Consider the following 57,671-nt stretch of genomic DNA (forward strand, 5'->3'; position numbering starts at 1 on the left):
TTTGGTAATGTACTTGGAGACGGTCTTTATCATAGAATTAGAGTCCGAAATGGATGTTTTGAATGTTGGCCAAATTGTGGTCATGGTAATTTTGGAGAAAAAATATTGTTGAGAAATGCACCAAAGTTTGATGAAGATTTGGATATATCAAGAATTCATTTTGCAGATATTGATGGTTCGGGAACTATGGATATATGTTATGTATATTTAGATAGAGTAGATATATATCTAAATTTAAGTGGCAATAGATTTAGTGATGCAATATCAATACCATTACCAGAGAATTACTCAAAGTTTGACCAAATAAACTTTGAAGATGTAAATGGAAATGGAGCTTCTTGTATGATATTTACAAAGGTAGGAGAAATAATAAAGCACTATGTTTATGATTTTACAAATAACTCAAAGCCATATTTATTAACTAATATAGATAATTCTTTAGGTATGTTGACAAATATAACTTATTCTAGTTCTGTAAAGTTTTATCTTGAAGATAGGGCTTTAGGTAAAGAATGGCAGACAAAGTTACCATTTCCACTACATGTAGTGGAAAAGATAGAGTTTATTGATGAGATTTCAGAATCTAAATTTACAGAATATTACAAATATCATTCTGGTTATTATGATTATGTGGAACGAAAGTTTAGAGGATTTGGGTTTGTTGAAAATTGGAACTCAGAAAAGATTAATTCAAGTCTAGAAAATCCACTCATAGTACCTACTACTTATATAAAAAAATGGTATCATACAGGGTGTTGTGATCAATTAGAAAATATATCTAAACTTAATGAAGAAGAATTTTTTTCTGAAGATTTGGATGCCTATGTACTACCAGATATTATATTAGATAGTTCTATTAACAAAAAAGATTCAGAAGAACTGAGAGAGGCATATATCTCTTTAGCTGGAAAAATTTTGCGTGAAGAAACTTATGGATTAGATAGTGATATAGAAATTTCAGATATACCATATACTGTGTCTGAAACTAACTTTAAGATAGTAAAGCTTCAAGATAAAATAGAAAATAATTTTGGTGTGTTTTATTCTCATCCAACTGAGTGTATAACATACAATTATGAAAGATTAGTAAAAGACCCACGTATAGCACACAAATTTATATTAGATGTAGATAAGTTTGGTAATATAGAAAAATCTTGTGAAGTATATTACCCAAGAAGGTTTAAAATAATAAACCAAAATAGTGTTTATAGTAAACAATACAACCTTAATATAACAGCAGAATGTACAAAATTTATAAATGAAACTGAAGATTTTAATTTAATTGGAATTGCATATGAACATAGTTTATTTGAGATAGGAGAAGTATCATTAAATGGAAAAATCTATTTTTCATATGATGAAATCAAAACAATAACAAATGAATCTTTTTGTAATGTAGTAAATTACAATGAAAGTTTCAAAACAGGAAAAGTACAAGCTAGATGTATTTCTTGTGATAGAAAATATTTTTGGAATGAGCATCAGGATAATTTACTGGATTTAGGAAAGATAACTGATAAAGCGTTACTTCATCATCAGGAATTTGCTGTTATGCCAGAAACTTTAGTAAATGATATATTTGCGGATAGGATAAATGATAATATATTAGTTCAAGATTGTGGTTATATCAAAAAAGAAAATTATTGGTGGAATAGAGGGCTTGTTCAAAGTTATTTTACTAGAGAAGAAAATGGATTTTTTATGCCTATATCAAATGAAAATTTATTTATAGAAAAAGATTCAAAATTATATTGTAAAAAATATATTGAGTATGATGAATATAGATTATTTCCAATTAAAATAGGAGAATATTTGTCTGAGCAAATATCAAATGAATCAGAGTTTATAATTGACTATATAACTACTTTACCAAAACAATTGAAAGATATAAATGGTAATATATATCAAGTTATTTTTGATCCATTAGCAATGGTAATTGCAAAATCTAACTATGGTATTGTTGATGAAAGTTTTCAGGGAAACGGAGATTTAGATATATATAAATATTTAGAGAATGCTACGTTTAAAGAGGTTATAAAAAATAATCAAAAATATTTACAAATGGCATCTGAATTTTTCTTTTATGATTTGTGGGAATGGAGTGATAATAAAAAACCAGCTTGCTTTATTCAACTTGTAAGAGAGAATTATTTAAGTGAGATTCAAACTAAGGAAGAAGATAAGGTTCAAATTAATATAGGTTTTTCAGATGGTTTTGGTAGAAATATAGAACAAAAAACTAAAGTTGATTCAGGAAAAGCAATCTTATATAACAAAGGAAATCTTATATATAACAAGTTAGGAGAAGTATCAACTGGGTATGTGGATGAACGTTGGCAAGTGTCCGGAAGAGTAGTGTACAACAATAAGGGAAAACCTATAAAGCAGTTTAAGCCATATTTTTCATCAACTTCTGAATATGAACAACAAAAATATCTAGATAATATATTAACTGCATCAGAAGTTATTTATTATGATTCAATTCTTAGGGTTGTGAAGATTGAAAAAGCTAAAGGTATACCATCAAAATGTTCTATAGTAAATAATGTATTTACTAAAGTTAAGTATTCTCCATGGGAGGAAATTCACTATGATGAAAATGACACATTAGTAGATTCAGATTATTTCAATGAATATATAAATAATTATCCTGAAAATCCTACTGTAGAACAAGAATATGAGAAAAAAGCACTTTTAAAAGCTAGTAAATTTTATAATACCCCTGAAAAAAAAGTATTTGATAATATGGGAAATCAATATCTATTTATAAGGGATAACCTAGGTGAAGTTTATAAGGATTCATTTAAAGAGATAGCTTGTAAAAGAGGTATAAGTGTAGATGATATATGGAATGAGCTTTTGGGTAAGGAATATATAAAACCAAGCAAGATTCAAGAAAACAAAATTTTAAGTGGATGGGTATCTGAAAAATTTCAACCATATAGTAGTAATTTTAAATTAGAGATAGATGAGAAATATGAAAGTTGCAGTAATGAGTTAATAGATTTTATGAAAAAGAGTTGTCTAACAACGTTTAATGATATAGATGTAACTGGTAAGATTAAGCGTAGTGTAGATGCAAGATTGTATTATTCAAACATTAGTGAAAAAACAGATTTTTGTAATTTTAAGTATTTTTATGATATGAAAGGTAATGAAATTTATGTAGAAAGTGCAGATGCAGGTATAAAGTTAAACCTATTAAATATGTATAATAAGCCTACACATTTATGGGACTTAAGAGGTTTTCATAAAAAAATATATTATGATAATCTACAAAGAATTAAAGAAATTTATGTTGATGGAAGATGTGAAAGTGGTCTAAACATAAATCAAACTGTAGAAAAGTATGTTTATGGAGAATTTTATAATCAAGATATTAAAAAGGTGAAAAGTAGGAACCTAATAGGCAAAATTTATAAACATTATGATAGTGCAGGTATAGCTATCTCAGATATTTATGATTTGAATGGTAAGGCTATTAGTGTTAGTAGACAGTTTGCTTCCGATTATAAGAATGAAATTAATTGGGATAAAATAAGTAGTGTTCAGCTTGAAGAAGATGTATTTCATACTAAATATAAGTATGATGCACTTGAAAGATTAAAAATAGAAATTACACCAGATTTAAGTATATATAAAGCCAAGTATAATCAATTAGGTCTATTAAATGGTGTAGATGTATTTTTATCTGAAGAAAACAAAGAATACAATTTTATAAAAGATATAGAGTACAATGCAAATAAGCAAAGAACTAAGATTTATATGAATAATGGTTTAATTACTCAGTATACTTACGATGATATAGATTATAGGTTGAGAGGAATTAAGTCTATAAGGACAATAAATAAAAATGAGGCAGATAAAGGTAATGAGATGAGCACATTTCAAGAGTTAAAATATATATTTGACCCATGTGGAAATGTTATGACTATAATGGATAGTTCTTTGGAAGCAATATTAAAAAGCAAAAAACAAATAAGTCCTGTAATGGAGTACACATACGATGCTATGTATCAATTAATTAATGCAACTGGGAGGAAACATTCAGGTGTTATTGCAGATAAATCAGGTTGTGGCTTTGGAAATTCAAAATACATTAAACTAGGAACATTACATATAAATGATAGTGAAAAAATTGAAAATTATAGAGAGATGTACGGATATGATGATTCAGAAAATTTAGTATCTATAAAGCATATATCAGATAGTTTAACATGGATTAAATCTATTGATATTGATAAAAAATCAAATCATTCTCGTGGCATCAAGTATGGAAATAAAGATGAATTATATTATGAAACTAATTTTGATGAAAATGGTAATATGAGAAACTTAGAAACTATTTCTCAAATTTGCTGGAATTACAAAAATAATATATCTCATGTAGATACTTTAACTAGAGAAGATGAAATATGTGATAGTGATTATTATATATATGATGCAAATGGTCAACGTGTAAGAAAAGTTAGCGAAAGAAAGATAAATACAAATATTTTTGAGATAGAAGAAAAATTTTATATTGGTAATTTTGAAATTAAAAAGATAAAGAGGATAAATAATAAAAATGAAACTATAATTTTAAGTAGAAAATCTATAAAGGTAATGGATGATAAGAAATGTATATCAATGATCTATTTCTGGAATATTGATGAAAGACAACGAGAGACTAAAAATACTAATAAGTACTTTTTTAAATATCAGTTAGATAATAGTAATGGCTCATATTGTGTAGAGATAAATGAAAATGCAGAACTAATAACTTATGAGGAATACTATCCATATGGTGGAACAGCTCTGATTTTAGGAGAAGATGATAGAGAAGTTAATCTAAAGGAATACAGGTATTCAGCAAAAGAGAGAGATTTATCGACAGGACTATATTATTATGGGGAAAGGTATTATGCGTCTCATATTGGGAGATGGGTTTCAGCTGACCCTGCTGGTAAAGTGAATGGTTTAAATTTATACACATTTACTATAAATAATCCTATTAGATATAGTGATGATTTTGGAATGGATATAGGTGATAATTTTACCTTTGAAAGAGATGATTTACTTTACGGATTGCATGAATCAAGGTCTAAAGATATTTATATGAATGAAGTTAGAGCAGCTAATGGACGTAGCCGTTTAGGTGTAGGACCCATAGTAGTGGACAATATGAATAACTTGTTTTTGGGAGTGCAAAGAGGTGAGACTTATGGTCAAGGTAAAGTAGCAATTAATGGGATGACTATAAGAACTCCTATTGTATCTAGATTTATGGCTTTTCTAGAGCATAATTTTTTAGGAAGTAAATTACCTAGAGATAGTAGCCCTTCTTCAATAAAAAGAAGAATCATATCTGGGTGTAAAGCAGGAATGTTGTTTACTGTTGCATCAGGAAAAACTATAAGGTTTGTGTTAGATGGATTGAATATAAGAAGTATATGCTACAATACTCATGAAAAAAGAAGCTATACAGAAAGAGAGCTTAGATTTATATATAAACGACGTAATGATGCAAATTTTATGCAAAACATAAAATTTTATAAAGAAGGTAGAGAAGTTGAAGCTCCATGGATAAGTAATAGTAAGTGGTGGAACACTTGGTATGAAAGTAAAACTGTTAAAGGGTATGGAAAGATTTTAAGTACACTTGAAAAAGTAGGATATGTTGCCTCTGTAATATTAGCTCCATTATTTCTTAACTTTGTTGCTAGTAAGGTTGGTTATAAGTTAAAAAAAGTTTTAAGTGTATAATATAAATTTAGAAAGGAGAATACTATGGATAAGGACAAGCTGACACAAAAAGAGCAACTCAATGTTTTTTATGGTAATAATCCAGATTTTGAATTATCGTATATTGAGTTACATAAAAAAGAAACTTTAGATAAATTAAATTTAGATGGAGTTAATAAAGAAGTGGTTTTAAAAAACCTTATGATACAAAAAAGATTACATCAATTGCATGCGTCAGAAGGTATACATTCAAAGTTGATTGAAAATGATTTAATATCAGCTCAACAAATTGCAAGTATGGAAGAAGAGTATTTTGTTAATACATATTCAACTAAACTAGAAATAAGCAAAGAAACTGCTAGGAAAATTTATAAAAATGCAATATCAATACAGAATAAAGTAATGAATCTCTTAGTAAATATAAAAACAACAGTTGCATCTCCATATTTTAGAAATCTCAAAGTAAATACAATAGGTGATGATACAATTAGATATTTTGAAAAATTACCTAGTTACCAAGAGATGTTCGGAAATTTAGATTTTTGTGATTGTGAAGATTGTAAATCAATATTTGGACCTGCTGCGTATTTCGTAGATTTAATGAGAATAATAGATAAATATATAACTAAACCAAATGAGCATACTATTGATAAAGACCTGAGTTTAAATTATAGAAGGCCTGATTTACAAGAGATACCTCTTACATGTGAAAATGCAAATAATCTTGTTTCATATCTAAAAATAGTAAATGAACGTTTGTATGATTGTATTAAAACTTTATTTAATACAAAAGACACAAGTATATTTGAGGTTCTTGCTACAAAAACTGTGTATCCATTTAATCTCCCATTTAATTTAAACTTGGAGCAGATAAGAGTATATCTAAATCAAGAAAATTTAAATTTGAGTGACATATATGAAACTTGGGATATAGAACAAAACGAAGTTGAGAGAGAAAGGTTAGGTATTTCATTAAAACAGTATAATATTTTAACACAGAGTTTTAAAGATGATAATCAATTAGCAAACTATTATGGTATGAGTGATAAAGCTAAATTAGCAGAATTAAATAATACACAAACATTACTAAAAGTAACACAATTAAAATATAATCAACTTGAAGAATTACTAATGCAAAATGTTTCACAGAACGAAAAAGATAATAATATAGCACATAATTTTTATATAAATCAAGGTCTTTTAGACAAAAAATATTTGTATATTGATGACAATAAGGAAAATAAAAATAATAATCTATCAAATTCAATTAAAAACATCAATAATGATGTTCTCGATAGATTAAATAGATTTATAAGACTAAGTAAAGTAACTTCTTTAAATTTTATGGATTTAGACTGGATGATAAACTCAATTCATTATTATGATAAAAATATAGAAATATCAAAAAAAACTATTACAAATATATCCCGTTTATTAAAATTATCGAGCGATATGGAACTTGATGTAATAGATTTATGTGCACTTATTGCTCCAATAAAAACATATGGAGAAGGCAATGACTTATTAAAGTCAAAAGTACCTTTTGATGTCATATATAATAATTGTAAAACTAAAAAAACTGAGTCTACATATCATCCTAAAAACAATAAACTAAACCCTCTATATATAGACAATTTAAAACTTTGGAATCCTGCTAAAATTGATGAAAATAATATTAAAATTTCAAGATGGCTTTCCAGTAGCTTAATTATGTCAATTGAAGATTTAAATTTTTTAGCTATCACAATTTTTAAAGAAAATGCAAACATAGATTTAAATGCAGATATAGAATTAACTGTAGATAATTTATCAGCTTTATATAGACACTCATTACTTGCAAGAAAATTTAAAATGAAAATTGAAACCTATATAATATTGCTTAAGCTATGCCACTTAGATACTAAAAAGGTTTTTTCTATTGATGATATTTATTGCATTAAAAATGTTGTAAGTTTTATAGAAAATTCTAAAATCAACGTATACAACTTTAACTATTTTATAAATGGAGAAGAAAGTCAGTATGTAAAGCAAATATTCAAAGAAGATAGTATTGATAATTGGTTAAAGTCATTATGTATGAGCATAAAAAAAGATTCAAGTTTAGATATAGAAAATGAAATTATAGAAATGATGTCTGCTTATCTAGGTACAGAAAAAGAGTTATTAAAATATTTAGTGATTGTGTTTAAAAAGTCAATTGTTTTACCTGAGGGTATAAAATATTGGACAGAAGCATTTATAAACTATTCTAACCCTGAGAAATATAAGTTTTATGTTATAGAGGTATTAAGATGTTGTTCAAGATGGATTAACTTAGTAACTAAAATAGCACCAGATTATAAGCTTGTTGAAAGTATTATTAAGTATCCGAACTATTATGGTTTCCAAAATGATTTTAAGTTGTATTCTATAGATAATATTATGAATTTTTATTTGATTAATGAGTATTTATATACTTTTGATGATGTAGATTATGACATGCTTAATTTTATTGAATCAAGTGCAAAAAAAGAAACAAATAGTACAAAATATCTGTCAATAGCAACTAATTGGAATAAATCTCAAATAGATGATTTAATATCTAAGCAATTTTCAAAAGAACAAAATTTAGTGATTTTGATAAAAAAACTAAAAAGCTGTTTTGACATAGTTAATAAATTAAAGTCTGACAATGCATTTATAGACAATATTCTTACATTATCAGGTTTGGATGAAGAAAAAAATTGGACTAAATATGTTGACATTTCGAATATGGCAGTACAAAAAGTAAAAGGGACATACAGTATAGAAGAATGGAAATCGATAAATACAAAATTACAAGCAATTATAGAAGGTTCTAAACGAGATATTTTGCTTAGTATCACTTTGTATACTCTCAATAAAAAGTTTGTAGATATTAAAACATCAAATGATGTCTATAAGTATTTATTAATTGATGTAGAAATGGATGATTCTACGCAGATTTCTTATATAGTAGAAGCATTAAATGCTACTCAACTTTATCTTCAAAGATGTAGATTAAAAATGGAAAAAGGAGTAGAGTCACTAAATATACCTGAATCTTGGTGGTCCTGGATTATGAATTATAGAATGTGGGAAGCGAATAGAAAAATTTTTGTGTATCCAGAAAATTATTTATTACCATCAATAAGACATACAAAGTCAGAAATATTTAATAAGTTAGAAAGTGCATTATCTCAATCTGAAATAACAGATGCATATATAGAGACAATTTATAATGATTATATAGAAGAATTTTCAAATATATCAAAATTGACTATAGCAAGTTCATATCGTTGTACATATAAAGATTCAATGCGTGGAGATGTTTGTACCTTATTTTTATTTGGACGAACAAGTCAACAACCATATATATATTATTATTGTTATCAAGAAGAGGGGATGCCTTGGACTGAATGGAAAAAAATAGATTTAGCTATAAATTCACACTATATAACTCCAGTATTTGCATTTAACAAACTATTCATATTCTGGGTGGAATTAAAAGAAAATCAAAGTACATCCATAGATGTGGTGGGCTCAGTAAGTAAATCTAATAATAGCAAAACATTTAAAATGGATATGTACTATTCGTTTTTAAATATTCAACAGAAGTGGGTAAATCCTCAAAATATATTATCAGAAGATTTGGTATATTATACTGATTACTCTGACAAGGATTCAATAAAAAATCAACTGCCTTTTAAAAATATTTTTGAAATGGATAGTATTTCTTGGCTTAAAGTAAATGCATTTTCCGTTAATGCATCTAATTTTAAAGCGTTTGATAAAAAATCAAAGGATTTTGAGCGTATAAATATACTTTATGGACCATTTGCAAATCAATCTGGAAAGGTAATTGAAATAAAGCAAATCAATGATGATGGTACAAATAAGTATTGTTTTGAATCCAAGTTAAGTGAAATAGGGGAAAGTTTTAATAGATTGGTTTTAGCAAATAATACGGGTTACTTACCTATTCAACATCAATATTCATTTAATATGAATATGAACAATGAACCACTATTATTAAAAAATGAATTTTTATTGGTTGATAGATATTCACAAAATAAATATCAAATACCTTATAAACCTATTATAGATAAATTTAATAATAAGCTTGGGATTGTTTATTCTCAAAGTGTAATTTATGATAATTATCTATCCGATATGAAAGACTTATCGCATCAAATAGAGGAAAGCTTTGTTGAGTCAGATTCTTTTACATCAGATACAATTGAATTTAGTTTATCAAGTAAGATTTTTAATGATTTAAAAACAAGTAAGATAATTGATGATAATGGTAAGATATTAAAATCAAATCTCAGTACATTAGATTTGGAAATAGTGCTTATAAATAGGATTGTATCAAAAGAAATTAGTCCTAATCAACTTTTAGATATACAAAAAGTATTGTTTAGCCATGTTGGTGGTTTAAATATATTTAATAATATAAATCAAAAGGATATTTCTGTTATGCCTATATATAACCAAGTTGGTTCTTTTGTATTTGACAATGTAGATGAAACATTTATGATTTCTCCAGAGGATAAAATTTCAGTTCCAAGGTTTAGCATGTTATCAGATGGGCTAATAATTACAAGACCACCAGCAAGTGTAAGTTCTTTTTTATCACTTGGTCTTAACTATGATAAATCAATAAAATGTATAAAACTTTTGAAAAATTATGGGTTATTGGATGAAAATAATATAGTTAAAGTTTCGAATATAGATTACAACATAATAGAAATAATATTGAGTAATGCTCAGTTGGATGACACAACAAAAAAATCTATCTATAGGATGTTGATGAATTTTCCAATAGTAAATAAATATAGTTTTGTAAATAAGGATATTAGTAAGAGTGTATCAGAAACTATTTACAATACTTTTGAGTATTATAAAATTATAGATTCACATGGTAGAGCAGATGGAAATAATTTAACATATCCAGATGTTAAGTTGATTCTAAAAAATCAAATAGAGAAAGGTATTATTAAGGTAAATCAGATTTATGATATTTATGAAAAACTAGTTCATTCACCTGTACCAGTAACACTTAAATATGAAAATTTATATGAAGATAAGAATATGTCAGACCTATCTAAATATAAATTTAATATAACTAGACTGTCAACAGGTGCAACAAAAATATTACAAAAACGTATATTTATAGGTGGAATTGATATGCTTCTTAGTACTAATTCTCAAAATATACCAGTTGTTCCTGTTTTACCTTTTGATAGATTTGAACCAAATAAAGATTATATAAACTATCCAAGTGCAATTGATGGTGTACAGGTAGATTTTGATGGGCTTTATGGTGAATACTATTGGGAACTTTTTTATCATGCACCGATGTTATTAGCTCATAATCTGAGAAATAATCAAAATTATGCTCAAGCGCAAAGATGGTATCAATATGTATTTAATCCAACAAATCCAGAAACAAAAATAGTTAAAGATACTTTTTCAAAAGAAACTGAGCATATAATAACTGATAAAATGTCTGAAGATGTACTGTCAGTTTTAAATACTAAAAAAATAGGTAATCCAGCATATCCTATTATTGATGCTAATGGAAGAGTAAACCCAGAATTTAAATTAAATACAGAACTTAGTTTTTTAACAGAATGCAGTTTAAATAATGAAATGATAATCATGGTAAGAAATATATTGATGAATAAGCTTTTAGCTACACCATCAAGTTGTTATTGGAATTTCCAACTATTTCGTACTCATGTTTTAGATGAATTTATAGATACTTTAGATGACAGTAATCCTGCAATGAAAGTTTATAATAATGACCCATTTAACCCACATGCTATTGCTAGACTAAGAATGGGAGCATATGAAAAGTACACTGTGATTCAATATATAGAAAATATAATAGAGTGGGCTGATAAACAATTTATGCAAGATACATGGGAATCTATAACTTCTGCAACGATGCTTTATATATTAGCATCAAGCTTATTGGGAGAAAGACCAGTTAATTTAGGTAGACATGACAAAAAAAATGTAGAAACATTTAAGTCTATACAGACAAAATATAAAGATTGTCCAGGTGGTATACCTCAATTTCTGATAGACCTTGAAAATCATATATCTAATATAAATTCAGATATACAAGTTGATTTAGGGTTTAATAATATAGATGTTTATTTTGGAATACCAGAAAATGAGGAACTTATAAAACTTTGGGATATAGTGGATGATAGATTAAATAAGATTAGACATTCAATGAATATTAAAGGTGAAAAGAGATTATTGGAGTTATATCAACCACCAATTTCACCAGAATTACTTTCTAGGGTTGCAAGTTCAATCAATAATGTAAATTCATTAGCAGAATCACTAGATATAGAACTTTCTAATTATCGTTTTTCATTTCTAATTGAAAAAGCAAAGGAATTTGCAGGGCATATATGTCAACTTGGAACAAGTTTATTAAATACAATTGAAAAAAATGATGCAGAAAGTATGGCAGTGCTTCATTCAATACAAGAAAACAATATTTTAAATATGGTTACAGTAACGAAAGAGAAGCAAATAGAAGAGCTAAATGAAACTATTAAGTCAATGGATCAATCCCTTAAGAGTGCAGAACATAAGAAAACATATTATGAGAATTCAATAAAAGATGGACTTTCAGAAGAAGAACAAACAAATTTAGATGCAATGGGAGTAGCCTTATTTTTCCAAGTTTATGCAAATATATTTAAAACATCTTCAAGCATTGGATATGCAGTTCCACAAGTAGGTTCTCCTTTTGCCATGACGTATGGAGGACAGCAGTTAGGAGCTGTATTAGAAGGAATGGCAGGTGCAGCAGAAATAGGGGCATCTATCTCAAATTATGAAGCACAACGCTCTTTAACAATGGCTGGATATAATAGAAGAGAAGAAGATTGGACACTTAACAAAGAATTAGCTAATTATGAAATTGAGAATATTAAGAAACAGATTGAGACTCTTAAAATAAAAGTCCAGAGCGCAAAACAAGAGCTTGAAATACATAAGAAAACAATTTTACAGGGTAATGAAGTTTATAATATTCTAAAAAATAAATTTAATAATGTAGATTTATATTCTTGGATGGTAGGTAGAATAAGTTTAATATATTGGCAAATGTACCAAATAGGATTAAATATGGCTCATGTAGCTGAGAAAGCTTATCAACTTGAATTTGGTTGCGATGATAAATTTATAAATTTTAACAATTGGGATAGTATGAGAAAGGGACTCTTGGCAGGTGAAGGACTTCAATTAGCATTAAGTCAGATGGAGGCATCCTATTATAATAAAAATAAGAGGGGTCTAGAAGTAGAAAAAACTATATCTTTGGCAATGATTAGTCCTGAAGCATTATTAAATCTCAAATCATTTGGAAAATGTAGTTTTGAATTGACTGAAAAAATGTTTGATTATGATTTCCCTGGACATTATTTACGAAAAATTAAGAGTATATCTATATCTGTGCCAGCAGTGGTTGGTCCATTTCAAAATATTAAAGCTACATTAGTTCAGAAAAACAATAGTGTTGTTACAAAACCTTTATTGGAAGTTGTAACTTACCTGTTGGGTAATAAAATTGGAAATAAACCAAAAGAAGGTATTAGAGAAAATTGGTTGCCTAATCAAAAAATTGCCATATCAAAAGGTATTGATGATAGTGGAATGTTCTTGCTTAATTTTAATGATGAGAGATACTTACCATTTGAAGGTACAGGAGTTGTTTCTAGCTGGGAACTTGAGATGTTAAAAGAAACGAATAGGTTTAATTTTGATAGTATATCAGATGTAATAATCAATGTAAAATATACAGCTCTTGAGGATTCAAATTTAAAAGAAAAGGTTATAGAATTGTTATCTAAAAGTTATCCATATGTAGGCGGACTTTATTTTCCTTTACAACAGATATTTTCTACAGAATGGAATATGTTTATAAATGAATGTGATAATCAAGAACTACAGAGTTTTAATTTTGACATTTCATTATCCCAACTTAGTTTCTTTAGAGAAGTTAATGTTAAAGCTATATATATGAAGTTAGATATATTAAAAGATATTGTTTTACCAATAAAATCAGACTTCATAACAATTGAAAATTTAGGTATGAAAGAGACTGTAATAAATTTAAATAAAGATATTGGAATGGTAAATAATATCAATTTAAATATGAATGATATTAAAGGCAAATGGAGTATAAAGATAGATTTAGAAAAAATGAAAAAAGATAAGGATTTAAAGAAGTTTCTTAAAGAAAATAATCATATTGATGGTAAGAAATTATATGGAATAGAAATGGTTTTGGACTATGAAAGTAAAATTTTTTAAGTTGATTAAATTGGTAAATCTAGTCAGTATTATGTTTTTTAAATCATATTAGAAAGAAGGCAAATACAAATGGATATTATTAAAAATATACAAAGCTATTGTGTAGAATTTAGAAATTTATTTGGGTTAAAAGATAATATATCAAGTCAGGTTTTATTAAGTATTGCAAAAGATAGTACATATGCACATAATCTGCATACATGTAGAAATGTTCAAAGTTTTCTTGAATATCTTATAAAGAATCCAGCTTTAGATTATACAGATGAAGAAGTTGAAAAAGAATTTTTAGATAGCACATTATTTTCTAAACTTGATAACATAATTAAAGAATCTAAAATAAGTTTTGTATATGAAGATAATAAAAAAGATTATGAAGATAAGTATGGTTCTTATATAGAGGAAGAAAAGAAAAAAAATCCTGAAGCTAAATCATGTAAACCATGTGCTGAAATTAAAGCAAATGATTTTAGAGAAGTGTACTTAGATTCAAATGGAACAACTTATATTCGTGATGAGATAGTTAAATTACTTAAAGATTATTATGATGGGGTTTATGGCTATGCTAATCCAAGTAGTTCAACAGTACAAGGACATTATACTTTCGATATTATAAATAGTTCCAGAAAGACAATAGCAGACTGTTTAATGGTTGATACAGAGGAAATATATCTTACAGGCTCAGGTTCTGAATCAAATAATTTGGCTATAAAAGGGATAGCGTTTAAGTATTTGGATAAAAAAGGTCATATTATAACCACTAAGATTGAGCATCCATCAGTACTTAGAACTATGGAATATCTTGAAACACTTGGATTTTTGGTAACCTATATAGATGTAGATAAATTGGGAAGGATATCACCAGAAGATATAAAAAATTCTATAAAGGAAAATACAATACTTGTATCAGTAATGGCTGCAAATAATGAAATAGGTACAATAAATCCTATTAAGGAGATAGGAGATATATGTAGAGGTTATAATATACCTTTCATGGTGGATGCAATACAAGCTTTTGGTAAAATACTTTTAAAACCTAAGGAGTGGGGAATTTCACTTCTTACATTTTCAGGACATAAAATATATGCTCCAAAAGGCATTGGTGGAATATATGTAGAAAATGGATTAAGCTTAGTTCCAATAATACATGGTGGAGGACAAGAATATGGACTTAGAGCTGGTACAGAAAATGTAGGTCATATAATGGCTTTAGGAATGGCAACTAAACTTGCTTACAATGAAATGAATGATGAATCAAATAGACTTTTAGAATTACGAAAGTTTTTCTTAGAAGAGATTGAAAAAATTGAACCAGATTATATTGTGAATGGGTCTCTTGAAAATCGACTTCCAAATAATTTAAATATAGGCTTTCCGCTTCTTGATAGTCATGCGATTATAAGAAGTTTAAATAATATAGGTATAAGTGTTTCTCCTGGGTCTGCATGCAGTTCAAAAAGGATAAAAACTTCTCATGTACTTGAAGCAATAGGAGCAAACACAAAACACTATGCTTCAATACGTTTTAGTTTTGGTCTTAATACAAGTAAAGAAGACTTAGAGTATCTATTTAAATATCTTAAACAAATTATTTATATATTAAAATCGAACAACGAAGAAGTGGCAAGAGAAATATTATTAGAAAATTAAAATAATGAGGAGTGTTTTACTATGGGCTATGATTATAATGAATGTAAAAGACGTTTGGAGCAAAAAAAGTTAAAGGCTTGTTTAGAAATGCATTGTATGGATTTTTCTACTTCAAAGGCATATCATGATTCATGTGGAGACCAAGGAATATATCAAGCAGTACATGTGGTAATGTGTAGGAATAGTAAGACAGGAGAAACACTTCCATCTTCTACAGAACATTTAATTGATGACTGTATAGCTAAACGTATGGAGAATAAAGACTGGAATTTAGAAGATTGTTGTTGCTGCTGTTCATGCTTTGCAGATGGTACTTTCATTGCAATACCAGATGGAGAAGTAGAAGTACAAAATATTAAAAATGGTGATGAGGTATTGGGAGGTTCTATAAAAAAGGCTGGAGAAAAAATAAATCTTGCATGGGAGCCTGTAAAAGTACAATTTAGTACAGGGACAGAAAGTGGAGAACAACCATCAATGGTATACATTGTATATCGTTCTTTAGATGAAGAAAGTTCAGATGAGTTAGAAAAGAAAATAAAAAATGGTAAGAGCGAATTAATCGTAACTGCAGACCACGTATTTTTACTTGCTAATGGAAAATTTACTGTGGCAGGTAAATTGAAACCTGGAGACATGTTAATTGACAAAGATGGAAATGAAGTACCTGTTTTAACTGCAAGTTTAGGTCATTATACTGGTGGAGTTCATCATATAACAACTGATATTAATTTTGAGGGAAGTGCTGACAAACATTTAGTTATTGCAGGTGGAGTAGTTTGTGGGGATTATACACTTCAACTTCACTTTGAAGATTTAGAGGATAATCTAAAAGTGGAAAACTACAATGAATTACCTATTATAGGAAGTGAAGAACATATGAAAGCATGTAAACATCTTGTGAAAGAAAGAGGTGTGTTACTTTTCCATAAAGAGGACAACACAGAGGTGGCCATTAATAAAAAATTCTCACCATATAAATTTGGATATAAAGGAACTATAACATCTGCACATACCCTATTTACAAGAGAACAAGCAAATGATATATTCCAAAATGGCACACAATTTCCAATACATATGACATTGGGCTTAAATGCAATCCAATATTTAATAAAACTATTTAAAGGATTTTATCCAGATATAAATATACATTTAGAATGGGATAGAATAGAACCAAATGTATATGCATTTGAAGAATATGGAGTAAAGACTGTCCTAGTATCTGGTGGATTAGTTAGAATGGAAAACTTAGATGTTGAGGGTCTTGCTATGGCAATTGGTCATGGGATAGGTCGCTTCTATGGAGGAGTACCACAAAATAGTGATAAAATGTCAGGGACAGGACCATCAGATTATTATTCGTTTGGTGTTGTAAGTAGAAAAATATGGTTTGGTGACCAATGGATGACTTTAACTCTTAGAGGATATGAGCAATTGGGAGATTTATGTAGATTAATATCAGATGAAAATGCTACAGGAAATGAATATAATGTTTGTGAAGAACCATCTATAAAATGTAGATTGAGCGCAATGGCTTCTGGTATACAAGGAGGAAGTTTACCAGTTTGTGCAGGTGGTGTAGAAAAGCCAAAATTAAAACTTGAAGCAGTTGATAATAATAATGATGGAATTTCTCTTACTTTTAATATGACACTTGATAAGGTATTAGCAGAAGATGAATTGAACTACTTGATAGATCCAGTAGTTCAAGTAGAAGATATTATAGTAGATTCTAAAAGAGATTTTATAGTGAATATAAAGGCTAAATTTGAATCTGGAAAAGAGTATACTATAAGTGTTAAAAATCTAAAATCTATATATAAGACTGACTTAGATTCAAAATATTCTTCTATTGTTTATATATGTAAAGAGTAAATTGTATAAATATTAATTACATTAACATGCTATAAGATAGACAAAAAATAAAACTGAATATAAATAATTTTCTGAAAAAATGCTTGTCCCTACATATCTAATATGCTATAATATAATCAAATAAGAGAAAGGGGTGATTCCAGTGGGAACGGATGTGGCACAGCCAAATGATGAAGAAAACTCAATTATAATCTATGAAATAAAGTTAGATGTTTTTAGTGCTATATTAAGTACTGGAAAAACTCAAAAGCTGGGATAATTATTGGAATTGCCTAGACTTAAAATTTTGGTAGTAAAATAGTCATATTGTATAGCCAAAGCATCTAAGTTTTAAAGTTATTTGTAAGAATTAAAACTTTTACAAATTGCATATTTGCTTATAATTTAGTTAGAAAAATTTATGTAAAAAATTGCTTTTGATATGTGCATATGTAAAGAAATATGTATGTATGGTTAGGTAATAGGCTAGATATGTATGTAAAGAAATATGTATTTAGTCAAATATATGTATATGTAAAGAAATATATATATTATGTGTATAAGATTTTTAGTATAGATTGGTGAATAATAAAAGCAACTTATTATGTTATGGAAAACTAATTTATGTTTGTAAAAAATATATTTAAGATTTGGTTGATATATAGTTGCAAAAATATTGTTTAGTACGAAAAAATAAGTCGAGATAAAAGTTTAAAATAATTGATTTAAATATAGTTTGTTTTGACATCTAATAAATTGAAATAATTTATAAAAATAGACATCTTCTCATAGTGAAAATATACTATGGGAAGGTGTTTTTGTTTTGTATTAAAGATATTATTAAAGATTTGCATGGTTTTACATTTTAATATAATATAGACATGATAATATATATATATTAATAAAATTTAAAAGAGAAAGGTGAGAAAGATGTATTATATAGGTGTAGACATTGGAGGAACAGGCATACAAGCAGGTGTGGTTGATAATCAAGGAAAGATACTTTTTAGAACAGAATGTAAAACTGTGGTTGAAAAGGGATTTGAAGGAATACTAGATGATATAAAAATAATGATTGATAAATTGTTAGAAGAAAACAATCTAAAGATGAAAGAGATAAAGTCTATTGGATTTGGAGTACCTGGGTTTATAAATAAAAAAGGTTTAGTAACTTGTGTAAACTTAAAATGGGATGGAGAAAGTTTTGAGAATGAACTAAAAAGAAGGTTTCCAAATGTTGAAATTCATGGAGAAAATGATGCAACAGTAGCAGCACTTGGAGAATCAAAGTTTGGAAGTATGAAAGGTGCAGATGTTGGAGTTTTATATACTTTAGGAACTGGAGTAGGTGGAGGAATAGTAATTAATCAAAAAGTTTTTTCTGGAGCCCATGGATTAGGCTCAGAAATAGGGCATCAAGTAATAGGAGAAAACTATTTTGATTGCAATTGTGGAAATAATGGTTGTGTGGAAACTTTTTGCTCAGCAACTGCCATTATAAAATATTCTCAAAAACTTATACAAGAAGGTAGAAAAAGTATGATTTTAGATTTAGCAGAAGGAGATTTAAAAAAAATAAATGCAAAGATGGTGTTTGATGCATATAGAGAAAATGACACAGTTGCAATTGAAGTAATAACTAGATTTAAAACTTATTTAGCAAAAACATTTGCAAATACAATAAATACATTAGACCCAGAAGTGATATCAATTGGTGGAGGAGTTTCTAAAGCAAGTGATATAATACTTGATGGGATTGAAGAATTGGTAAGAAAGTTTGTTTTATACAAAAAAGAAGATATAGCAAAAATTGTATGTGCAACCCTAGGTTCAGATGCAGGAATTATAGGAGCAGCTTTTTTATAAGATAAATGAATCAAAAATATTGGGGGCATGATATATGAGTAAGATAAATGCTAAAAGAACTCTTTTTTTAGTGGCTATAGGCTCAGGAACTATGCTGAATCCTCTTAATTCATCTATGATTTCACTTGCATTACATAGTATACAAAACGATTTTAATATTAGTTTTACAACTGTGTCTTGGATGGTTTCAGCCTTTTATTTAGCTAGTGCTATTGCACAGCCAGTTTCAGGAAAGATTGGAGATTTAATAGGTAGAAAAGTTTTATTTTTAAGTGGTTTAATACTCGTAAGTTTTTCAGCATTTATGGTACCATTTACTCAATCATTCTTTATATTGATTTTTATAAGAGTAATTCAAGCTATTGGAACAAGTACATTGTATCCATCTGGAGTTGCTCTTATACAAAATAATATAAAGGAAAGACAATCTTCTGCATTAGCAGTTTTAACTATTTTCGCTTCAACTACAGCAGGGTTAGGTCCAACTTTAGGCGGAGTATTGCTTGATTTAGGTGGATGGCATGCTATATTTCTTGTAAATATACCAATTGTTATGGTTGCCATTTGTCTAGGATATTTTTTATTTCCAAAAGAAATAAAAGAGAAAAAAAGTATAAAAGAGACTTTTAAGAATGTTTTATCAAGATTAGATGTTGTTGGTATAGTTTTATTTTCAATTGCAATGATTTTTATATTACTATTCTTATTATCAGTTAAGGAGTCTTTTAATTTAGAGCAATTTGTATTAGGATTAATTTTGATGTGCATTTTTATTTGGCATGAACTGAGAACGAGATTACCCTTTATAGATATTAAACTTTTTATGAGTAATCCTAAGTTATCAAAGGTATATTTACAGTTTATTATATTAAACTTCTTCAATTATATCTTATTTTTTGGTCTTCCAAGTTATTTTCAAGATGCACTACATTACAGTGCTAGGTCAACTGGTCTATTTATGTTGTTCATGTCTGGTATAGGAATTTTCATATCTCCATTGACTGGAAAATGGATAGACAAATCTGGAACTAGAGTACCTCTTATAGTGTCATCAATTTTTATGTTGATTAGTGCAATACTTCTTTCATTAATCTTTATTCAAATACCAGTAATAGGTAAGGGGATAATTTTATCATTAGCAGGTGTTAGTTATGGAGTTGGTAATGTAGCATTACAATCTTCAATGTTTAAAGAAAGTCCTCCTGAGAGCATAGGTACAGCCTCTGGTCTATTTCAAACTAGTCGTTATTTAGGTTCAATTTTTGCTACTGTACTACTTGGAATGGTGTTTGAAGCAACTATAACATCAAGTCAATTTAAAATTTTAGGATATGTTATGGTGATTTTAGGTACAATAAGTTTTTTGCTAAACTTTGTTTTTACAAAACAATTAAAGCAAGCGAAATAATGTATTAAAGAAATAATAGATTCAATAAGATTAAAGATATTATTTATAAAAAAGGATATCTTATCAAATATTTACAAGTTTAAAGGAGAGAATATTTGATAAATAACATTTGATAAAGTATATAGTATTTTAACTTAAAATCAAGCAGAAATGTGAGTTAGCATTTCTGCTTGATTTAGCAGTTAATTTTTTTTATATAGAAAATAAGATTTTACACTTAGATAAAAAATCATTGAATTTTCAAAGTTTTTTAAATCAAGGTTGAGTATTTCATTAATTTTTTCCAACCTATATACCAGTGTATTTCTATGTAAAAACATATCACTAGATGTTTTAGAGATGTTTAAGTCATTATTTATAAATTTTATTCCTGTAGATAGAAGTTCTTCATCAATAGATTTTATCTTATTGAAGTCTATCAGTCTATTAAGTACATCGTCTTTGTTAATTAAGTCTAAAGTTTTATACCTAATAAGGTCAAATAAATTTAAAAATTTATCCTTAGCATTATCTTTTACAATATAAGATAGTAAATTAGAGCATAACTGCAATCTAAAATTAAAATCAGATTTGTTATCTAACTCACCAAGATAGAAAATATAAGTACTTTGATAAGTTTCAGTTTCAATTATATTTTGTGTAGTTACATTAATGTCTAAGTTATACTTAGAGTTTACTACAAAAAAACTACTATGTTGAATTGTATTTATATCATCATATAAGTTATAAAAAATACCTTTTAGATACTCAAAATCTATATGTGGCTGATAAATTAAATAAAAGTGACCATTTAGATTATCTAAGTTATTTTCATCTAAAAAATCAATAACATAAACAGTATCATTAAAAGTAACTAAATGACTATTGGCATCTAAACTTTGATTTTTATAAGGGTAAATATTTATTTTTTTATTGAGTTGTTTTTCAAAAAAACTTTTCAAGTCTTCCATAAAGTCTCCTTAGAAATAAGATTATACTATTATCTTATAGCTAAGTCAGTTTCTTTGTCAAATAAGTGTACTCTATTATTATCAACTGAAAGAGTTAAATTATCACCAACATCAACTCTATTTTTGCTGTCAAATCGAATTGTTATTGTATTTACATCTAATTTTAAATGAGCATAGGTCTCTGCCCCCATAAGCTCTTTTATTTCAACTGTTGATTTAAAGCAAGTATCTTGATTAGATTTAACAAAATTATCTCCTATATGTATATCTTCTGGTCTAATACCCATAATAACTTCTTTTTCAATATAGTTGTCCTTTATTAAATCATAGTGTTTTTCTCTATTTAATTTTATCTTAATGTATTCGTTTTTAGCATATATTTCTTCATTCTCTTCTATTAATGTAACATTAATAAAGTTCATCTGTGGAGCTCCAATAAATCCTGCAACAAACACATTAGCTGGATAGTCGTATACATCTTGTGGAGTTGCAATCTGTTGTACCACTCCGTCTTTCATTACTACTATTCTGTCAGCCATAGTCATAGCTTCAACTTGGTCATGTGTTACATAGATGAATGTAGTTCCAAGCTGTTGATGTAACTTAGTTATTTCTGTTCTCATGGCAGTTCTAAGTTTTGCGTCCAAGTTAGATAAAGGTTCATCCATTAAGAATACCTTAGGATTTCTAACTATTGCACGTCCTAGAGCAACTCTTTGTCTTTGTCCACCAGATAATGTTTTAGGTTTTTTATCTAAAAGAGGGACTAAATCCAATATTTTAGCGGCTTCTTTAACTTTTTTATCTATTTCATCTTTTGGCATTTTTCTAAGTTTAAGTGCAAATGCCATGTTTTCATAAACAGATAAGTGAGGATATAAAGCATAATTTTGAAAAACCATTGCTATGTCTCTATCTTTTGGTTCTATATCATTGACAAGTTTATCTCCTATATATAATTCTCCAGAAGATATTTCTTCAAGACCAGCAATCATTCTAAGTGTTGTCGATTTACCACAACCAGATGGTCCCACTAAAACTATAAATTCCTTATCTTTAATATCTATATTTATATTTTTTACTGCATTAAATCCATTAGAATAAAGTTTTGATATATCTTTTAATATTACTTCTGACATTGTAATTCTCCTTAATAATTTAAAATTTAATTATATAATATCAGATGATTTTATTGTAGGAAACATATAAAATAACCAAAAATTTTTGTTTAAAATGTATATCTTGCTAATTTGTATATAATAAATATAATGTGAACTATTTAAAATGTATTAAGGGAAAAGCATAATCAAATAAAGTGCTAAAAATAAGTTAGACAATTTATTATAAATTAAGTAAATTAACTATAATGTAGATATAAACTAATAAAAAATTTATAAAACAAAAAAGTATGATATTTGTGATATAATAAAAGTTATGGAAAAATAGGAAAATTAATATAGAAAAGAGAGGTAAACTTATGAATAATTGGATAGAAGTAACTATAAAAACAACAACAGAGGCAGTTGAGCCAATAACAAATATACTATATGAACAAGGTGCTGGAGGGGCTGTAATAGAAGACCCAAAAGATTTCTTATTTCAAAAGAAAAATGAATTAGATTGGGATTATGTAGAAGAAGAAGTATTTAAAAAGAATGAAGAAGATGGTGTACTGATAAAGACTTATGTGTCAGAAGAAAAAAATGTGATGGAATTTGTCGAAATAATAAAGCAAAAAGTTTTAGGACTAAGAGATTTTGGTATAGATATAGGTGAAGGAAGTGTGTCATTAGACCAAGTAAATGAAGCTGATTGGGCAAATGCATGGAAAGCATACTATAAACCAACAAAAGTAGGTCAAAAGGTAGTAGTAAAACCTACATGGGAAGATTACGATATGCAAGAAGGGGATTTGATAATAGAGCTTGACCCTGGTATGGCTTTTGGTACAGGAACACATGAGACTACTAGTATGTGTATTAGAGAATTAGAGAAATATGTAAATAAAGATTCTAAAGTATTTGATATTGGTTGTGGTAGCGGAATTCTTGCAATAGCAGCAGCTAAATTAGGGGCAAAAGAGGTTGTAGCTGTAGATTTAGACGAAGTTGCAGTGAAAGTTGCAAAAGAAAATGTGCTTGAAAATAAAGTTGAAGAGAATGTATCTGTAATGCATGGGAATTTAACAGATGTAATAAAAGATAAAGCTGATGTTGTAGTTGCAAATATAATCGCTGATATAATAAAAATACTTGCAAAAGATGTACAAAATTTTATGAAAGAAGATGCTATATTTATATCTTCAGGTATAATTTTGGACAAAGTAGAGGAAGTTAAAGAAAGCTTAATCGAAAATGGATTTGAAATAGTTGAGGTTCAAAAACTAGGTGAATGGTCAGCGATAGTTTCTAAACTTAAAAAGTAAAAGGCTGGGTGGAATATAATGGATAGATTCTTTGTTGAAAAAAATAATATAAATTTACAAGACAAAGCCTGCATTATAGAAGGTGAAGATGTAAAACATATTTCAAAAGTTTTAAGGTGTAAACTAGGAGAAAAACTTGAGATATGTGATAAAGATAATAATGAGTATATTTGCGAGATAACAAATATAGAAAAAAATATGGTTAATTTAAAAATTTTAGAAGAAGTTGATATAAATAGAGAATCTAAACTTAAGGTAAAATTATATCAAGGTCTTCCAAAAGCTCCAAAGATGGAGATGATACTTCAAAAACTAACTGAAGTTGGTGTAGATGAAATAATATTAGTTCAAACTAAGAGAAGTGTTGCTAAAGTTGATGATAAAAAAGAAGATAAAAAATTTGAACGTTGGGAAAGAATAATTTATGAAGCCGCAAAGCAAAGTAAAAGAGGTAAAATTCCAAATTTAAGAGGTGTTTTAAGTTTTAAAGAAGCTTTAGAAGATATGAAAAAAAATGATGTAAATATTTGTCCTTATGAGAACGAAAGAACTGTCTCAATAAAACAGGCACTTAAAAATTGTGATTCTAATATAGATAGAGTTGGAATTTTTGTAGGTCCAGAGGGTGGTTTTGCTGAGGAAGAAATAGAGCAAGTTCAAAAAGATAATTGCAGTACTGTATCATTAGGACCTAGAATATTGAGAACTGAGACAGCTTCTGTTGTAGCATCAACAATAGCTTTGTATGAGCTGAGTGATTTAGGAGGAGAATAATAAATTGAAAAAAGTAGCTTTTTATACACTTGGGTGTAAAGTCAATCAATACGAAACTGAAGCTATGCTAGAACTATTTGAAAAAGATGGATATGAACAAGTTAATAGTGAAGAATATGCAGACGTTTATGTTATAAATACATGTACCGTAACTCATATGAGTGATAGAAAATCTCGTCAATATATAAGACGAGTTAAAAAGAAAAATCCAGATGCAATAATAGCCGTTGTGGGATGTTATTCACAAGTATCGCCAGAAGAAATTTTGGATATAGAAGAAGTAAACCTAGTCATGGGTACAAATGATAGAAGGAAGATTGTTGAAGAGATTAGAAGGATAGATGCAAGTAAAAAAGTTAGCACAGTTGATGATATAATGAAGGTAAAAGCATTTGAAGAAATAGAAATTAGTCAAACTAATGGAAAGACTAGAGCATTTATGAAAATTCAAGATGGATGCGACAGATTTTGTACCTACTGTATCATTCCTTATGCCCGAGGACGTGTTAGAAGTAGGGATATTGATAGTATAGTTGATGAAGTGAAAAAATTGGCTAAAAATGGCTATAAAGAGGTGGTATTAACAGGAATACATGTAGCCTCTTATGGAAAAGATTTAAAAGATAAGGATATTAAACTTCTTGATGTAATAAAACAAATAAATGAAATAGATGCAATAGAAAGAATTAGACTTAGCTCTGTTGAACCGATTTTGTTTACTGATGAATTTGTGAATGAAGTTTTAAAGATGGAGAAGGTTTGTCCTCATTATCATCTATCTCTTCAAAGTGGATGTGATGAAACTCTAAAAAGAATGAATAGAAGATATACAACTGAAGAGTATAAGACTATTGTGGATAGATTAAGAGATAAAATACCAAATGTAGCAATAACTACAGATGTAATAGTAGGTTTTCCAGGAGAAACTAATGAGGAATTTAAACAAACATACAATTTCTTAAAAGAGATAGAGCTTTCACAAATGCATATTTTTAAATATTCGCCAAGAAAAGGAACTCCAGCTGCAACTATGGAAAATCAAATTGACCCTCAAATGAAACACTTTAGAAGTGAACAACTTTTAAATTTAAGTAAAGAAAACTTTAGTAAATTTGCAACTAAATTTATTGGTAGTGAATTAGAAGTCTTATTTGAACAAAATATAGAGGGCAATAAGTTTGAAGGACTGACTTCAAATTATATAAGAGTTGTTGTTGAAAGTGACAAAAACATACAAGGTCAGATATTAAAAGTAAAAATAAATGATGTAAAAAATGAATATGTAGAAGGAATTTTGCTATAACATGTAGAAATTATAATATTTATAAGATAGGAGGTGGAAGGAAATGGATTGTATATTTTGTAAAATAGCGAACGGAGAAATACCTTCAACTAAAGTTTATGAAGATGAAAGAGTATTGGCATTTAATGATTTGAACCCAGTTGCTCCATATCATATATTAGTTGTACCTAAAAAACATTATGATAGTGTAATTGATATTCCTGATATAGAAATGGATATTGTGTCACATATTCATGTTGTTATTAATAAAATAGCTAAAGAGAAAGGTTTTGACCAAACTGGATTCAGAATCATAAATAATTGTGGAAGCGATGGAGGGCAAGAAGTTAAGCATTTGCACTATCATATTTTAGCAGGTAAAAAGCTTCCTAATTACGAAGCAGAACAAAACTAAACTAAATTATTGAAAAATTGAGTTCCTTCTTGATAAAAATACTTGATAAAAGTAAAAATTTAGTTTATAATAAACAAAGTGTTAGGTTGTAATGCATATTATGCAAAAAGAACATAGTTACAGTCCCAGCATAATTGCGCTATTGGAGGGAGGGAAAAAGAAATGTCAGAAGTAAGAGTTAGAGAAAATGAAACATTAGACAGCGCTTTAAGAAGATTTAAGCGTCAATGTGCAATGTCTGGCATCATGTCAGAAGTAAGAAAAAGAGAGCACTATGATAAGCCAAGCGTTAAGCGTAAGAAAAAAGCTGAAGCAGCAAGAAGAAAAAACGCTAAAAAATAGTAGTAAATAAGAATAAAGAGGTGAAGGGGATGTCCCTTAAGCAAAAGTTACAAGAGGATTTGAAATCTTCGATGAAAAACAAAGATACAGTGAGAAAATCTGTAGTAACTTTAATAAGAGCTTCCATAAAGCAGTATGAAGTTGATAATAGAACTGAACTTGATGAAGATGGAATTATCGATGTAATAGCAAAACAATTAAAGCAACGTAGAGATGCATTAGTTGAATTTGAAAAAGCTGGAAGAGAAGACTTAGTAAAAGAAACAGAAGCTGAAATTGAAGTTTTAAAAGAGTACCTACCTCAACAATTAAGCGAAGAAGAGTTAGAAGAAATTGTAAAATGTACTATATCTGAAGTAGGGGCAACATCTATGAAGGATATGGGAAAAATAATGTCAGTTATTCAACCAAAAGTTAAGGGTAGAGCTGACGGAAAACTTATAAATAAGTTGGTAAAACAAAACTTACAATAGATTGATATAGCCTAGAGAGAAATCTCTAGGCTTTTTATAATTTTTGAGAATAACAAGTCATATCTGAGCATATCTATAATCAAAGAAAATTTTGAAAGAAGGGGAAAAATTTGATTATATCGGTAAAGGAAATTAGAAATTTTTTGATAAACATATCAATACCATTAATAATAGGTTATTTAAGTAGTATTTTGACCATGTTGATTAGTGGAACAGATATTTCAACGTACTATCTACAACTTACAAAACCAAGCTTTGCACCACCAGCTTTTATCTTCCCTATTGTTTGGACTATATTGTACATATTGATGGGTATATCTTCATACCTAATATTAAAAAAAGGTTACAACTTGCCTAAAGTAAGAGATGCAGTGTTTTATTATGGATTACAACTTGCATTAAATTTTGTCTGGAGTATACTATTTTTTGGATTTGGACTTAGATTTACAGCTTTAATAGACATAATAATAATGATTATGGTTTCTATAATAGTTATTTTAAAATTTTCTAAAATAGATAAGAGAGCTGGATATATAAATTTGGTTTATTTGATATGGCTGGTTTATGCTGGATTTTTGAATTATTTTATATGGTTTATTAATAAATAGAATGTAAAGGTTTTGTAAATTACCCCGTACTTTTAATAATATCATATCAAATAAAAAATGAATAGACTATTAAAAATAATCATTTTCATATACAATTATATTAATTTAAATATAATAAATGTATCAAAAATATATTTAAAGATTAACATATTAAAGTATTAGAATTGGAAAGGCTCGAAGGGAGAGGTTTTTATGCAAATAATAGTATCTGGAAGACAAATGAAATTAACTGACGGAATAAAAGGATACGTAGATGGAAAATTAAGTAGGTTAGAAAAATACCTTGATCCTGAATCAGAAGTGAAAGTAACAGTAAGTGCGAAAAAGGATAGACAGAAAGTGGAGGTTACAATAATTCCTATTAATGGTCAAATAATAAGGGCAGAAGACGTAGAAGAAGATTTATATGCAGCAATTGACATTGTTTGTGACAAATTAAGTAGACAAGTTGTAAAGTATAAGACTAAGGTTAAAGACAAAGTTCAAAATAATAAGAGCATAAGATTTGAAAATATTGACTTTATAGATAATAGTAGCGAATTTAATGATTATGACTATGATGATGAGGAAGATGAAAATATAGTTATAGAGAGAAGAAAGAAATTTAATGTAAAACCTATGAGTTCAGAAGAGGCAATTCTTCAAATGGAGTTGGTAGGACACAACTTCTATATGTTTAGAAATCAAGATAACTTTGAAATAAATATAGTATATAAGCGTAAAGCAGGTGGATATGGTTTAATAGAGCAAGACTAATAAAAAAATTGTATACTTTTTATATTTTATATACAAAAAAGTAAAAAGGTAATCATGTTGATTTTTATCAATATGATTACCTTTTTCTTGTTTAAATAATATATTAAATATTAGGTATTTACTGTCTAAAAAAATTTAAAACTACTCCATGATAGTATCAATAAAGTGCATAAATACCTATTTTAAGCATAAAATTAATTAAGGGGGTAATGCTTATGTTAGAAATATCCACTGATTTACAAGTAAATCAACCAGTTGTTACTGTTACAAGTAATACTTTTATGAGTATAGAAAATTATCTATCAATACTAGAATATGAAGTTGATTTAATAAAAATAAAGACTAAGGTAAAAACAATTAAAATATCTGGGGATAAACTTTCGCTTAAGTATATTACTGACAGTGAGATAGGTATAAAGGGAATTATATACAATGTGGAGTATGTTGATTAGGAGGAGATACACTTGATAAGTTTTATAAGGGGATACTATGTTATAGTTGTGGAAGGAGTAGGGCTTGAACAATTTTTAAATCATCTTATAAGAAATGGAATAAATGTTTACAATGTAACTAGAATAAAAAATACTAAAATCGAGTTTAATATAAATAGACAAGATATAAAAGAATTTAAGAATATTTATAGAGGAAGTAAGTTTGATATTAAGGTAAAACAAAAAACAGGAGTTCCTTTTATTATTAAAAGAATTTATAAGCACAAAGGTATGTGGATTTGTGCTATTGTTTCTTTACTTTTATTGATGTCAACATCACAATTTGTAACAGATGTATATATACAATCTCCAGAAGGTATAAAAAAAGAAACTCTTAGAAGTGAACTTTATAAAGTTGGAGTAAGACCAGGAGTATACAAAAAGAGTATTGACAGAAAAGAAGTTAGGGACCATATGATGTCAAAATTTAATGATGTCGCATATTTATCTATTAATGTAAAAGGAACCAATATATTTGTTACTGTTACAAAAAAGGCTGAATCCTTAAAATCTACAGACCAATCAAATTATTGTAATGTAATTGCTTTAAAAAATGGTATAATAGAAAAGGTAATCCCTAGAAGTGGTAAGTCTGTTGTTAAATCTGGAGATATAGTCCAAAAGGGCGCTGTTTTACTAAATGGTGCTAATACAAAATCAATACCCGAAGTATGGGCAAGTACTTTTTATGAATCTACTAAAAAGGCAAGCTATGTAGATACTGTAAATAAAAAAACAGGAGAAAAGAAAAAGGTACACACAATAAGTTTTTATGATAAAGAATTTACAATTAGAAAAAATATAAAATATAAGAATTATGTTGTTGAAAATAAAGAAAAAAGACTTTCAATGGGAGATTATACTTTCCCTATAAAAATAAAGACGAGTACTTTTTATGAAACCAAAAAAGTTGAAGTGAAAAAGAACAAAGAAGAGTTGAAAAAAGAATTATCTGAAAAAGCTTTAAAAGAATTAGAATACATAATACCAGCTTCGGCTAGAATAATAGATGTAAAACATAGCTATAAGGTTAATAAAAATATGTTAGAATATTTAATAACAGTTCAAACTAGTGAAAATATAGCTAAAATTTATCCTCTTAGTAAAGCAGAGGCAGAAAGATTTATAAAGGAAGATAGTAAACCAAAAGAGGGAGAAGAGGAAGTTCCTTCTAATCCACAAAAAAGACCAATAAATGATATAAGAAATGAGTTTAATGAGGATAATAAAGATAATAACGACCAAAATAATTCTGATGGAAATAATAGTAATCAAAATAGTAACAATAGTCAAAATAATAATAGTAACAACAATTAATAAAATTTAACCTAAAACTTGAGGAGGATTAATTCAATTGATAATACAAAAAAAATTTACAATAGCAGATGGCAATTTTGAAAGAGAGTTATTTGGCAACTTTGATGAAAATGTAAAATTGATAGAGAAAACTTTAAATATAGATGTAATACTTAGAGAAGGCAATATAATTTTAATAGGAGAAGAAAAAAATGTAGATTCTGCATTAAAACTTATGAATGAATTGCATCAAACTGTATCAAATGGTAAGCATTTAGATAAACAAAGCATTTCTTATTCATTATCTCTTTTACTTGAAGGTAGTGAGCAAAAGATAAAAGAACTTGAAGGTACAATTGTTATAACTCAAAGAGGTAAAGCTGTTCAACCTAAAACTTTAGGGCAAAAAGAGTATATAAAGCTTATAGAAAATAATGATATAACTTTTGGTGTTGGTCCTGCTGGAACAGGAAAGACTTATCTTGCTGTGGCTATGGCAGTGAAAGCTTTTAAAAGAGATGAAGTTAGTAGAATTATACTTACAAGACCAGCAGTGGAAGCTGGAGAAAGTTTAGGATTTTTACCAGGAGATTTAAAAGATAAAGTAGACCCATATTTAAGACCATTATATGATGCGTTATTTGAAATGTTGGGTGCTGATAAGTTTAATAAATATTTAGAAAGAGGTACTATAGAAGTTGCACCACTTGCATTTATGAGAGGTAGAACTCTTGATAATTCTTTTATAATATTAGATGAAGCTCAAAATACAACTTCTGAGCAAATGAAAATGTTTTTAACTAGATTAGGATTTGGTTCTAAGGCTGTAGTTACAGGTGATATAACACAAACAGATTTGCCACAAAATAAAAAAAGTGGTCTTATACAAGCTACAGAGATTCTTAAGGGCGTTCAAGGGATAGGCTCTATAATGTTAACAGACAGAGACGTTGTAAGACATGAGTTAGTACAGAGAATAATAAGAGCTTATGAGAAGCATGATAAAAAAGAAGAATTTAAAAAAGAAGAGCGCAAAAAAGTGAAAATACAGGAAAAGACTTTCAAAAGAAAGTAAAAGTGTAGTAATATAGATGTATAGCATTATTAATGAATAAAAAGTAGGTGTAATTAATGGATTTGATATTAGATGATAGACAAGATAAATTAGAAGTAAATGAAGAACTAATAGAAAAAATAAAAGATATAATTTTAGAGTGTTTGGATTATGAAGGATATGATGATAATTATGAAGTGAGTCTTTCTTTTGTAGATAATAAAGAGATTCATGAATTAAATAGAGAATATAGAGGAGTTGATAGACCAACTGATGTTTTATCATTTCCTCTTTTAAGTGATGATTTTGAAGATGTTGAATTGGAAGAAGAATCTTTAGGAGATATAGTAGTATCTCTTGAAAGAGCTTTAGAGCAAAGCATAGAATATAATCATAGCTTTGAAAGAGAAGTATGTTTTTTAATATGTCATAGTATGTTTCATCTTTTAGGGTATGACCATGATACAGATGAAAATACAAAAGAAATGAGAGAAAAAGAAGAATACATATTAAATAAGTTAAACATAACAAGGGAGTAATTCTTATGAAAACAGGAAAAACTCGTCAAGGTATAATTAAAGCTTTTAATGCAGCTATAGAAGGAATATTATATACATTTAAATTTGAAAGGAATATGAAAATACATTACTTAGGCTCAGTTGCTGTGCTTATAATAAGTTTATTTTTTAACTTTTCAAAATTGGAAATGATAATGTTACTGATGTCTATATGTTTAGTTGTAGTTGCTGAGATGTTTAATACAGCTATAGAAAAAGCAGTAGACCTGGTAACTGATGAATATCATGTACTTGCAAAAATAGCAAAAGATGTTGCAGCAGGTGGTGTACTAGTAGCAGCATTAAACTCAGTAGTAGTTGGATATATTTTATTTTATGATAAATTGACAGATATATCTGGAATGTTAATTTACAAGATAAGAGAATCAGAATTACATATAACCTTGATATGCATATTATTGGTTCTTATAGCTGTAGTAGTAGTAAAAGCATTGACTTCAACAGGGACACCTTTAAAAGGAGGTATGCCAAGTGGTCATGCTGCTTTAGCATTTGCTATAGCAACTGCAATTACACTTATGACAGAAAGAGTAGTTGCATCTACTCTTGCATATATAATGGCTGTATTGGTTGCTCAAAGTAGGATTGAGGGAAAAATACATACATTCTGGGAAACCATAGCAGGAGCTTTGTTAGGCGTGTTAATAGCAGTATTAGTATTTCAGCTTGGAATGTTTTATAATTAAAATGAATGTACATAAAATATTTAACAATGAAACAAATCTGTTACAATTAAATTTTTATGATATAATGTAGAGTATTAAATAAAAATAAATTCTAATAAGTGTATACAGGAGGAGATGTTGTGGACAACATAGAATTGTTAAAGTTGGCAGAAGATGCTAGACAACATTCTTATGCTCCTTACTCAAGTTTTAGAGTGGGTGCAGCTCTTTTGACTAAGAGTGGAAAAGTTTATACTGGATGTAATATAGAATGTGCATCATTAGGTGGAACAAATTGCGCAGAAAGAACAGCTATTTTTAAAGCTATATCAGAAGGTGATAAGGATATATATAAAATAGCAATAGCAAGTGATAACTCAGAAAATAATGAACAAACATATCCTTGTGGAATATGTAGACAAGTAATTATAGAGTTTGGTTCTGATATAAAAATAATAACAGGATATACTAAAGGAGAGGTGTTTGAGCATGATATAAAAGATTTGCTACCAAACTATTTCTCTGGAAATGATTTAAAATAAATTAAAAAACTAAAATAAATTTAAAGCAATTAAATACAAGAAGATAAAAGTTAGGAGACAGTTAATGTTCAAATCAGGATTTGTCAGTATAGTAGGTAGACCAAATGTAGGGAAATCTACTTTAATGAATAATGTAGTAGGGGAAAAGATAGCTATAATGAGTGATAAACCTCAGACTACAAGAAATACAATACAAGCAGTCTATACAGATGAAGAAACTCAAATAGTATTTTTAGATACACCAGGTATTCACAAACCTAAAAATAAATTAGGTGAATTCATGGTAAAGGCAGCAACAGAAGCTTTTAAAAATGTAGATTTAATATTATTTGTAGTTGATGATTCTAAAAAAATAGGTCCTGGAGACAGAAAAATAATAGAGGATTTAAAATCTGTTAAGACACCAATAATTCTAGTTGTAAATAAAATAGACCAACTAGGTCAAAAAGATGAATTATTTGATATAATAAAAATGTATGATAGAGAAGGTATTTTCAAAGAGATAGTACCAATATCAGCGTTAAAAGGAAAAAATACAGATACTCTAATAAAAGTTATACAAAATTACTTAGAAGAAGGACCAAAGTATTTTCCAGATTATATGATTACAGATCAACCAGAGAGAGTATTAATAGCAGAACTTATAAGAGAAAAAGTTCTTCATTATCTTAATGATGAAATACCTCATGGTGTAGCTGTTGAAATTGAAAAAATGAAAGCAAGAAATGATAAAGAAATAGTAGATGTATCTGCTGTAATATATTGTGAAAGAGATTCACATAAGGGAATAATAATAGGAAAGAATGGTAGGAAACTAAAAGGAATAGGTAAATCAGCAAGACAAGATATAGAATTACTTTTAGGTTCACAAATAAATCTCCAGTTATGGGTTAAGGTTAAAGAAAATTGGAGAAATTTACAAAATTATATAAATAATTTTGGATATAATGATAAATAAAGGTGGGTTATATGGATAGGAAACTGGATGCTTCCCAAGATTTATTATATGAAGTAAAATCATTAATTGATAATAATAAAGTATTGGAGTTAAGAGAATTAATAGAGGAATATCATATAATTGATATATTCGATATAATGGAAAATTTAGAGGAAGACATGAAAATTCAACTGTTTGAAGTACTTCCTCTAGATATGGCATCTTCTATATTAGAAGAAGGTAGTGTAGAGTTTTTTATTAGTATTTTATCTAAGTTAGATGTAGAACATGCAAAAAACATACTTGAACTTATGTCTCTTGGAGACATGGCAGATAAACTTAGTGAACTTGAAGAAGAAGAAAGAGAACATATAATAAATCTTTTAAATCAAGAAAACGCTGACTATGTAAAAGAATTATTATTCTATGATGAAGACTCTGCAGGTGGAACAATGACCACTGGATATATTTCTATAAATAAAGATATGACAGCTCTTGAGGCAATAGAACATATGAGAGAAGAAGCTGATGAAGCTGAGACTATTTATTATATATATGTAGTTGATGATGAAGAAAAGCTAGTTGGAGTATTATCTTTAAGAGAGCTAATAATAGCGAGAGATGCAAATATAGTAGAAGATTTAATGAGTGAAAATATAATTTCTGTTTATGTAGATGAAGATAGAGAAGAAGCGGTTAGGTTAGTATCGAAATACAATTTAATAGCAATTCCAGTAGTAGATAGACAAGAAAAGTTAAAAGGGATAATAACAGTAGATGATATAATAGATGTTATGGAAGAAGAAGCAACTGAAGATATGTATAAATTTGCAGGAAGTTCAGAGCATGAAAGAGAAGTTGCTGAAAAGGAAAATCCTACATTGAAAGAGCAGACAATATCAGCTCTTAGAGGTAGACTGCCATGGTTAATTATTACATTAATTGGAGGTCTATTGGCTTCTCTAATACTTTCTAATTTAGATTATATAATGAACCCTATATATGCTCCACTGGTATTTTTTATACCTGTAGTAATAGGTATGGGTGGTAATATTGGAACACAATCATCTTCTGTTACAGTAATAACACTGTCTAATAAAGATTTGAATTTTAGCAATGTAGTAAGAGAAGGTATTGTAGGAATTATTACAGGTCTTTTGTGTAGTATAATAACAGGTATTGTAATTTACTTTGTTATGAAAAAATTAGACATTGTATTAATTGTTTCAATATCATTATTTATAAATATGGTTTTGGGTGCAACAATAGGTGCATTTATGCCTGTTTTATTAAAAAAGATGGATGCAGATCCATCTACAGTTTCATCACCAATTATATCTACAGCTCTTGATATAACTGGTATAGCAGTTTATTTTATAATAACGACAGCGTTATTGTCAAAAATTGTTTAATAACTTTATGTATGATTTATCCTCTTCTTACTAAAAATATAAGTATAAATGTAAGAAGGGGGTTTTTTAAAAATGAACAATATCAGTTGGGAAGTTTTTAAAAAAACAGGCAGTATAGATGCATATCTATACTTCTGTGATTGCAAAAACCTAAGTGAAGAAGTCGAAGAAGTAAGGGAGAAAAAAGAAGACGATGATAATCCTGAACACCCAGGGGATAGTACTTAAAGCTATAAGGTACAAGGAAAGTGATATAATACTTACTCTGTTTACGAGAAAGCTTGGAAAAGTATCTGCAATAGCAAAAGGAGCTAAAAAAAATAAGAGCTCTTTACTTTCATCATCACAGTTATTTTCTTATAGCAATTTTACTTTAAAAAAACAAGGAAATATGTACAAGGTTACTCAAAGTGAAATCATAAAGAGTTTTTATAATATATCCTACGATATAGAGGCATTTTCTTATGCTACATATATTACAAAATTAGTTGAAAATTCTATACTTGAAAATCAGACTAATAATAGGTTATTTATATTACTTGCACAGACGCTGTATTTATATACACAAGAAAATACAGATAATAGATTTGTAACAGCTGCATTTGAGTTAAAGTTCTTGGACTATATAGGATTTAAACCAATAGTAAATAAATGTATTAATTGCGGAAGTAAAATTTTGCAAAATTCTATGTTTAATGTTTATGAAGGTGGTATACTATGTAGTAAGTGTAATACACTTTTTGATAATAATATAAAACTGGATTTAACAACTGTTAGTCTCATGGAATATGTATTAAGGAATGATATTTTAACATGTAGCAAAGCTAAAGTATCAAAATATATAACACATGAACTCGAAAATATACTAGAAAAATATTTGAAAGTTTATGTTGATAATATTAATCTAAAATCATTACACGTATTGCAAAGTGTAAAAAACAATAAGGGAGTGGATAATAATGAGTAGTAATATAACTATTGAAATGGTTGATTCAGTCTTTGAAAGAGTTCCAGGAGCAACTTATGCAGAAGCAAAAGAAGCATTAGTGGAATGTAATGGAGATGTAATTGAGGCAGTAATATATTTAGAAAATAAAAAGAATACTTGTAATTGTAAAGCTAAATCTGCTAAAGAAACTATGGAAGAAGTATTTGGTAAAGATGGAGAAAATATAAAATATCAATTAAAAGAACTTCTTAAAAAAAGTAGTGTTGTAAGAGTAATAGTTGAAAAAGATGGAAAAACTATGATGAATATTCCTTTAACAGTAGGAGTTGTTGGATTAGCTTTTGTACCATTAGCTACTCTAGTTGGTTTATCAGCTGCTGTTATAAGTAAATATCGTATAAAAGTTCAAAATGAAGAAGATGGTGAAGTTGTAGACTTAGGTGAATTAAATGAAGAAAAACTTCATGTTTTGAAGAATATGATAACTAATGCAGCCAAAGATGTAAAAGATGTAGTAGTTGATAAAAAAGAAGATGATAAAGATGTAACTGCTGATCTAATGAAAGAAGAATCTGAAAAGAATAATGAAAACGAAGACGAAAATAAATAGATATAAAGTGACTTTTAAAAAATGAAAAGAAGATAATTATAAGAATTATCACTAACATTGACAAATTTTATAGAATTTGATATTCTAAAAGTTGTAGAAGAACTATTAAAATAGCCTTTCGTGTAGACGAGAGGCTTTATTGTTATAGGAGGGATTTTTATGAATTTTCAAGAAATGATACTGGCATTGCAAAAATACTGGTCAAAGCAAGGTTGTATCATGATGCAACCTTACGATGTTGAAAAAGGTGCTGGAACTATGAATCCTAATACTTTTTTAAGATCATTAGGACCTGAGCCTTGGCAAGTATGCTATGTAGAGCCTTCAAGAAGACCAGCAGATGGAAGATATGGTGAAAACCCAAACAGATTATATCAACATCATCAATTCCAAGTTATACTAAAGCCATCTCCAGATAATATACAAGAATTGTATTTAGAGAGCTTAAAAGAAATTGGAATTGACCCAAGTGAACATGACATAAGATTTGTTGAAGACAACTGGGAAGCTGCCACAGTTGGTGCTTGGGGACTTGGATGGGAAGTTTGGTTAGATGGTATGGAAATAACTCAATTTACATACTTCCAACAAGTAGGTAATATTGAATGTGAGCTTGAGACAGGAGAAATTACATATGGGTTAGAAAGATTAGCTATGTACATTCAAGAAGTTGATAGTGTTTATGATTTAAAATGGAATGATAAAATAACTTATGGCGAAGTGTTTAATAAAGCTGAGTATGAAAATTCAGTGTATGCGTTTGAATTATGTGATGCAGATATGTTGTTTAATCTGTTTGATATATATGAAAAAGAAGCATTAAGACTTATGGAAAGTGGTCTTGTAATACCTTCATATGATTATGTATTAAAATGTTCTCATGCATTTAATACATTGGATGCAAGAGGAGCAATAGGTGTTAGTCAAAGAGCTTCATTTATAGGTAGAGTTAGAAATATGGCAAAAACTGTTGCAGAAACTTTTGTAAAACAAAGAGAAGAAATGGGATTCCCTCTTTTAAAGGACGGTGACAAATAATGAAAAATTATCTTTTATTTGAAATCGGTGTTGAAGAAATGCCATCAAGATTTATGGGTAGTACACTAGAACAATTAAAAAACAATCTTAATAAATTATTTGAGGAAAATAGAATATCTTTTAATAAAATAGATGCCTATGGAACACCAAGAAGATTGACTTTAGTAGTTGAAGGTTTAAGTGATAAGCAAAGTGATTTAGAAGAAGAAATAAAAGGTCCAGCTAAGAAGATTGCTGTTGATGAAGACAATAATTTCACAAAACCAACTTTAGGATTTATAAAAAGTAAAGGATTAAGCGAATCTGATATATATTTTAAACAAGTTGGAAAAGATGAATATATTTTTGCTACTATAAAGCAAGCTGGGAAAGACACTTCAGAAGTGTTAAAAGAGATATTACCAGAAACTATAAAATCTGTAGTATTTCCAAAAGCTATGCGTTGGGGAGGAAAAAACCTAAAATTTGCAAGACCTATAAGATGGATAGTTACATTGTTAAATGATAAGGTATTAGAATTTGATTTAGAAGGAATAATATCTTCTAATGTAACAAAAGGGCATCGATTCTTAGGAGAAAGTACAATAGAAGTTAATTCTATAGAAGAATATTTTGAAAAATTAGAGAAAAATTATATAGTTTTAGACCAAAATAAGAGAAAAGAAATTATAAGAAAACAATGTATAGAAGTAGCCAATTCTTTAGGTGGCGAAGTTGAGTTTGATGAAGATTTACTTGAAGAAGTAACTTACTTAGTTGAATATCCAACTGCTTTTTATGGCGAATTTGATACAGATTATATAAAACTACCAAAAGAAGTTGTCATAACTCCTATGAAACAACATCAAAGATATTTCCCAGTTCTTAAAGAAGGAAAACTGTTACCTAACTTTATAGCTGTTAGAAATGGAGATTCTTACAGAATAGATAATGTTAAAGCTGGAAATGAAAAAGTTTTAGAAGCAAGACTTGCTGATGCTTTATTTTTCTATAGAGAAGATACTAAGAGAAACTTAGAAAGCTACATAGAAAAATTAAAAACTGTTGTTTTCCAAGTAAAATTGGGTACTATTTATGACAAAACTTTAAGACTTGAAAAACTAAGTGCTGATATACTTGATAGTTTAGGATTAGCAGATGAAAAGGCAGACACTATGAGAGCTGCTAAATTATCTAAAGCAGATTTAGTTACTGGAATGGTAGGAGAATTTGATGAATTACAAGGTTTTATGGGAAAAGAATATGCGAAGGTTGGAGGAGAAAATGATGTTGTAAGTGAAGCTATTTTTGAACATTATTTACCAAGATTTGCAGGAGATATTCTTCCTAAAACTAATGCAGGGGTAGCTTTATCAATAGCTGATAAATTAGATTCAATAGCAGGATTTTTTGCTATAGGAATACAACCAACAGGTTCTCAAGACCCATATGCTTTAAGAAGACAAGCTTTAGGTATACTTAGTATACTTATGGATAGAAAAGTAGCTGTAGACTTAAAAGTACTTATTGAACATGCTTTAGATAATTATTCTAACTTAGATTTTAATAAAGAAGATGTTGTTGAACAAATAATGAACTTCTTTAATGAAAGAGTAAAAAATCTATTTAAAGATTTAGGTATAAGATATGATGTTGTTGATGCTGTTTTAAGTTCTGATATAAATGATATTTCTGATATGCATATGAGAGCTTTAGAGCTTAATAATTGGCTAGAAAAAGATGAATTAGTGGAAATGCTTACTGCATTTAATAGAGTTTCTACTTTGGCTCAGAAAGCAGAATGTGATAAGGTTGATGAAAGTCTATTAAAAGAAGATGCTGAAATTAAGCTTTATAATGAATTTAAGCAAGTAAAAGTAAGAGTAAAAGAATTATTAAAAGATAAGAAATACGGTACTGCTTTAGATGAGTTTGCATCTTTAAGACCTGTAGTTGATAACCTATTTGATTCAGTTATGGTTATGGATAATGATGAAGCAATTAAAAATAACAGACTTGGTCTACTTAAACAAATATATGATACTATGTTAGAAATTTGTGATTTATCTAAAATAGTTTATAAATAGTATAAAAACATAAACGATTGTAAAAAATGAGATAGTTATAAGCTATCTCATTTTTTATAATCATTTATGTTAAGTCATATTTTATACTTATCAATTATTTTATTTAATAAATCATCATTTGAATCTATCCATTCATAAAAATTTTCTGATGAAACCTCAGCTATTTCATAAAGCATTTTAGGAATGTCACTAGCCTTAAAATCTCCTAGAGATTTTCCTAGTCTAGTCTTACCTATTTCAAAACTACCTCCAACAAATAATTCAAATGCATCAGTAGATACTCCATTGACATTTTTCTTTTTACCACATAATCCTATGCTACCAATTTGGTGAACACCACATGAATTTAGACATCCTGAAATATACAGTTTAGGAGCTTTACTTAAAACTTCTTCATTGTTTTGTAATCTAAAATAATCTATTATCTCATGTAATATTTTTTGGCTATTTTGTATACCCATCTGACAAATAGGAACACCTATGCAGGAGATACTCTGTTCTAATTGAGAGTTACAACTAATAGTCTTGCTTATTTCTAATATCCTTTTTGCCTCATTTCCATCTAAATTTAGAATGTACAAGCCTTCTGTCATACCTAATCTAATCATAGGATTTTTAATATTATCTAACTCTTGAAGTAAAAATTTTAAATCTTTAGTAGATAATAGACCTCCAATTGGATGTATATATACAGTATATAAGCCAGATTGTTTTTGATGGATTAATCTAGAGTCATGTAAATCTATCTTAATTCCAGGTTTAGAATAGTCAATTTGTTCAACATTAAGTTCAAGATTACCTTTTTCTTTTTCTAATTTATAGTATTCTTTAAATTTTTCTAAAAACATATTTTCTCCAAGCGTTTCAACCATATATCTAACCCTAGCTTTGTTTTTATTTTCATAATTACCATAAGCCATAAAGAATTTAATCATTCCTTCTACACAATATAATGCATCTTTAGGTTTTATAACTTCATCAAGTTCTAAAGCAACTTTAGGTTGTTTACCTAAACCTCCACCTAAGAAAACTCTAAAATATGGTTTGCCATTTTTTAGAGTAGCTACAAATCCTAAGTCTTGTATACTACAATGGGCAGAATCTGTGTAACAACTAGAATAGGAAACTTTTAGTTTCCTAGGTAAGTGATATGTAGTAGCATTTTTGATAAAATATTTATCAGTAGCAACTGCATAAGGGGTAACATCAAAAGCTTCGTCAGGGTCAACTCCTGATAATGGAGATAAGCCTACATTTCTAGGATAGTTACCACCACCGCCTCTAGTGAAGATATCATTTTTTATTCCCTCTTCCATAATATCAACTATAGAGTCTATAGACAAGTCATGTAATTGTATAGCTTGTCTAGTTGTTAAGTGTATCTTATCTAGCTTATGTTTGGTAGCCATTTGGTAGATTTTTTTAAGTTGAGATTTCGACAATACCCCAGCAGATACTCGAAGTCTTATCATAAATGATTTTTTGTCTCTTTGAGCATAAACTCCATATCCACCAGAAAATCCTTTGTATTGCATTTTATTTATTTCTCCATTTAATAATTTTAAAGAATATTCTTTAAAATTATCTAGTTCATTTAACAATGTCTCTTTTAAATTATCCATTATTTCACCTCATTATTAGACTTGTATAAAAATAAATATGCTGTATAATTATATATATATTATTATCTAGAGTTGGTAAAAATATAACAGTAGAGTACTATTAAAAGTCAAAATAAGGAACATATACTTAGTATGACTCTTTATTTTGTTAAATAAGTATAATATTTTTGTTTTATAAAATATAATTAAGATAAATAGATAATTTTGTAATTTTAATATATAATATTTAGTATAGTGTTGAATAAACGCTTAATATTCGCAGGAGGAGTACTTGTATATGGGAGAAATAATAAATGCATTAGATAGAGCCCTAGACATAATTTTGCTATTATATCATGAAAAGAGAGAAATGGGAATAACTGAAATAAGTAAGATTATGGGAGTATATAAGAGTACTATACATAGAACTTTAGTAACTCTTGAAAACAAAGGTTTTGTTATACAAAACACTGAGAATGGTAAGTATTGGTTGGGAATAAATTTATATGCAATAGGTATGGTTGTGGGAGAACAGATGTCATTGACTGAAATAGTAAAACCATATACGAAAAAATTAAATCAAGAATTTAACGAAGTGGTGAATGTGTCTATACTAGAAGAAAGAGCTCAAGATTCTCCAAGAAGTATCATAATACATAAAGAATATGGTTCAAATCAATTACTCTCAGTAAATCCGTCAGTTGGTTCTAGTAGCGAATGTTATTGTTCAGCGGTTGGGAAATGTCTTATGGCATTTAATGATTCTATAGATTTTGAAAAATACAGAAAAACTCCAATACACAAATATACAGAACATACAATTGATAATTGGGATGATATGATGATTTTTTTGGCAAAAATAAAAGAGCAAGGATATGCTCTAGATGACCAAGAACTAGAACATGGTTTAACTTGTATTGGAGCACCTATTTTGGATAAAAACAATAAAGCTATAGCAGCAATAAGTCTATCAGGTCCTACTATAAGGATGCGAGAAGGAGACTTTGAATATAAAATTAAAAGGGTTATAGAAACTGCAAAGAGCATATCTGAACTTTTTAGATAATTTTAAGAAATAAATTTGAATAATAAAAAGAGACTAAATTTAAATTGTTATTTGTAAATACCAGTTTAGATATGGTCTCTTTTTTATTGAATATAAAAATTAAATATTTTTAAAATTGAAAAAATTATTGAAATATATAAGCGAATGTGATATCTTTTAATTAAGCAATACAAAACAGAACAGTGTTCTAAAGAATAGAACAATAATAAAATATATATATAATAAACCCACATGAATATTATATATTTAAAATTAGGTAAAAAAATTACTACATAAGAGGGGAGATTTGAAAAATGGAAAAAGTCAAGTTGAGTGTTGAAAGATGTAAGGGGTGTTATCTTTGTATTGAAGCTTGCAAAAAAGAAGCAATAAGTCTTTCTGATTACACAAATAAAAAAGGCTTTGTAACAGTCAAAGTCGATGAAGAAAAGTGTGTTCAATGTGGCGCTTGTTATACAATGTGTCCTGATTTAGTATTTGAGATATTATAAATAACTTTTTATTGGAAGGGAGAAAACGTATGCAAAGTTTATTAATTAAGGGAAATGAAGCCTTAGCAGAAGGAGCTATACGTGGTGGATGTAGATTTTATGCAGGTTATCCAATAACACCACAATCAGAAATATTAGAAATGATGGCTTGGAGACAAAAAGAGGTTGGAGGAGTATTTATTCAAGGTGAATCTGAAATAGCCAGCGTAAATATGGTTATGGGGGCAAGTGCACTTGGAGCAAGAGCTATGACATCTTCATCTGGACCTGGATTTTCATTAAAACAAGAAGGAATTGCATATTGGGTATCAGCTGGTTTACCAGCAGTTGTAGCATGTGTACAGAGATATGGTATAGGAGATGGATTTATAGGAGCTGGTCAAGATAATTACTGGCAAGCTGTAAAAGGTGGAGGAAATGGAGATTATCATTTAATTGTATTAGCACCTAATAGTGTTCAAGAAAATATGGATATGGCATATGAGTCTTTTGAATTAGCTGAAAAATATATGCATCCAGTACTTATACTTTCTGATGCTACAATAGGTCAAATGGTAGAACCTTGTATAGCACCACCAATGAAAGAATATGATAAGGATAAAGCTCCATGGGCAGCAAAAGGAACTCCTGTTGGAGAAAAAAATAAAGTAATAACTGATATAACATATTTTGAGGACCAAGATACATGGCAAAAAGGTTATATAGAAAAAATGAGAAAAGTTCAAGAAAATGAACAAAGATGGGAAGAAATAGAGATAGAAGATGCAGATGTGGTATTTGTTGCATATGGAATTTCTTCAAGAATAGCAGAAGGCGCAGTTAGAGATGCAAGAGCAAGAGGTATAAAACTTGGATTAATAAGACCAAAAACATTGTGGCCTTACCCAAGAAAAGCTTTTAAAAAATTAAAAGATTCATTAAAAGGGCTTGTAACAGTTGAAATGAATATGATGGCACAAATGAAGGAAGATGTAATTATAGCATGTAATAATAGATTCCCAGTATATTCAGTAGCAACAGCTCAATATATGGCAGAAGTAAATCAATTAATAGATTTTGCTCAAGAGATTATAGATGGAAAAGCTAAGCAAGAGGAGGTATTTTAATTATGGCTAAAAAAGCACCAGCAATAATGATGTGTGAAAATATGTTCTGTGGAGGCTGTGGACACTCTATAGTCGATAGAATTATTGGAGAAGTATTAACAGAAATGAATATATGTCAAGATACGATTATATGCTCAGATATAGGATGTAATCATATGTTTCAATTTAGTATGAATGTAGATGTTGTTGTTCCTCCTCATGGTAAAATGGGTGCAGCTATGGCAGCTATGAAAAGAGTTAGACCAGATAAATATATATTTACAATAGCTGGAGATGGTGGAGCTTATGCAATAGGGCTTGGAGAAACTATGTCAGCTGCTACTAGAAATGATAATGTAATATTTTTAGTTATGAATAATAATATGTTTGCAATGACAGGTGGGCAAATGGCTCCAACTACTGTACAAGGTCAACATACAGCTTCTACTCCAGCAGGTAGAACATATGAAGACCATGGCTCAACATTTGATGTTGTAAAAGTTATGGGAAATTTAGATATAGCATATTTGGCAAGAGGAACAATAACTAACCCTAAAGAAATAAATACAACAAAAAGATATATCAAAAAAGCACTTGAAAAACAAAAAGATAAAAAGGGCTTTTGCTTAATAGAAATACTTGTACCATGTCCAACAAACTGGGGATTAAAGCCAGTAGATGCTATGAAGAGAATAGAAAACGAACTTGTTCCAAAGTATCCACTTGGAGAATTTATTGATTAGGGAGGAAATAATATGTTAAATGAAATTATATGTGCTGGTTTTGGAGGACAGGGAGTTCTTACAGCAGGAAAAATTATAATGTATGTTGCATATAAGGCAGAAAAGAAGATTACATGGTTCCCATCTTATGGAAATGAGATGAGAGGAGGAAGTGCAAATTGTAATGTTGTTGTAAGTGATGAAAAAATTGCAAATCCTTGTGTAAAAAATCCAGATATCTTATTGGGAATGAATAGTGTATCAGTAGATAAGTATGAGAGTTTAATGAAAGCAAATGGTTATATGTTTGTCAATGAATCACTAGTAAATAAGGATAGAAAATATAGAGAAGATATTAATGTTATAAAAGTACCTGTTACTGAAATAGCTCAAAATTTAGGTAATGAAAAATCTGCTAATATTTGTATGTTAGGTGCTATGGTGAAGAATTTAGATTTATTCACAAAAGAAGAATTTGAAAGTGGTATGTGTGAATACTTTGAAAATCAAGGTAAAGGAAAGTTTAATGCCAAAAATGTAGAAGCATTTGAAGCTGGATATGACTATGAGTGAATATTTTAAATATTTAAAATTATTATTGAAATACTCATTTTTATGTGTTAGTATTTAATTAATAAAATATAGAACGTCGTTCTGAGTAATAGGACGACAAAAATTTTTAAGAAATTAACAGAACGACGTTCTACAGTATGAAACCGAGGAGGCGTTGAAGTGAAAATTTTAGTAATTAATCCTGGTGGTACATCTACAAAGATTTCTGTATTTCAAGATAAAGATGAAGTTTTGAAAAAAAATATAACTCATACAAGAGAAGATTTAAAAAAATTTTCCAAGGTATTTGATGAATATGATTATAGAAAGCAATTAATAGTGGATGTTTTAAGTAGTGAAAATCATGATATAAATTCTTTTGACGCAGTAGTGGGTCGTGGTGGACTTATGAAGGCTATAAAAGGTGGTACCTATATTGTAAGTAAAGAAATGATTGAGGACATGAGAAATGAAATAAATGGAGAACATGCATCAAACTTAGGTGCCTTGTTAGCTAAGACTATAGCAGATGAAATAGGAGTTCAATCATTTGTAGTAGACCCAGTTTCTGTAGATGAATTTGATGATGTATCAAGGATTACAGGTATATCAGATATAGAAAAAGCTAGCTGGCTGCATGCACTAAATCATAAGGCTGTATCAAGAAAAATAGCACAAAAACTAGGTGGAAAATATGAAGATTATAACTTTATTGTAGCTCATCTAGGTTCTGGAATATCAATTGTAGCGCATAAAAAAGGAAAAATGATAGATGGAAGTGGTGGAAGGTCTGATGGTCCATTTTCGCCAGAAAGAAGTGGAGGATTACTTGCATACCCTCTTATAGAATTATGCTACTCAGGAAAATATACTCACGATGAAATGGTTGCAAAAGTAAGCTCAATTGGGGGTATGTACGATTATTTAGGAACAAAAGATATGATAGAAATTGAAAATAGAATTAAAGATGGTGATGAAAAAGCTAAACTTATAATGGATGCATTCATCTATCAAACAGCTAAAGAAATTTCTATGTATGGAGCATCACTTTCTGGAGATATAGATAGAATTATTTTAACAGGGGGAATATCGCATTCGGAAATGGTGATTAAAGGAATAATGGAAAAAGTTTCATATTTAGCACCAGTAGATATAGTGGCAGGTGAGATGGAAATGGAAGCACTTGCTCTTGGAGCTCTTAGAGTACTTAATGGAGAAGAAATGGCAAAAACTTATTAATATTTAGGAGAAAAAATATGTTAAAAGATTTTAATAATTTATTAGAAGAAGCTAAAAAGCTTAAACCTGTTATTGTAAGTGTTGCTGTTGCAGAAGATGAAGAAGTGTTAAAAGCTGTAAAATCAGCAACAGATTTAAATCTTATAAAACCAATTCTCGTAGGCAATAAAGATAAAATAGAAAATATATCAAAAGAGATTGGACTAAAGGGATATGAAATAATAGGGTGTCAAAATCCTGATGAATCAGTTAAAAAAGCTGTAGAAGTAGTTAAAAATAAGGATGCTAAAGTTCTTATGAAGGGGTTAGTAAATACAAGTGTTTATATGAGAGCTATATTAAATAAAGAGTTTGGTCTTAGAACAGGAAGACTTTTAAGTTTACTTGCAGTATATGAATTGCCTCAATACCACAAACTTCTTTATTGTACAGATAGTGGTATAAATGTATCTCCAAATTTAAATCAAAAAAAAGATATATTGATAAATTCACTTCTTACTATGAAGAGTATAGGTATGGAAAATCCTAAAACTGCGATACTTACTGCAAATGAAATGGTAGACCCCAAAATACAATCTACAGTAGATGCTAATTCACTTGTAGAGATGGTAAAATTAGGAGAAATACCAAATTGTATAGTAGAAGGTCCAATAGCCTTTGATGTTGCATTTGATGCATATGCAGCAAAGCATAAAGGTATCGAAAGTAATATTGCTGGCGATGTTGACTTACTTGTATTTCCAAATATAGAGGCAGGAAACATATTAGGAAAGTCATGGCTTAGATTCAATAAAGCTAAGTGGGCAGGGATTGTTTTGGGGGCAACAAATCCAATAATTTTAGGTTCACGCTCTGATACAGCCGAAATTAAAATAAATTCAATAGCACTAGCCTGCTTAGCATCACAATAAGAAATTATTTAAAAGGGGATGAATTATTATGAAATATGCAAAAAGAATGGATATGGTAAAGGCTTCAGCTATAAGAGACTCTCAAAAGAAGATAGCTCAAAAAGTGGCAAGTGGTGGAACTGTTATATCTTTTGCAGCAGGACTTCCTGACCCAAACTTATTTCCAATAAAAGAAATAAGTGAAGTAACTAAGCAAGTACTTGATGAAAGAGGAAAATTTGCTTTAGCTTATGGACCTACTAAAGGTGAAGATGAGTTGTTAGAAATAATAGCTAAGAGAATGAAAGAAGAAGAAAATATTGAAACAAAACCAGAAAATATTATAATAACTACTGGTTCACAACAAGGTATAGCTCTTAGTGCTATGATTTTATTAGAAAAAGGAGATATAGTAGTTACAGAAAATCCAAGTTACTTAGGTGCAATAAATGCATTTAGACCTTATGAATGTGATTTTTTAGGAGTAGATACAGATGAAGAAGGAATGGTAACAGAAGATTTAGATAAATTATTATCTGAAAATTCAAACATAAAGGTTATATATGTAATACCAACATTCCAAAATCCTACAGGAAAAACATGGTCTTTACAAAGAAGAAAAGATTTTATGGAAGTTGTAAACAAGTATGATGTCATAGTAATAGAAGATAATCCTTATGGAGAAATAAGATTTACACAAGAACCACTACCTACACTTAAATCACTTGATACTAAAGATAAAGTACTATATCTGGGGTCATTTTCAAAAGTGTTATGTCCAGGATTTAGAGTTGCTTGGATGTGTGGGAATATAGATATTATAGATAAAGCAGAACTTTTAAAGCAAGGTATCGATTTACAATCAAATCAATTTTCTCAAGTACAGGTAATAGAATACTTAAAGAAGTATAATTTAAATGAACATGTAGAAAAAATAAGAGCTGAGTATAAAAAAAGATGTTTCTTGATGTTAGAAACTATGAAAAAATATTTTCCAGAAGAAGCAAAATATACAGAACCAGATGGAGGTATGTTTATATGGGTTGAACTTCCTGAAAGTATAAATGTAGATAATTTACTAGATAAAGCTATTGATGCTGGAGTTGCCTATGTTTCTGGAGAATCATTCTTTGCAAATAATGGTCCAAAAAATACTATGAGACTTAATTATACAACAATGTCAGAAGAGCAAATAGTTGAAGGGATTAAAATACTTGCAGAAGTTATAAAAAAAGAACTCAATTATGCTTGTGAATAAATATTAAAAGTGAGGGCTTAATTATGGGAGAAAAAGGGAACGGGATAAAGTTTGGAAAGTTAATGATTCAACTTGTTATCATAGCTATATGTTGGGAATTAGTTTATATTATACCATTTATCCAATATACATTGTATGATCCAATTTTAAAAGCATTACAGTGTTCAAATACTCAACTAGGTTTTCTACTTACAATTTATGGATTAGGTAATATATTTGGAGCTCCTATAGGAGGATGGTTAGCAGATAGATTTGATTATAGAAAGATAATTTTAGGCTCTGTATTTCTTAATGGAATAGTATCATTTTTATTTGCATTTAACATGAACTATACATTTGCTGTCATAACTTGGGTAGGTTGTGCAATTACATCATTAGTTATGAACTACCCTTCTATGGTAAAGATACTTAGAGTTATAGGAAAAGAAAATCAAGGTAAAGTTTATGGATTTAATGAAGCTATGGTTGGAGTTTCTGGAGTAGTAATGGGAGCTATATTCTTATATATTTATACATTATTTTCAACTCCTGTTTTAGGTATGAGATGGGTAATGATATCTTTAGGAATATTATCTATAGTAATGTGTCCAGTATTATGGTTTGTAATTAAAGATGTAGATATTAGTGAAGAAAAAGAAGAAGGTAAAAGTGAAAAAATGGCTGCTAGTGACTTTATGGTAGTTTTAAAATCACCAAATACTTGGTTAGTAGGTATAAGTATATTCTGTGTATATTCATTTACAGTTACAATGTCTTACTTTACACCTTATATAACATCAGTACTTGGAGGTTCAGTTGCACTATCTGGAGCATTGGCTATAATAAGACAACATGGATTAAAATTATTTGGTGCTCCATTTGGAGGGTACTGTGCAGACAAAGTAAAATCACCTACTAAAGTGCTTTTACCAATATATGTACTTGGTATAGTAGTAATAGTTTTATTCTTAGTATTGCCTTCATCAACGCCAATGACTTTATTTATAGCATTAACATTTGTAGTAGGTATATTAGGTTATATGGGAAAAGGCATATACTATGCAGTTCAAGAGGAAGTAAATGTGCCAGTTAAATATTCAGCTACTACTATAGGTATAGCAGCAGCTTTAGGCTTTTCACCAGATGTATTCCAATTTGCATTAATAGGGCATTGGATAGATACTTATGGTAATAAAGGTTACACATATACATTTATATTCCAAATAGCTATTTTAGTAATAGGAATATTATCTTGTTTATATATATTAAAAGTTAAAAAGAAAAGATTAGAGAAGTTAAAAGCTTAAAAGTTTCATTTAATAAGAGAGTATTTTTTTCAGTATAATCTACTGACATAAATACTGTATAAAAAGTAATACTAAATTAAAACTTATAGTTATATTTGATGAATAAAGTGTGAAAAAATTAAAATGTTATCAAGTGTTTTTAGTATAGTTTTAGCATAAAGTTACCCCTAAAAGTATAAGATTGAGTAGCAATTATCACCTATTTGTATATTTACATAAGTTTTTTTAATATAAATTTTACATGGATTTTAGTAATAGATGATATTTGCACTCAATTTTATATCTAATGATAAATAAGAAAATTATGAAATCTAACTATATATTATCTAGCTACATATTAATAGTGTACTATTTATGTAGTAGTATTGGGCTTTTCCTTATATGTATTTCAATTTATATTGTTTGATTGTCTGTCAAGCACATATCGTTAAAAAATTTATACACTTATGTTCATGTATCAATTGATATTCTTAATTTTGGTAATAATTGTTGGAGTTTACATATTAAAAGATAGAAATAAGGTAAATAAAATAAAAAATGAGTCTATAAGATATGTTGAGTTAAATAAAGTTTATACAAAATATTAGTACATAGCTGTTTAAATTATTGTCTATAAATTAAAATGAATGGTGGTGAGTTGAGTGACCGATTTAGTTAACACCATTAATGGAATTGTTTGGTCACCTGTATTAGTTGCAATGTGCTTATGCATAGGATTGTATTTTTCATTGAAATTAAAATTTTTCCAAATAAAAGACATAAAAGAAATGTTTACCCTTTTACTTGAAGGAGATAGTTCTCAGGTTGGTATATCATCATTTCAAGGATTTGCTACATCAATGGCTGGAAGAATTGGAACTGGTAATATAGCTGGTGTGGCTGTAGCAATAGCAATGGGAGGGCCAGGAGCATTAGTATGGATGTGTATAATGGCTACCTTAGGCTCGGCGACTGCATTTGTAGAATCTACTCTAGCTCAAATATACAAAGATGAACATGATGGTCAGTACAGAGGTGGTCCTCCGTATTACTTTGAAAAAGGTCTTGGATGGAAAAGATGTTCAATTTTATTTTCAGTAGTTGCAATCATAAGTTATACATTTTTCATGCCTGGGACGCAATCAAATACTCTATACTTAGCAATGAATCAAGCATTTGGATTTTCAAGAATGACAATTGCAGTTACATCTTCTATTGCATTAGGAATAATAATTTTTGGAGGAATTAAAAGAATTGGTTTATTTGCTGAAAAGGTAGTACCTATAATGGGTGGAGCATATCTTATCATGACAATAGTGATAATCATAGTAAATATAAATTTAGTTCCAGGAGCTATTATAACTATGTTTAAATCTGCATTCGGATTTGGTTCAATGTTTGGAGGAATGTTAGGTGCAGCAATATCCTGGGGAGTTAAAAGAGGTATATATTCAAATGAAGCAGGTGAAGGTTCTGGAACTTATGGTGCAGCAGCAGCAGAAGTAAGTCATCCAGCTAAACAAGGATTAGTTCAAGCTTTCTCTGTTTATGTGGATACATTATTAATATGTATGGCTACAGGTATTATGATTATAATAACAGGAAAATACAATGTTACAGGAGTTTTAACTGTATTACCAGGTGTAGAGCCAGGTCCACAATATGTGCAGAGTGCAATAAATACATTACATCCTCAACTAGGTGATATTTTTATAGCAATAGTTTTATTATTATTTACCTTCACAACATTATTAGCATTCTCATATATGATGGAGACCAATGTATCTTATTTGGTAACTAGAATTAAAGCACAAAAACATGAAAAGCATATAATAAATGTCTGTAGATTTATGCTTATAATATGTGCAGCAATGTGTTGTTTTATAGAACCACTTACAAGTTGGGCATTAGGTGATATATGTATAGGCGTTTTAACATATATAAACTTAATTGCTATCTTTACACTTCAAAGGCCAGCTATAAAAGCATATTATGATTACCTAAGACAGAAAAAATTAGGAATAAAAAGAGCTGATAGAAATTTTAATCCTGTTGAATTGGATATAAAAAATGCTGAATTTTGGGAAAATAGATGCTTAAAAGAGAACGAGCAGAAGTTAAATTGAATTAATGATTTTTATAGTATTTTATATAGACGTTTTAATTGGACTTTCAAAATAGATATTAAAGTTATGTAAACTCAATATAATAAATTATAAATTTTTAATGCATATGTTTATATTTTTACTTATTAGTTATTTGGTTTATACATGTAGAAATACATATTTATATTCAAAACTGTTATTTTAAAGGTTAGTATATATAGTAAGATTATTTATTTTAATAGATAAAATAATGGATAGAAAAATTTGTACTGTTGAATAAGTCACTAGGTTTTACTATAAGTGTAGAAATGGTTTTAATGTAATAAATATAAGTTTGTTTTATCTTATATGAATAAATATATAAATTAATTTTAATGGGAGGTAAGATTGATATGAAGGAAAAAATAATACAAGTTGCGGATTTAAAGAAAGAAAAAATTTTGGAGCTATGTCAATCTTTGTATGATGAACCAGAAATTGCCCTACAAGAGTATAAATCTGCTAAAAAAATATCAAAATTTCTAAGAGAAGAAGGTTTTGAGGTTGAGGAAAATTTGGCAGGTATGGCAACAGCTTTTAAAGCAACAAAGAAAAATGGCGATGGTCCAAGAATAGCATTTATAGCAGAATACGATGCTCTTCCAGGTAATGGTCATGCATGTGGCCATCATTTGATAGCTTCCATGGGAGTTGGAGCTGGAATAACTCTTGCAAGTATACTAGATACTTACAAAGGAGAGGTAAGTATAATTGGGACACCAGCTGAAGAAACTGGGGATGGAAAACCTTACTTGATAGAACATGGTGTATTTGATGGTTATGATGCTGCAATGATGATACACCCAAACTCAAAGACTTGTGTAACTCCAGAAATTATAGCAATAGGAGGATTAGATTTTATATTTACTGGGAAAGCATCCCACGCAGGAGCTAAGCCATATAATGGAATAAATGCTTTGGATGCAGTAGTGTTATTATATAATAATGTAAATGCATTGAGACAACAATTGGTAGATGGAACTAGAATACATGGTATCATACTAGAAGCAGGAACTGCTGCAAATGTAATACCTGACATGGGGAAAGTAAGACTAGAAATACGAGCAAAAGAGCAAGACTACTTTGACGAGGTGGTTGAAAAAGTAAAAAATTGTGCTAGAGGAGCTGCAATAGCTACTGGCTGTGAACTTGAATTTTACCATTTTGAGCCAACTTGCCAAGGCTTAAATGCAAACAAGGTTTTAACAGGTATCTTTACAAACATTATGGAGGAATTTGGTATATATGATGACGATGAGCAGGTATTATTAGGTTCGACAGATATGGGAAATCTTAGTCAAATTATGCCATGTATACATCCTTTGATAAAATTCTCTGAAAATGGTGAAGAACTACATACAAAAGAATTTTTAGAAGCAGCTATAAAGCCATATGCAAAAGATAGAGTAATTGATGGAATAAAAGTATTAGCTTTGACAGGATTATGTTTATTTGAAGAACCAGAATTACTAAAAAAAATGAAAGAAGAGTAAATTCTAACAAAGGGGATTAGGCTATGACTAATAAGAGTAAAATCAAAAAGAAAAAATTAGCATTCCCGGATGCATATGTTTTGATGATAGGTTTAATTATATTTGCAGCCATAATGACCTACATTGTTCCTTCTGGAACATATAATAGAGTTGAAGATTTAAATACTGGAAATATGATTGTGCAAGCTGGAAGTTTTACATATGGAGAACAACATCCTGTCAGTATAATGGATGTATTCAGAGCTATACCAAGCGGGCTTGGAAAAAATTCTGTAACAGTTTTTTTTGTACTTATTATTGGAGGTGCATTTGGTATAGTAAATTCTACTGGCTCACTAGATGCCCTAATTGGTAGAGTTATCTCCAAAAGTAAAGGAAGCAAAAAAGGTGAGATTATAATTACGTGTCTAGTATTGACTTTTGGACTAGCTGGTGGAGTTGTAGGAATGTATGAAGAATGTATTGCATTCTTACCTATATTGATGACCTTATGTATTGCTTTGGGATATGATGCATTAGTTGCTTCAGGAATTTTATTGTTAGGGCTTGCATCAGGTTATGGTTCAGCTACTATTAATCCTTTTACAGTAGGATTAGCACAAGGTATTTCAGGTTTACCACTTTTTTCAGGTATGTGGTTTAGATGGATATTTTGGATTTGTACAATGATTTTACTTTCTACATATATAATTTTTTATTGTAAAAAGATAAAAAAAGACCCAAGTAAAAGTTTAGTGTCAGACATTGATTATAGTCACTGGCAAATTGATGAGTCTTCTGTCGGGGATAAGTTATCTTCTGGAAATATTAGAGTATTAGTTACATTCTTTGGAGGAATACTGGTTCTGATGATATTGATTGTAAAATTTTCTTTAGGAATGTCGGATTTATCAGCTTATTTCTTTGCTCTAGGAATTTTATGTGGAATAGTCTATGGTATGAATCCAAATAAAATTGCCTCTGGATTTGTAAAAGGGATGCAAGAGATGGTATATCCAGCTATTTTGATAGGATTTGCATCTAGTATAGTAGTTATATTAGAACAAGGAGTAATTTTAGATTCAATAGTTCATGGATTGTCATTAGTGTTAAATTATGTTCCTAGGATTTTTAGTGGAGGAGCAATGATGATTATGCAATCTGTAATCAATTTCTTTATACCTTCAGGTACAGGTCAAGCTATGGTAACTATGCCACTTATGGCTCCACTTGCAGATGTTATTGGAATACCTAGACAAGTTGCAGTTTTAGCTTACCAAATGGGTGATGGATTTGCAAATGGAATAGTACCAACGCTAGGCGTTCTTATGGCTGGAATATCTATTGCTCATATCCCTTATACAAGATGGTTTAAATTTGCATCAAAGATAATACTTATGGAATTAGCTTTAGGATTTATATTTTTGATGATTGCAGTACAGATTAATTTAGGTCCTTTTTAAAGTGTTAAAAAATATATTTATATAATTTTAAAATAAAATATATTGGGATTGAACATATTAAATTATAAAATTTATAATATAATAAATTACATTTAAGTATAGTCTCTAAAATAAAAGGTGAACTTTATATAGTTCACCTTTTTGATTTACTTTTTTAATTTATAAAAAAAGTTTTTAAAAAGACTTGACCTGAAGTTAACTTAAGGTTGTATATTAAAAAAAGATAATTATAAGGAGTGTGATGCTTATGACAATTAAAGAAGCCTCAAAACGTACTGGAATATCAGTCGATAATTTGCGTTATTATGAAAGGATTGGTTTGATTCCACCTATTCCTAAAAATAAATCTGGAATTCGTGATTATGATGAACGCGCTATTCATTGGATTGAGTTTGTGATGAAGTTTAAAAAAGCAGGTGCTTCTTTAGAAGCTATTATTGAATATGTACGACTTGCATGCTCTGATGATGATACAAAGGAAGTACGTAGAGAAATATTGGTGGAAGTAAAGGAAGATTTGACTACACAGATTAGTAAACTTCAAGAATGTTTAGATGTTGTTGAGTATAAAATTGAAAATTACTATAACCTGTGTGACCCTGTAACACAAAAAATGGTTAAGGAGTGGAAAGAAAAGCATGAATATAAAAAATAATGCTTGACCTTAAGTTGAGTTAAGGGAATACAATACAAAAAATAAAATAAAAGAGGTAATTATATATGAAAAAAGATTTAGGTTCTGTAATAGGATTATATCCTACACCATTAGTAGTAGTTGGAGTAGTAATTAATGAAAGACCTAACTGGATGTTAGTAGGACATTTAGGTATTATTGGACATGACCATATTATGGTAAGTTTAGCAAAATCGATTATGATAAATTAAAACCAATTTTATTTGAAATGCCTGGATATACATATTTAAAAACAGGAAATACATTTGCTAAATGTATGACACTTAGAAAGAATGAAGGGGAATGATTATAATGCACTAGTAAAACAAGCCCAACAAGAAATACAAAAAGGTATTATGCCTAGTATTAAAAAAACATCATATGATTTAAATGATATAGAAACTTAAATAATCCTATATAAATCTGGTACTTATTAGACCTTTTAGATTTGTTAACTTATCATAGCAAAAAATATCATGAAAGGTTATAGCTCTGATGATAAAATTAAATACAAGATATATGTAGGAGGAAACAATATGGAGACTTTAAAAGTAAGAACTTTCGAATTATGTGGTACAAATTATGAAATAGGGTATGAGTTAGGAAAATCAATTGTAAATATACCAGAGTTGATAGGTGAACAAATTAATAAATCTAATGTTTTAACTAAAGAAGAAGAAAATCATATGGTGGAGTTATTTGATAAATATTGTCCAGGGCTTAATGAAGAATTACAAGGTTTTGCTGATGCTATTCATGTAAATCAGAATCAAATTTTATACTATACTATGACATATCTTAGACCAGGTTGTAGTCAAGTTGCATTAGCACCAGAATTAACTGAAAATGGTCATGTACTATTTGCACGTAATTTTGACTTTTCACACAAGATGGAAGATTTTGTGTTATGCAAAACTAAGGTAGCTGGTAAATACGCACATATTGGGACTACAGTAATGCAGTTTGGTAGAACTGAGGGAATGAATGAATGTGGTTTAGGTGTGAGTCAGTCATCTTGTGGTTTACCTGTAGGTAATTCAGAGGGACTGAGAAAGCCAGCTGTTGTAGGTTTACAATTTTGGGCTGTTATTAGATATTTGTTGGAAAACTGTAAGGATGTAGAGGAAGCATTGGTATATATAGAAGACATGCCAATAGCATATAATATTAATTTATTGATTGCAGATAAGTCTGGAAATATTGCACTTGTAGAAACTTTAGATGGAAGAAAAGACATAAATAGAATAA

Annotated in this window: 45 protein-coding genes (2 of these 45 only partly in view); 42 read left to right on the forward strand and 3 right to left on the reverse strand. The window is 28.7% G+C overall.

Translation table 11 applies throughout. The features are described 5' to 3' along the window. From IR151_RS01240 to IR151_RS01265, 6 genes are all read left to right on the forward strand, one after another. Nucleotides 1-5,745, forward strand: partial view of a SpvB/TcaC N-terminal domain-containing protein gene (locus tag IR151_RS01240; RefSeq protein ID WP_227432575.1) — the 3' portion only. It extends 1,689 nt beyond the left edge of the window; the window shows 5,745 of its 7,434 coding nt (coding positions 1,690-7,434); its start codon lies beyond the left edge, outside the window; the stop codon is at nucleotides 5,743-5,745. A gap of 24 nt (nucleotides 5,746-5,769) precedes the next feature. Beyond that, the gene (locus IR151_RS01245) at nucleotides 5,770-14,064 is read left to right on the forward strand and encodes a neuraminidase-like domain-containing protein (protein ID WP_227432576.1); all 8,295 of its coding nucleotides are present in this window, start codon (nucleotides 5,770-5,772) and stop codon (nucleotides 14,062-14,064) included. Between the two features lie 69 nt (nucleotides 14,065-14,133). Continuing rightward, nucleotides 14,134-15,711, forward strand: coding sequence for a cysteine desulfurase family protein (locus IR151_RS01250; protein WP_227432577.1), 1,578 nt, complete (start codon nucleotides 14,134-14,136; stop codon nucleotides 15,709-15,711). 21 nt (nucleotides 15,712-15,732) lie between these two features. Then, nucleotides 15,733-17,586, forward strand: a complete 1,854-nt coding sequence (locus IR151_RS01255; RefSeq protein WP_227432578.1) for a hypothetical protein — start codon at nucleotides 15,733-15,735, stop codon at nucleotides 17,584-17,586. 909 nt (nucleotides 17,587-18,495) lie between these two features. Next, nucleotides 18,496-19,431 (forward strand): ROK family protein, encoded by a 936-nt coding sequence (locus tag IR151_RS01260; protein ID WP_227432579.1) that lies wholly within the window; start codon nucleotides 18,496-18,498, stop codon nucleotides 19,429-19,431. A gap of 34 nt (nucleotides 19,432-19,465) precedes the next feature. After that, nucleotides 19,466-20,839 carry an MFS transporter gene (locus IR151_RS01265; protein WP_227432580.1) on the forward strand — a complete coding sequence of 458 codons (1,374 nt, stop codon included), beginning with the start codon at nucleotides 19,466-19,468 and terminating at the stop codon, nucleotides 20,837-20,839. A gap of 182 nt (nucleotides 20,840-21,021) precedes the next feature. Here the strand turns inward: IR151_RS01265 and IR151_RS01270 are convergent, their stop codons facing one another. Further along, nucleotides 21,022-21,789, reverse strand: coding sequence for a helix-turn-helix domain-containing protein (locus IR151_RS01270; RefSeq protein ID WP_227432581.1), 768 nt, complete (start codon nucleotides 21,787-21,789; stop codon nucleotides 21,022-21,024). 29 nt (nucleotides 21,790-21,818) lie between these two features. Beyond that, nucleotides 21,819-22,928 (reverse strand): sn-glycerol-3-phosphate ABC transporter ATP-binding protein UgpC, encoded by a 1,110-nt coding sequence (locus IR151_RS01275; RefSeq protein ID WP_227432582.1) that lies wholly within the window; start codon nucleotides 22,926-22,928, stop codon nucleotides 21,819-21,821. Nucleotides 22,929-23,266: 338 nt separating this feature from the next. Here IR151_RS01275 and prmA point away from each other — a divergent pair, with 338 nt between their 5' ends. The 21 genes from prmA to glyS all read left to right on the forward strand — a co-directional run bounded on the left by prmA (nucleotide 23,267) and on the right by glyS (nucleotide 40,502). Next, nucleotides 23,267-24,214 (forward strand): 50S ribosomal protein L11 methyltransferase, encoded by a 948-nt coding sequence (prmA, locus tag IR151_RS01280; protein WP_227432583.1) that lies wholly within the window; start codon nucleotides 23,267-23,269, stop codon nucleotides 24,212-24,214. Between the two features lie 18 nt (nucleotides 24,215-24,232). Beyond that, nucleotides 24,233-24,988 carry an RsmE family RNA methyltransferase gene (locus IR151_RS01285; RefSeq protein ID WP_227432584.1) on the forward strand — a complete coding sequence of 252 codons (756 nt, stop codon included), beginning with the start codon at nucleotides 24,233-24,235 and terminating at the stop codon, nucleotides 24,986-24,988. Between the two features lie 4 nt (nucleotides 24,989-24,992). Next, nucleotides 24,993-26,291: a tRNA (N(6)-L-threonylcarbamoyladenosine(37)-C(2))-methylthiotransferase MtaB gene (mtaB, locus tag IR151_RS01290; protein ID WP_227432585.1), complete on the forward strand. Its 1,299-nt coding sequence runs from the start codon at nucleotides 24,993-24,995 to the stop codon at nucleotides 26,289-26,291. Nucleotides 26,292-26,334: 43 nt separating this feature from the next. Next, the gene (locus IR151_RS01295; RefSeq protein ID WP_227432586.1) at nucleotides 26,335-26,685 is read left to right on the forward strand and encodes a histidine triad nucleotide-binding protein; all 351 of its coding nucleotides are present in this window, start codon (nucleotides 26,335-26,337) and stop codon (nucleotides 26,683-26,685) included. Nucleotides 26,686-26,847: 162 nt separating this feature from the next. After that, the gene (rpsU, locus tag IR151_RS01300) at nucleotides 26,848-27,027 is read left to right on the forward strand and encodes a 30S ribosomal protein S21 (RefSeq protein WP_003416618.1); all 180 of its coding nucleotides are present in this window, start codon (nucleotides 26,848-26,850) and stop codon (nucleotides 27,025-27,027) included. A gap of 29 nt (nucleotides 27,028-27,056) precedes the next feature. Next, a complete protein-coding gene (locus IR151_RS01305) occupies nucleotides 27,057-27,500 on the forward strand; it encodes a GatB/YqeY domain-containing protein (protein WP_227432587.1) in 444 nt (147 codons plus the stop codon). Between the two features lie 110 nt (nucleotides 27,501-27,610). After that, entirely contained in the window at nucleotides 27,611-28,108 is a 498-nt protein-coding gene (locus IR151_RS01310; protein ID WP_227432588.1) for a TspO/MBR family protein, read from the forward strand. Nucleotides 28,109-28,300: 192 nt separating this feature from the next. Next, a complete protein-coding gene (gene hpf / locus IR151_RS01315; protein WP_227432589.1) occupies nucleotides 28,301-28,864 on the forward strand; it encodes a ribosome hibernation-promoting factor, HPF/YfiA family in 564 nt (187 codons plus the stop codon). Between the two features lie 215 nt (nucleotides 28,865-29,079). Beyond that, nucleotides 29,080-29,316 carry a YabP/YqfC family sporulation protein gene (locus tag IR151_RS01320; protein ID WP_227432590.1) on the forward strand — a complete coding sequence of 79 codons (237 nt, stop codon included), beginning with the start codon at nucleotides 29,080-29,082 and terminating at the stop codon, nucleotides 29,314-29,316. Nucleotides 29,317-29,328: 12 nt separating this feature from the next. After that, nucleotides 29,329-30,672: a sporulation protein YqfD gene (yqfD, locus tag IR151_RS01325; RefSeq protein WP_227432591.1), complete on the forward strand. Its 1,344-nt coding sequence runs from the start codon at nucleotides 29,329-29,331 to the stop codon at nucleotides 30,670-30,672. A gap of 37 nt (nucleotides 30,673-30,709) precedes the next feature. Continuing rightward, nucleotides 30,710-31,726, forward strand: a complete 1,017-nt coding sequence (locus IR151_RS01330) for a PhoH family protein (protein WP_227432592.1) — start codon at nucleotides 30,710-30,712, stop codon at nucleotides 31,724-31,726. A gap of 56 nt (nucleotides 31,727-31,782) precedes the next feature. Further along, nucleotides 31,783-32,244, forward strand: coding sequence for an rRNA maturation RNase YbeY (ybeY, locus tag IR151_RS01335; RefSeq protein ID WP_227432593.1), 462 nt, complete (start codon nucleotides 31,783-31,785; stop codon nucleotides 32,242-32,244). A 5-nt stretch (nucleotides 32,245-32,249) separates the two neighbouring features. Then, nucleotides 32,250-32,969 (forward strand): diacylglycerol kinase, encoded by a 720-nt coding sequence (locus IR151_RS01340; protein WP_227432594.1) that lies wholly within the window; start codon nucleotides 32,250-32,252, stop codon nucleotides 32,967-32,969. Between the two features lie 119 nt (nucleotides 32,970-33,088). Then, nucleotides 33,089-33,490, forward strand: a complete 402-nt coding sequence (locus IR151_RS01345) for a cytidine deaminase (RefSeq protein WP_227432595.1) — start codon at nucleotides 33,089-33,091, stop codon at nucleotides 33,488-33,490. Nucleotides 33,491-33,554: 64 nt separating this feature from the next. Then, the gene (gene era, locus IR151_RS01350; RefSeq protein WP_227432596.1) at nucleotides 33,555-34,448 is read left to right on the forward strand and encodes a GTPase Era; all 894 of its coding nucleotides are present in this window, start codon (nucleotides 33,555-33,557) and stop codon (nucleotides 34,446-34,448) included. 11 nt (nucleotides 34,449-34,459) lie between these two features. Then, nucleotides 34,460-35,839 carry a magnesium transporter gene (gene mgtE, locus IR151_RS01355; RefSeq protein ID WP_227432597.1) on the forward strand — a complete coding sequence of 460 codons (1,380 nt, stop codon included), beginning with the start codon at nucleotides 34,460-34,462 and terminating at the stop codon, nucleotides 35,837-35,839. 72 nt (nucleotides 35,840-35,911) lie between these two features. After that, nucleotides 35,912-36,067, forward strand: a complete 156-nt coding sequence (locus IR151_RS01360; RefSeq protein ID WP_227432598.1) for a YqzL family protein — start codon at nucleotides 35,912-35,914, stop codon at nucleotides 36,065-36,067. Continuing rightward, nucleotides 36,033-36,806 carry a DNA repair protein RecO gene (gene recO / locus IR151_RS01365; RefSeq protein ID WP_227432599.1) on the forward strand — a complete coding sequence of 258 codons (774 nt, stop codon included), beginning with the start codon at nucleotides 36,033-36,035 and terminating at the stop codon, nucleotides 36,804-36,806. The genes IR151_RS01360 and recO overlap by 35 nt, the downstream gene beginning before the upstream one ends. Continuing rightward, nucleotides 36,799-37,398 (forward strand): DUF4342 domain-containing protein, encoded by a 600-nt coding sequence (locus IR151_RS01370; protein ID WP_227432600.1) that lies wholly within the window; start codon nucleotides 36,799-36,801, stop codon nucleotides 37,396-37,398. The genes recO and IR151_RS01370 overlap by 8 nt, the downstream gene beginning before the upstream one ends. Before the next feature lie 159 nt (nucleotides 37,399-37,557). Next, nucleotides 37,558-38,436, forward strand: coding sequence for a glycine--tRNA ligase subunit alpha (gene glyQ / locus IR151_RS01375; protein WP_227432601.1), 879 nt, complete (start codon nucleotides 37,558-37,560; stop codon nucleotides 38,434-38,436). Continuing rightward, complete coding sequence (glyS, locus tag IR151_RS01380; protein ID WP_227432602.1) at nucleotides 38,436-40,502, forward strand: glycine--tRNA ligase subunit beta; 2,067 nt, start codon at nucleotides 38,436-38,438, stop codon at nucleotides 40,500-40,502. Before glyQ ends, glyS begins: the two co-directional genes overlap by 1 nt. A 74-nt stretch (nucleotides 40,503-40,576) precedes the next feature. Here glyS and IR151_RS01385 read toward each other — a convergent pair whose 3' ends face one another. Continuing rightward, entirely contained in the window at nucleotides 40,577-42,124 is a 1,548-nt protein-coding gene (locus IR151_RS01385; protein WP_227432603.1) for a nitrite/sulfite reductase, read from the reverse strand. A gap of 277 nt (nucleotides 42,125-42,401) precedes the next feature. On the opposite strand from IR151_RS01385, the gene IR151_RS01390 reads away from it, so the two are divergent. From IR151_RS01390 to IR151_RS01460, 15 genes are all read left to right on the forward strand, one after another. Beyond that, nucleotides 42,402-43,169, forward strand: a complete 768-nt coding sequence (locus tag IR151_RS01390; protein WP_227432604.1) for an IclR family transcriptional regulator — start codon at nucleotides 42,402-42,404, stop codon at nucleotides 43,167-43,169. A 293-nt stretch (nucleotides 43,170-43,462) separates the two neighbouring features. Continuing rightward, nucleotides 43,463-43,660, forward strand: coding sequence for a 4Fe-4S dicluster domain-containing protein (locus IR151_RS01395; RefSeq protein WP_227432605.1), 198 nt, complete (start codon nucleotides 43,463-43,465; stop codon nucleotides 43,658-43,660). A 29-nt stretch (nucleotides 43,661-43,689) separates the two neighbouring features. Continuing rightward, complete coding sequence (vorB, locus tag IR151_RS01400; protein WP_227432606.1) at nucleotides 43,690-44,766, forward strand: 3-methyl-2-oxobutanoate dehydrogenase subunit VorB; 1,077 nt, start codon at nucleotides 43,690-43,692, stop codon at nucleotides 44,764-44,766. A 2-nt stretch (nucleotides 44,767-44,768) separates the two neighbouring features. Next, entirely contained in the window at nucleotides 44,769-45,488 is a 720-nt protein-coding gene (locus IR151_RS01405; protein ID WP_227432607.1) for a thiamine pyrophosphate-dependent enzyme, read from the forward strand. Between the two features lie 12 nt (nucleotides 45,489-45,500). Beyond that, nucleotides 45,501-46,040 (forward strand): 2-oxoacid:acceptor oxidoreductase family protein, encoded by a 540-nt coding sequence (locus IR151_RS01410; RefSeq protein ID WP_227432608.1) that lies wholly within the window; start codon nucleotides 45,501-45,503, stop codon nucleotides 46,038-46,040. Between the two features lie 159 nt (nucleotides 46,041-46,199). Then, entirely contained in the window at nucleotides 46,200-47,258 is a 1,059-nt protein-coding gene (buk, locus tag IR151_RS01415) for a butyrate kinase (protein WP_227432609.1), read from the forward strand. Nucleotides 47,259-47,275: 17 nt separating this feature from the next. After that, on the forward strand, nucleotides 47,276-48,169 hold the full coding sequence (locus tag IR151_RS01420) for a bifunctional enoyl-CoA hydratase/phosphate acetyltransferase (protein ID WP_227432610.1): 894 nt from the start codon (nucleotides 47,276-47,278) through the stop codon (nucleotides 48,167-48,169). A gap of 28 nt (nucleotides 48,170-48,197) precedes the next feature. Beyond that, on the forward strand, nucleotides 48,198-49,406 hold the full coding sequence (locus tag IR151_RS01425; RefSeq protein WP_227432611.1) for a PLP-dependent aminotransferase family protein: 1,209 nt from the start codon (nucleotides 48,198-48,200) through the stop codon (nucleotides 49,404-49,406). A gap of 23 nt (nucleotides 49,407-49,429) precedes the next feature. Continuing rightward, the gene (locus tag IR151_RS01430) at nucleotides 49,430-50,692 is read left to right on the forward strand and encodes an MFS transporter (protein WP_227432612.1); all 1,263 of its coding nucleotides are present in this window, start codon (nucleotides 49,430-49,432) and stop codon (nucleotides 50,690-50,692) included. Nucleotides 50,693-51,333: 641 nt separating this feature from the next. Further along, nucleotides 51,334-52,797, forward strand: a complete 1,464-nt coding sequence (locus IR151_RS01435) for an alanine/glycine:cation symporter family protein (protein WP_227432613.1) — start codon at nucleotides 51,334-51,336, stop codon at nucleotides 52,795-52,797. Nucleotides 52,798-53,168: 371 nt separating this feature from the next. After that, a complete protein-coding gene (locus IR151_RS01440; protein WP_227432614.1) occupies nucleotides 53,169-54,308 on the forward strand; it encodes a M20 family metallopeptidase in 1,140 nt (379 codons plus the stop codon). 23 nt (nucleotides 54,309-54,331) lie between these two features. After that, the gene (locus IR151_RS01445; RefSeq protein WP_227432615.1) at nucleotides 54,332-55,750 is read left to right on the forward strand and encodes a YfcC family protein; all 1,419 of its coding nucleotides are present in this window, start codon (nucleotides 54,332-54,334) and stop codon (nucleotides 55,748-55,750) included. A 247-nt stretch (nucleotides 55,751-55,997) separates the two neighbouring features. Then, nucleotides 55,998-56,405 (forward strand): MerR family transcriptional regulator, encoded by a 408-nt coding sequence (locus IR151_RS01450; protein WP_227432616.1) that lies wholly within the window; start codon nucleotides 55,998-56,000, stop codon nucleotides 56,403-56,405. 65 nt (nucleotides 56,406-56,470) lie between these two features. Next, on the forward strand, nucleotides 56,471-56,635 hold the full coding sequence (locus IR151_RS01455; protein WP_227432617.1) for a hypothetical protein: 165 nt from the start codon (nucleotides 56,471-56,473) through the stop codon (nucleotides 56,633-56,635). Nucleotides 56,636-56,959: 324 nt separating this feature from the next. Further along, nucleotides 56,960-57,671, forward strand: the 5' portion of a protein-coding gene (locus IR151_RS01460; protein WP_227432618.1) for a C45 family peptidase. It continues 407 nt past the right edge of the window; the window shows 712 of its 1,119 coding nt (coding positions 1-712); the start codon lies at nucleotides 56,960-56,962; its stop codon lies off the right edge, out of view.

Origin of the sequence: Clostridioides sp. ES-S-0006-03, assembly GCF_020662275.1 — a bacterium.
In the GTDB taxonomy this organism is placed as follows: domain Bacteria; phylum Bacillota; class Clostridia; order Peptostreptococcales; family Peptostreptococcaceae; genus Clostridioides.

Bases quoted from the DNA above. Each gene is read 5' to 3' on its own strand.
- IR151_RS01385 (WP_227432603.1), bottom strand. From the start codon at position 42,124: ATGGATAATTTAAAAGAGACATTGTTAAATGAACTAGATAATTTTAAA.
- IR151_RS01320 (WP_227432590.1), top strand. From the start codon at position 29,080: ATGTTAGAAATATCCACTGATTTACAAGTAAATCAACCAGTTGTTACT.
- IR151_RS01340 (WP_227432594.1), top strand. From the start codon at position 32,250: ATGAAAACAGGAAAAACTCGTCAAGGTATAATTAAAGCTTTTAATGCA.
- recO (WP_227432599.1), top strand. From the start codon at position 36,033: ATGATAATCCTGAACACCCAGGGGATAGTACTTAAAGCTATAAGGTAC.
- IR151_RS01245 (WP_227432576.1), top strand. From the start codon at position 5,770: ATGGATAAGGACAAGCTGACACAAAAAGAGCAACTCAATGTTTTTTAT.
- IR151_RS01265 (WP_227432580.1), top strand. From the start codon at position 19,466: ATGAGTAAGATAAATGCTAAAAGAACTCTTTTTTTAGTGGCTATAGGC.
- IR151_RS01260 (WP_227432579.1), top strand. From the start codon at position 18,496: ATGTATTATATAGGTGTAGACATTGGAGGAACAGGCATACAAGCAGGT.
- mgtE (WP_227432597.1), top strand. From the start codon at position 34,460: ATGGATAGGAAACTGGATGCTTCCCAAGATTTATTATATGAAGTAAAA.
- IR151_RS01275 (WP_227432582.1), bottom strand. From the start codon at position 22,928: ATGTCAGAAGTAATATTAAAAGATATATCAAAACTTTATTCTAATGGA.
- IR151_RS01455 (WP_227432617.1), top strand. From the start codon at position 56,471: ATGAAAAAAGATTTAGGTTCTGTAATAGGATTATATCCTACACCATTA.
- IR151_RS01390 (WP_227432604.1), top strand. From the start codon at position 42,402: ATGGGAGAAATAATAAATGCATTAGATAGAGCCCTAGACATAATTTTG.
- glyS (WP_227432602.1), top strand. From the start codon at position 38,436: ATGAAAAATTATCTTTTATTTGAAATCGGTGTTGAAGAAATGCCATCA.
- IR151_RS01285 (WP_227432584.1), top strand. From the start codon at position 24,233: ATGGATAGATTCTTTGTTGAAAAAAATAATATAAATTTACAAGACAAA.
- IR151_RS01420 (WP_227432610.1), top strand. From the start codon at position 47,276: ATGTTAAAAGATTTTAATAATTTATTAGAAGAAGCTAAAAAGCTTAAA.
- hpf (WP_227432589.1), top strand. From the start codon at position 28,301: ATGCAAATAATAGTATCTGGAAGACAAATGAAATTAACTGACGGAATA.
- IR151_RS01305 (WP_227432587.1), top strand. From the start codon at position 27,057: ATGTCCCTTAAGCAAAAGTTACAAGAGGATTTGAAATCTTCGATGAAA.
- IR151_RS01270 (WP_227432581.1), bottom strand. From the start codon at position 21,789: ATGGAAGACTTGAAAAGTTTTTTTGAAAAACAACTCAATAAAAAAATA.
- IR151_RS01440 (WP_227432614.1), top strand. From the start codon at position 53,169: ATGAAGGAAAAAATAATACAAGTTGCGGATTTAAAGAAAGAAAAAATT.
- IR151_RS01295 (WP_227432586.1), top strand. From the start codon at position 26,335: ATGGATTGTATATTTTGTAAAATAGCGAACGGAGAAATACCTTCAACT.
- era (WP_227432596.1), top strand. From the start codon at position 33,555: ATGTTCAAATCAGGATTTGTCAGTATAGTAGGTAGACCAAATGTAGGG.
- IR151_RS01250 (WP_227432577.1), top strand. From the start codon at position 14,134: ATGGATATTATTAAAAATATACAAAGCTATTGTGTAGAATTTAGAAAT.
- prmA (WP_227432583.1), top strand. From the start codon at position 23,267: ATGAATAATTGGATAGAAGTAACTATAAAAACAACAACAGAGGCAGTT.
- IR151_RS01255 (WP_227432578.1), top strand. From the start codon at position 15,733: ATGGGCTATGATTATAATGAATGTAAAAGACGTTTGGAGCAAAAAAAG.
- IR151_RS01360 (WP_227432598.1), top strand. From the start codon at position 35,912: ATGAACAATATCAGTTGGGAAGTTTTTAAAAAAACAGGCAGTATAGAT.
- vorB (WP_227432606.1), top strand. From the start codon at position 43,690: ATGCAAAGTTTATTAATTAAGGGAAATGAAGCCTTAGCAGAAGGAGCT.
- ybeY (WP_227432593.1), top strand. From the start codon at position 31,783: ATGGATTTGATATTAGATGATAGACAAGATAAATTAGAAGTAAATGAA.
- rpsU (WP_003416618.1), top strand. From the start codon at position 26,848: ATGTCAGAAGTAAGAGTTAGAGAAAATGAAACATTAGACAGCGCTTTA.
- IR151_RS01370 (WP_227432600.1), top strand. From the start codon at position 36,799: ATGAGTAGTAATATAACTATTGAAATGGTTGATTCAGTCTTTGAAAGA.
- IR151_RS01405 (WP_227432607.1), top strand. From the start codon at position 44,769: ATGGCTAAAAAAGCACCAGCAATAATGATGTGTGAAAATATGTTCTGT.
- IR151_RS01410 (WP_227432608.1), top strand. From the start codon at position 45,501: ATGTTAAATGAAATTATATGTGCTGGTTTTGGAGGACAGGGAGTTCTT.
- IR151_RS01450 (WP_227432616.1), top strand. From the start codon at position 55,998: ATGACAATTAAAGAAGCCTCAAAACGTACTGGAATATCAGTCGATAAT.
- IR151_RS01445 (WP_227432615.1), top strand. From the start codon at position 54,332: ATGACTAATAAGAGTAAAATCAAAAAGAAAAAATTAGCATTCCCGGAT.
- IR151_RS01425 (WP_227432611.1), top strand. From the start codon at position 48,198: ATGAAATATGCAAAAAGAATGGATATGGTAAAGGCTTCAGCTATAAGA.
- IR151_RS01395 (WP_227432605.1), top strand. From the start codon at position 43,463: ATGGAAAAAGTCAAGTTGAGTGTTGAAAGATGTAAGGGGTGTTATCTT.
- glyQ (WP_227432601.1), top strand. From the start codon at position 37,558: ATGAATTTTCAAGAAATGATACTGGCATTGCAAAAATACTGGTCAAAG.
- IR151_RS01430 (WP_227432612.1), top strand. From the start codon at position 49,430: ATGGGAGAAAAAGGGAACGGGATAAAGTTTGGAAAGTTAATGATTCAA.